We start from the raw sequence: 40,530 nt of genomic DNA, 5'->3' as shown, positions 1-40,530 counted from the left end.
CGGCGCCGCCGCCGGCGCCGCCGCCGCGCTACGCCGCGCCGGCCACGCGCCGGGCCTGCGCGACCGCCGCCCGCACGCCCCGGTCGAACGCGGGGCCGTGCCCGGGGAGCACGTGCCGGGCCTCGGTGTCCTCGAGCCGACCGAGCGACGCCACCGCCTCGTCGACGTCCGACATCGCGGCCGGGGCGACCACCCGCGGGCCGATCCCGCCGGTGTACGGGTCGAACGTGACGAGCGCGTCGCCCGCGATCAGCGCGTCGCGGTCGGCGAAGTGGAGCGCCACGTGCCCGTCCGTGTGCCCGGGCGTCTCGATGATCCACGGGTGGCCGGGGACGTCGGCGCGGGACGCCAGCGGCTGCGTCTCCGCGATCCCGTCCACCGTCGCGACACCGGCGAGCAGCATCCGTCCGAGCGGCGCGAGCCCTCCCGGGTGGAGTGCGACGAAGCCGAAGCGGTTCGTCTGCGGCCGGTACGAGTACGGGTGCGCCGCCAGCTCCCGGTCGCCCGGGTGCACGAACACGGGCGTGCCCCACTCCCGGTGCATCCGGGCGGCGGTCCCGACGTGGTCGAAGTGCCCGTGCGTGAGCAGCAGGCCCTCGACCCGGTCGGGTGAGTACCCGAGGTCGTGCACGGCGAGCAGCAGGTGCGGCCAGGCGGCGGGCAGCCCCGCGTCGACGACGAGCAGGCGGTCGCCCGTCTCGACGAGGTACGTGTTGGTGTGTGCGATCTCGAGGCGGTGGATCCCCTCGGCGACGTCCCGGAAGAGCATGGCCTGCACCGTAGACCGCGGCTCCTCGGGGCGGCGGAGGGTCCGGCCTGGTAGGCACGAAGCATGGCCAAGGACAGCATCCCCGAGCTCGAGCTCGCGAACGTGCGCACGCGCGAACGCCTGACCGACAGCGTCAGCGAGATCAGGCGGCGCGCCGACGTCCCCGCCCGCACGCGGCTCGCGGTGGCGAAGGCCAAGCAGCGGTGGCACCGCGACCCCACCCCGCTCATCGCGATGAGCATCACCGCGGCGACCGGCATCGCGGCGATCGTCCTCGGCACCCGCATCGGACGGACCGACGCAGGCCACCTGGACAAGCCGCCGGCGTCGACGGCGTTCACCGCGCTCCTGCCGTTCGGCGCGCGCGGCGAGCCCGACACCGACCAGACGCGCGGCGGTCGCAAGGGCCGGAAGGCCCGACGCAAGGCCGCCGAGGAGTCGCTCGAGCGCGACCCGGTCCACAAGAACCGCGTCAAGCAGCGCGCCGGCATCGCAGCCGTGCAGCGTCGTGCGACGGCGAACCGGAAGCAGGCCGCGAAGCGGTCGAAGGCGACGGCGAAAGCTCTCGCAAAGGCGAAGGGCTAGACCATGGCGCGCAGGGACAAGAGCCTCGAGCGGGAGATGCAGCACAAGCCGGAGCCGGACGACCCCCGCAAGCCGGACAGCCCGACCGACCTGACGAAGCCGTCGTTCACGTACACGCTGAAGAAGACCCTTCGGGAGTTCACCAGCGACCAGTGCACCGACCTCGCCGCGAGCCTGACGTACTACACGGTGCTCGCGCTGTTCCCGGGCCTGCTGGCGATCGTCTCGATCCTCGGCCTGGTGTCGAACCCGCGGGACACGATTGACACCCTGCTCGACGTCGTGTCGAACGTCGGTGGCGGGCAGGTCGCCGACCTCCTGCGCGACCCGGTCGAGGGACTCGTGCGCTCGCCGGCGGCGCCGATCACCTTCATCGTCGGTGTGCTCGGCGCCCTGTGGTCCGCCTCGGGCTTCGTCGGGGCCTTCGGCCGGGCGATGAACCGCATCTACAACGTCCGCGAGGGCCGCCCGATCTGGAAGCTCCGTCCGACCATGCTCGGCGTCACGGTGTTCACCGTCGTGCTGCTCGTGATCGGGCTGCTCGTGCTCGTCTCCGGGCCGCTCGCCCGGGCGTTCGGGGACCTCGTCGGGCTCGGCGACGTCACGGCCACCGTGCTGCTCATCGTGCAGTGGCCGATCCTGCTCGCGATCATGATCGTCATCGTCGCGGTGCTGTACTACTGGGCGCCGAACGTCCGCCAGCCGAAGTTCCGGTGGGTGAGCGGCGGCTCGCTCGTCGCCATCACGATCTGGATCGTCGCGAGTGTCGGGTTCGGGTTCTACGTCGGGAACTTCTCGAACTACAACGCCACGTACGGCTCCCTCGGTGGGGTCATCGTGTTCCTGCTGTGGATCTGGATCACGAACAACGCGCTGCTCTTCGGTGCCGAGTTCGACGCGGAGATCGAACGTGGGCGCGAGCTGCAGGCGGGCATCCGGGCCGAGGAGGACATCCAGCTCCCCGAGCGCGACACCCGGCAGATCGACAAGCAGGAGGAGCAGCGCGCCAAGGACGTGCTCGAGGGCATCAGGATCCGCGAGAGCGCGGGCCGCACGAAGGACTGAGCGGGTGGCCGGCCGGTCCTGCACATCCCGTCCGGTGGGCGCGGGTGTGCACAGCCTGGAGGCGCGGCACCGGCCCGTCACGCCCGCTCCGTAGGGTGGACGCATGACCGACACCGCACCTGCCGCAGACCGTCCGACCGCCCTCATCACCGGGGCCACGCGCGGGATCGGCCGCGCGATCGCGCTCGAGCTCGGACGCACCCACCACGTCCTGGTCGGCGGACGCTCCGCCGACGCCGTCGGCGGGCTGGTGGACGAGCTGCCGAGCGCGGCACCGTTCGTCGGGGACCTCGGCGCCGGCGACGTGCCGGAGCTGCCGGCGTCGCTCGACGTCCTCGTGCACAGCGCCGGGGTCGAGCAGGGCGCCCGCGTCGCGGACACCCCGCGCGAGGTCTGGGAGACCGTGTTCGCCACGAACGTCTTCGCGGTCGCCGAGCTCACACGTCGGGCGCTCCCCGCGCTCCGGGCAGCGCGGGGCATCGTCGTGCCGATCAACAGCGGGTCCGGGTTCATCGCGGGCCCGGGCGGTGGCGTGTACGCGGCGTCGAAGTTCGCACTCCGGGCCTTCGCCGACGCCCTCCGTGAAGAGGAACGGGGCAACGGCGTCCGGGTGTCGAGCGTGCACCCCGGCCGGACCGACTCGGACATGCAGCGGGCGCTGACCGAGAAGCTCGGCGAGGACTACGACACCGCCTACTACCTGGCGCCGGAGGACGTCGCCGCGGCCGTCCGGACCGTGGTCGACCTGCCGGAGCGCGGCACGATCGAGTCGCTCGCGATCCGGCCGACCCGGAAGCGCTGACCCCGGCTACCCGAGCTCGATCCTCGTCGTCAGCGACAGGCGGTCGAGGAACGTATCGTCGTGGCTGACCACGACGAGGGCGCCGTGGAACGCCCGGAGCGCGTCCACGAGCTGGTCGACGCTCGTCAGGTCGAGATCGTTCGTCGGCTCGTCGAGCACCAGCAGCTGCGGCGGTGGGTCCGCGAGCACCAGGGTCGCCAACGCCACCCGGAAGCGCTCGCCGCCCGACAGCGACGCGACCGGACGGTCGACGGTGTCGCCGCGCACCAGGAGCCGAGCCAGCTGGTTGCGGAGCTCGCCGTCGGGGACGTGGGCAGCCGCCCGACGCAGGTTCGCGAGCACCGTCGCGTCGTCGTCGAGCGCGTCCCGCCGTTGGGGCAGGTACCCGATCCGGTCGACGTGCGGGGTCGCGGACGTGTCCGGCAGGGGGTGTGCACGCGCCTCGGGTGACCCCACGAGCTGTTCGAGCAACGTCGTCTTGCCGACGCCGTTCGCACCGGCGACCGCGATGCGCTCGGGGCCCTGCACGACCACCGACCGGCCACGGACGGTGATCGTCGCGATGCGCCTCGACGCCGGCACGTGCGGGTCCGGCAGCGTGACGTGCAGCGACTCGTCGTCCCGGATTCGCAGCTCGGCCTCCTGCACCGCGGCCCGCGCCTGCGCCTCGGCCGACCCGTGGGCGACCCGCAGTCGTCCGGCGGTCTCCTGCGCCTTCTTCCGTTGCTCGTTCGCCAGGATCCGCGGCATCGAGCGGCCGGCCTGCTCGCCCGCCCTCGCCCGGCGCGCGATCGTCGTCTCGGCCTCGATGCGCTGCCGCTGCTCGGCGCGGTGCCGTTGCTCGGCGACCCGGACCTCGCGGGCGACCGCTTCCTGCTGCACGGCGAGGTGTTCCTCGTACGCGCGGAACGTCCCACCGAACACCGTGGCCGATCCCGACCGCAGCTCGACGGTCTCGTCCACGTGCTCGAGGAGCTCGCGGTCGTGGCTGACGAGCACGAGCGTCCCCGTCCACCGGTCGACGAGCTCGAGGAGCGCTGCACGGGCGGCGCGGTCGAGGTTGTTCGTCGGCTCGTCGAGGAACACGATCGGGGCCCGGCGCATCCGGATGCCCGCGACCGCGGTGAGCACGGCCTGCCCACCGGAGAGCGACGTCACGGGCCGGTCGAGGCCGGTGCCGTCCAGCCCCGGCACGGACGCGAGCGCGGCGGCGGCGCGTTCCTCGACGTCCCAGTCGTCGCCGACGGCGTCGAGGTGTTCCTCGGTCGCGTCACCGCCGAGGACGGCCCGCAGCGCGCTGACCGTCCTGCCGACGCCGAGCAGGTCCGCCACGGTGTCCCCGGGGCGGGCGTGCAGCCGCTGGGGCAGGTGGTCCACCGGACCGGAGGTGCGGATCGACCCGGCCGTGGGGCGGAGCTGCCCCGTGGCGAGCCGGACGAGCGTGGACTTGCCGGCCCCGTTCCTCCCGACCAGACCGGTGCGGCCGCGTCCGAAGGCGGTGGTGAGGTGGTCGAGCGCGACGGAGCCGTCGGGCCAGGTGAAGGTGAGGTCGTCGAGGACGACGGACGGTGTTGCGGGCATGGGTGTGCCTCCCGGATCGTGAGCTGGGCGCACGACACCGGACCCGCGGCGACCGGAGGGGTCAGCGACGCGGCAGCGCCCGACGGGGCGCGACGATCACGGTGTCAGTGCGAGGACTGCGCGGTACCGGTGATCGACTGCACGGCTGCTCGTTTCGTCGGGGACCCCCGTGTCCGCCACCCGTGCTGCCGGTCGGTCTCCCGCCCCGGCGGCCCCGCGTGACGACGAGGTGACTCCTACCGTACCGCTTCCGGGGCGGGAGGTGACAGGCTGGGGGCATGCCGGAGAACCTGCTGCCGAACCCGACCGCGAGCCCCGCGACCCTGCTGCCGGAGGAGCCCGAGGTGACCGCCGCGCTCGCCGCCGACGCCCCGGTGTCGAGCGTCGTCCTGTCGCACCCGTCCTCGAGCCTGGCGTGGGCGCTCCTCGCCGACGAGGCCTGGGCGCGGGGCGCGACCCTGGAGTCCTACGCGTACGCCCGTGTCGGGTACCACCGGGGCCTCGACGCCCTGCGGAAGGCGGGCTGGCGCGGTGCCGGGCCGGTGCCGTGGTCGCACGGGCCGAACCGCGGCGTGCTCCGCGCGCTGTTCGCCCTGCGCCGTGCGGCGTCCGCGATCGAGGAGCCGGGCGAGCCCGAGCGCCTGACGGAGTTCCTCGACGCGTCCGACCCCGAGGCGCTGCGCGCGCTCACCGCGGGGGAGTAGCGCAGCGCCGCGCTGCGCCGCCGCCGCGCTGCGCCGCCGCCGCGCTGCGCCGCCGCCGCGCTGCGCCGCCGCCGCGCTGCGCCGCGGGCGCCGGACCCGCCGTCGAACCACGGATCCGACATCGAACCAGCCCTCGGGCCTGGTTCGATGTCGGATCCCTGGTTCAACCAGCGGCGGCGACGCCGCTCGCCGCCCCGCCCGCCCCGCGACCCCTACCCGAGCACCACGCTCCACGAGAACGCCTGCGGCCACAGCTGGTGCTCCGGCAGGACGTCGAGCCCGCACGCCCGCGACCCGAGCCCGTGCTGCGCCGCGTCGAGGTACAGGTACGCGTGCTCCGGCGTCGGCAGCTCGTAGGGGTGCATCGCGCGCCCGAGCTCCTGCGCGGTCCACGGCGAGAGCGTGAAGCCCGCGCGGTGCGCCCCGACGGTCGACACCGTGAACGGGCCCACCGACAGCGTCCGCAGCGCGGGCCGGTGCCCGGTCTCCTGCGGCATCGAGTAGTCCACCGTCAGTGCGCGCACCGGTGCGCTGAACCGTCCGACCCGAGCTGCCCGGGACGAGTCCGCGTAGGACTCCGCCGGTCCGGTCCCGAACCACGAGGCGTCACCGTCGAGCACCGACGCCGGCAGGTCGAACCGCACACCGATCCGCGGCCACGTCACGTCCCACGCCCCGAACGGCACCGCGTCGGTCTGCAGCAGCAGCCCGTCGTCGGTCAGCGTCCAGCGGTGCGTGACGTCGACACCCCACCCACTGTTCGCCGCCGCCACACGGACCCGCTGCTCCAGCCCGTGCTCGCTCCGGGTCACCGACACGAGCCGGTGCGTCAGCCGGTCGAGCCCACGCTCGCGCCAGCGGACCGCCGAGGCTGGGGCGTTCGGGTCACCGACGCCCTTCGTCAGCACCGGGTCGGCCGTCTCGTAGCCGCCCTGCGAGGCCAGGCTGTCGTTGTCCGTCGGCGCGCGCCACAGCTCCAGGCGCGGCCCCGCGACCTCGTGCCCCTTCCAGGACACCAGGTCGCCGCGGGCGGTGAAGGTCCCCTCGCCGAGACGGTCACCGTCCCAGCCCTGCCGGGAGGCCCGGGGCACGTCCGCCGCGCGGCTCGCCACGAGCCGCTGCGTGCGTGCGACGACGTGGCCGGTGTCCGCCCACGCGGTCGGCCCCGCCAGTTCCGCCGCCACGTCGAACCACAGCTCGTCGCCGGGCGCCAGGGAGTCGGCGTCCGCCGCGGCCGCGAGGACCTCGTCGGGGACCGGGACGGTCGCCGACCGGCGGGCCGCGACGACCCCGGGGGTGAAGCGGCCGCTCGCCTCCTCGACGCCGTTCCGCGACAGGGTCCACCGGAAGCGCAGCCCCGCGGTCGAGGCCGAGTGGTACCGGTTCTCGATGAGCACGGTGGTGTCCGACACCGAGAAGCGGACCGGGGCGACGACCGCCGCGAACTCCGCCAGACCAGGGGTGGGGGTGTCGTCGGGCAGCACCAGGCCGTCCATCACGAAGTTGCCGTCGTGCACGACCTCGCCGAAGTCACCGCCGTAGGCGTAGTAGTCCTCACCGGACGCCGTCTGCGCGAGGAGCCCGTGGTCCCGCCACTCCCAGACGAACCCGCCGTGCAGGCGCGGGTACCGGTCGACCAGGTCCTCGTACTCCTGGATCTGCCCGGGCCCGTTGCCCATCGCGTGGACGTACTCGCAGTGCAGGAACGGCTTCGACCGCTGCCGCGCCGCCTCGGCCGGACCGCACCCGAGCAGCGGGGTCTCCGGACCGCCGCCGATCGACTCGGTCTCCTGCAGCGTCGGGTACATCCGTGAGTACACGTCGGTGTAGGCGCCCGTGTAGTCGCCCTCGTAGTGCACGGGGCGCTCGGCGTCGCGGTCGTGCACCCACTGCGACATCGCCGCCAGGTTCCGCCCGGTGCCGGACTCGTTGCCGAGCGACCACATCACGATCGACGCGTGGTTCTTGTCCCGCTCGACGGTCCGGGCGATGCGGTCCAGGTAGGCGTCGCGCCAGGCCGGGTCGTCCGAGGGGTTCCCGACCCAGTCGGTGAACAGGAAGCCGTGGGTCTCGAGGTCGCACTCCAGGACCACCCAGAACCCGAGCTCGTCGGCCAGGTCGAGCACGCGGGGGTGGGGCGGGTAGTGCGAGGTGCGGATCGCGTTGACGTTGTTCCGCTTCATGAGCGCCATGTCCGCGCGGGCGTGCTCCTCGTCGAAGACGCGGCCCCGCACGGGGTGGGTCTCGTGCCGGTTCACCCCGTGGAACACCACACGCTCGCCGTTCACCAGGAAGCGGTCGCCCTCGATCGACACCGTGCGGAAGCCGAGGCGCAGCGAGACGGTCTCGCCGCCCGCGCGGCCGCCGGCGTCGGTGCCGGTCGACACGGTCGCGTCGTACAGCTTCGGGACCTCGGCGCTCCACGGCTCGACACCCTCGAGCGTGATCGGCGCGACCTCGTCGGCCGAGGCCCACGTGACGTCGACGCCGAGGTCCGGCACCCGGAAGCGCACCGGGAACGCGGCGTCGAGCGTCGGGAACGTGATCGTCCCCGTGCCGGTCCCGGGCCGTCCGGACGCGGCGGTGCCGGCGGTCGCGGCGTCACCGAGGCTCGAGGTCCAGCCGGCGCGGACGAACACGTCGTCGATCGGCGCGGTCGGTCGGGCGAGCAGGGCGACGCTCCGGAAGATGCCGGGCAGCCACCACTGGTCCTGGTCCTCGAGGTACGAGGCAGCCGACCACTGGTGCACCCGGACGAGCAGTTCGTTCGTGCCCGGCACGAGCAGCGGGGTCACGTCGAACTCGGTCGCGAGCCGCGACCCGGTCGACCACCCGACGAGGGACCCGTTCAGCCACACCCGGAAGTGCGACTCGACGCCGTCGAACCGCAGCAGCACGCGGGCCGCGCCGTCGAAGGACGCGGGGAGGGAGAACGTCCGCCGGTGGTCGCCGGTCGGGTTCTCCTCCGGCGGGTGCGGCGGGTCGATCGGGAACGGGTACTGCAGGTTCGTGTAGCTCGGCGCACCGTGCCCGTGCAGGACCCAGTGCGACGGCACGGGGAGGCTGCCCCACTCGTCCTCCACGCCGTTCGGCGAAGCCGAGGACCCCGGCACCGGGACGTCCGCGACCGGTGACCACCGGAAGTCCCACTCCCCGTCGAGCGACAGGGACGGGGCATCGGTGTGCAACCAGGCCCGCGGCGCGAGCCGGGTGTCCGAGCCCGGTGCCGTCGAGGCGAGTGCGGCGAGCGCATCGGGCGTGTTGCTGGTGGAGGACGAGTGAGCAGCGATGGTCAACCCTTGACCGATCCTTCCGTGAGGCCCCCGCGCCAGAAGCGCTGCAGGACGATGATCGCGATCACCAGCGGGATCACCGAGACGAGCACGCCGCCGGTGGTGAGCTGGTAGAACTCTGGCAGACGATCGACCTGTGCCCGCCAGTTGTTGAGTCCCAGTGTGATCGGGTAGAGCTTCTGGTCCGCCAGCATGATGAGCGGCAGGAAGAAGTTGTTCCAGATGCCGACGACCTGGAACAGGAACACGGTCACGAGTGCCGGGGTCATCTGTCGGAGCACGATCGTGTGGAAGATCCGCAGCTCGCCCGCGCCGTCGATGCGCGCCTGCTCGAGCAGTGCCGTGTCGACCGAGGCCGCCGCGTACACCCGGCACAGGAACAGACCGAACGGGGAGACGAGGCTCGGGATGAGCACGCTCCAGTACGTGTCGGTCAGGCCCATGGTCGAGAAGAGCAGGAACAGCGGCAGCGCGGTCGCGGTCCCCGGCACGAGCACGCCGCCGAGGATCGTGCCGAACACGAGCTGCCGCCCGCGGAACTCGTACTTCGCGAGCGCGTACCCGCCGGCTGCGGCGAAGTAGGTCGCGAGGACCGCGCCGACGCCCGAGTACAGGATGCTGTTCGCGATCCACCGGACGAAGATGCCGCCGTCGTACGAGAACACCTGCTGGATGTTGCTGAACAGGGCGAACTCGCCGCCGAACCAGAACCCGTTCGTCGCGAACAGGGCGCCGGTGGTCTTCGTCGCCGCGATGACGACCCAGTACAGCGGCACGAGGAAGTAGACCGCGACGATCACCAGGATCGCGGTGACGACGATCTGCGAGCGCGGGGAGCGGTCGAGCTTCCGGCGCTGGTGCGCCGTGATCGACGTGGTGTCGACGGGCTCGGCGGCCCGCTTGGTCACCGGCGCCTCGATGGCTTCACTGGTCATGCTTCCGCCCCCTTGCTGTCGGCCTGGGCCCCCGTCGTCCGGTTCCGGATCGCCGCGGAGCTTGCGGAGCGGGGCTCCGGCCGTGGCGATGGGGAGAGGCGCGGCGCGGCTCCGGTGGTGGTGCTGCGGTTCGCGACGCCGGTGGCGGGTCGCGACCCGGTGGCGGACGTGCCGCGCGTCTGGAGCGCACGCCGTGCCTCCAGGCCGTCGCGCTTGGCCCGCTTCCTCTGGTCGCGCTCGTTCTTGGGCGCGCGGTTCGTCAGCGCGAGGAACGCGAACGACAGGATGAACGCCGCCAGGGCGATGATCACGGCCTGCGCGCTCGCGACGCCGTACTCGTTGAACGCGAAGGCGTTCGTGTACGCGGCGTAGTTCGGCGTGTACTCGGTGTCGATGGCGGGCGCGACCGTCGACAGGATCTGCGGCTCGGCGAAGAGCTGCAGCGTGCCGATGATCGAGAAGACCGTCGTGAGCACCAGGGCCGGCGCGATGAGCGGGATCTGGATCCGCCACGCGACCTGGAAGGCGTTCGCGCCGTCCATCTTCGCGGCCTCGTAGACCTCGCCCGGGATCGACTTGAGCTGCGCCACGATGATGAGCATGTTGTAGCCCGTGTAGGTCCACGTGACGATGTTCGCGATCGACCAGAGCACGCTGTTCGCACCGAGGAAGTCCGGCTGCAACCCCATCGACTGCAGCAGCGACACGATCGGCGACAGACCGGGCACGTAGAGGAACGACCACAGGATCGTCGCGATGACGCCGGGGACGCCGTACGGCATGAAGTAGACCGCGCGGAAGAAGGCGGGCCAGCGGGCGCTCGCCGACTCGAGCAGCAGCGCGAGGATCGTGCAGAGGACGATCATCACCGGTACCTGCACGATGCCGAACAGGAGCATGCGCCAGATGGAACCGACGAAGCCGGCGTCGTTCAGGGCGGTGACGTAGTTGTCGAAGCCGGCGAAGCGGCCGGTGACGCCGTCCTCGCCGAACAGGCCCTCGCGGTCCACGGTCGTGAAGCTCTGGAAGAGCGCGCTGATGATCGGGATGATGAACGTCAGGACGAACAGGGCGAGGAACGGGGCGAGCAGGATCCACGGGGCGCGCTTCTGGGCGCTCGTGGCCTTGGTGCTCGTGCGGAAGCCGGAGCCCGGCTGGGTGGCGGTCGTGCGCTCCTGGGTGGCGGTCATCGTGCGGTCCTGACGCTGAGGCCCTTGTCCTTGAAGGACTGGACGATCTCCTGCTGGGCGAGCTCCACAGCATCGGTGAGCTTCAGCCCACCGGTGAGCTTGCGGCGGAACTGGTTCTGCAGACTGGTGAAGGCGGACTGGGTCACGGGCGACCACGACCACTCCAGGTTCTGCTCCTTGGCCGAGGGGGCGAAGACCTCCTCGTTGTAGTCCTGCCCGGAGAACCACTCGGACGGCTGCTGCCGCGCAGCGCCGATGTAGTCCTTGGCCGGCGACCACCCGATGCCGCAGTACTTGATCATCGCGTCGACGCCCTCCTTCGAGGTGGTCATCCACGTGATGAACTCGAGCGCCTCCTTCGGGTGCTTCGCGTTCGCCAGCACGGCGGCCGTCGAGCCACCGATCGAGCTCGAGCCGTAGCCGGTGTCGCCCCACGTCTGCATCGGCGCGACCTTCCACTTGCCCTCGCCGCCCTGCACGGACTGGATGAGGGCGTCACCCCAGCTCGCGCTCGTGACGGCGGCGATCTTGCCGCTCGCTGCGGCCGCGTACCAGCCGGGGGAGTACGCCCCGGCGCTGGTGTCGACGAGCTTGTCGTCGATCACCCCGTCGAAGAACTCGGCGACCATCATGGTCTTGTCGTCGGTCATGTCGACGACCCACGCGTCGCCGTCCGTCCGGAACCAGCGCGCGCCGGCCTGCTGCGCGTACGCGGCGAAGGGCGAGGCGTCGGCGACCGGGAACACCTCGAGGTAGTTCCCGTTGCCCGTCCCGCGCACCTTGTCGGCGAGGTCGCGCCACTCGTCCCACGTCGTCGGGGGCTGGCCGCCGGCCTGCTCGAGGATCGCGGTCTGGTAGTAGAAGCCCATCGGGCCGGTGTCCTGCGGGATGCCGTAGACGCCGTCGACGAACTCGACCTGCGACCACGCTGCCTCGTCGTACCTCGACTGCACGTCCTTGGCGCCGTACCGGGCGAGGTCGACCAGGCCGTTGGCGAGCATGAACTCCGGGATCTGCCGGAACTCGACCTGCCCGATGTCCGGACCACCGCCGGCCGCGAGCGCGGAGTACATCTTCTGGTACCCGCCCGAGTTGCCCCCGGGGATCCAGTTCGCGGTCACCTGGATGCGCGGGTTCTTCGCGTTCCAGACGTCGCAGACCTTCTGCAGGTCCTTGAGCCAGGCCCAGTAGATGATCTGGACGGTCTCGCTCCCGGCTGCCGCGGGAACCAGCGGGGCCTTGTTGACGTTCGTCGACCCGGGCACGGCGCACCCGGCGAGCAACCCCGCCGCAGCTGTTCCGAGTCCGAGTCCGAGCAGGTTCCGTCGCGACAGGACGGTTCTCGATGGGATGGGTGTCATCACGGCTCCGGTTCGTCGTTGAGCGGGGTCGGAGCCAGCAAAGCACGAAACCGAGTGGTGCTGTGCATTCACGAAGGGTTCACGGCGGGTCGTGACCGGATCGTGGCCGGGCTCCGGCCGGCACGGCTGGCTGCGTGTTCGCTCCGACCTCCGAACGTGGTCAGTGCCGAGCGCGCACCGTGGGCAGCACGTAGAACACCGAAGCCGCGGGCGGCCCGACGACGTCGTCGGCGGCACTGACGCACGAGGGGCAGACGATGACCGATCGCGGGAACAGCACGCACGGACCCGAGCTCGACGACCAGCTCGCGCACGAGGCGCAGAGCATCGTCCAGGGGCACGGCAGCAACGCGCACGTCGAGGAGTTCCGGCAGGCCGAACCGGTCCCGGACGACACCGACGACGCCGAGACGGTCGCGGCCTCGGGCTACGACGGCGAGGGTGAGGGCTCCCTGCAGGACGACTCCACCGACACCACCTCGGACGGGTCCGGCTCCGACACCGTCTTCACGACCGAGACCGACGAGGAGGGCGATCGCTGATGGTCCAGACCTCCCGTGGGACCAGCGCCCTGCAGCCCGAGGTCGTCGAGGCGCTCCAGACGCCGGGCACCTGGGCGTGGGCGTACGTCGACGCGTCCGGCAACCGCGAGGACCCACGACGCATCGCGGCCCTGCAGCGCCGCACCGTGTCGGACGCGCTCTCGGGGCAGGGGTGCTCCGAGCGGGCCGCGCAGATCATCGAGGAGGAGCTCGTCGAGCAACCGGGCGTCCCTGCGCCGGTCGCCCGCTACGTGCTCGTCCGCGACGACGAACTCGTGCTCAGCGAGGTGCTGCCGGGGCACCTGCACGGGCAGGAGTCGATCGGCACCGGCGCCGTCCCCGACCTGCTGCCGCTGCTCGCGCACCGGCCCTTCGACCTGCCCTTCCTGGTCGTCACCGTCGGACGCGAGGGCGGCGGGTTCCGCAGCTACCGGCTCGGGCACGCGGCCACCGGCGCCGCCGAGGACGAACAGCGCGTGCAGGGCCGCACCGACACCCTGCACAAGGCGAAGTCCGGCGCCGGGTGGAAGCAACCGCACTGGCACCAGCACGCCGAGGAGATCTGGAAGCAGACCGCCGGCGAGGTCGCGGCGGCGATCGAGGAGGCCGTCCGTGCGACCTCGCCCCGCCTGATCGTGCTCGCCGGGGACGTCCGCGCCCGGGAGCTGCTGCGCGGGGAGCTCTCCACGTCGACCCGTGCACTGGTGACCGAGGTCGCCGTCGACCCGCGTGCCGACGACGCGTCCGAGAAGGCGCTCGTGCAGCACGTCGACCTCGCGCTCGCCCGGGTGCTGGCATCGCGGCGGCACGACGTGCAGGACCTCCTCCGCACGCACGAGGGTCGCGGGGACAACGAGAGCGTCAGCGGGCTCGGGTCCGTGGTGTCCGCGCTGCAGCAGGCGCAGGCTGCCGTCGTCGCGCTCGACGCCGGTGCCCTCGGCGACCGGACGCTGTACGCGCTCGACGCCGCGCCGTGGATCGCCACCGCCCCCGAGCAGGCGGCCGGTGCGACGGTGCTCGGGCAGGTGCCGGCGGTCTGCGCACTCGTGCGGGCGATCGTCCTGACCGACGCCGAACTCGTGCTGGTGAACGCCGCGTCGCTGCCGAGCGGTGCCCCCGCGTCCGCGCTCCTGCGCTGGCCCGTCGGCCCCGCAGTGCCCGCCTGAGCCCTGCCGGTCGCGCCCCCTTCCGCTCGACCCCTGCCGCGGACCCCTTCCGCGGAACGCGACGTCGGCGGCTGCTCGCAGCGTCACAGCCCTGCGAGGAGTCGCCGACGTTGCGTGTTGCGGAACAGCCCCGCGCCCTCGCCGCCGAGGCCCGCTGGGCGTCAGTCGTGCGAGACGTCGGTGCGCGGGACGACCGGCAGCGCGAGCAGCGGCAGCGCGGCCACGATGGCGAACGACGCCGCGAAGCCGAGCACCCCGACGAGGGCGCCGACACCGGGGCCGACGGCGCTCGCCGCGAGGAACTGCCCCGTGTTCTGCGCACCGAGCGCCCGTCCGGACCACGACGGCCCCGCTGCCTCGGCCACCGACGTGTAGGCGAGCCCGTTGTCCGCCACGGTGACGCTCGTGGCGATGACGAGGAACACCGCGGCGGGTGCCCAGTGCGACACGTCGACGAGCGCGAGCGCGCCCATCACCGCGGCCGCCGCCACGGCGACGATCCGCAGCGGCCCGACCCGGGACCCCGCGCGGTCGCTCCAGGCGCCGACGAGCATCCGGCCCACGGCGCCGACGAACTGCGAGGCCCCGACCAGCAGGCCCGCCGCCGGTGTCGACCAGCCGAGCCCCACGAGCCAGACCAAGCCGTACGTCGAGAGCGTGAACTGCGGCACGACGAGCAGCACCGACACCAGGTGCACCCGCCACAGGAAGCCCGACGCCCGGTACGGGTTGGCGGAACCGGTGCCCGGGGTCGGCGTCGTCGCCCCTCGCACCGGTCGCGGTGGGTCGACGATGCCGACGGCGCAGAGCAGGGTGAGCACCGCGCACAGCACGAACGGCAGCACGAGGGCCGTCCGGACCCCGTGCGTCTCGGTGAGCACCGGCACCGTCACGGCAGCGAGCGTCACCCCGAGGGGCTGCGACATCTGCCGGATGCCCATCGCGAGGCCGCGCCGCTCCTTCGGGAACCACCCGACGACGACCCGTCCGCTCGCTGCGTTCGTCGACGCGCTCGTCATCCCCGCCGCCAGGAACGCGACACCGAGCAACAGCGGGTCACCGGCCGTGATCCACGCGCCGACGACGGTGAGCGTGGTCAGCGCGAGTCCGCCGGCGATGACGACGCGCTCGCCGACCCGGTCGGTCACCGCGCCCCAGGCGATCAGGGTGAGGACGAGGCCGATCGTCGGAGCGGCGGCGAACAGTCCCGCCGACGCGAAGGGCATCCCCTGCGCCAGCAGGTGCGGGATGAGCAGTGCCGGTGCGGCGACCACGAGGGTCCCGGCGGCCTGCGCGGCGACGCCGAGCGCGAGCATCGTCCACGCCCTGGCGGGGACGACGGCCGGAGCTGCGGTGGAGGTCTGCGCGGGCACGGCGTTCCGATCGGGAGTGGTTGGTGTACCAGGACGGTATACCAACACCCGTCGATCTGCACTACGCTGGTCCGCCGTGACCGAGACGACCGAGACCGCCGCGCCCGTGTCGCAGACGAGCCAGCTCTACGACAACCTCCGTGCGGCGATCCTGACCCTCGACATCGCCCCCGGCGAGCGCATCTCCGAGCGCGGGCTCGAGGGTCGCTTCCACGCGTCGCGGACCCCCGTGCGCGCAGCACTGTCGCGGCTCGAGCGCGAGGGGCTCATCCTCCACGAGGGGCGGACGTGGACGGTCACGCCGATCGACCTCGACGAGATCGCCTCGCTCGCGGAGCTCCGCGGCGTGCTGGAACCCGCCGCGGCTCGTCTCGCCGTCGAGCGGGCCTCGGCCGAGCAGCTCGACGAGGTCCGTGCGCACCTCGACCAGCTGCGCAGCACGCCCGACCGCGAGGCCGGGATCCGCATGGGCTCGACGTTCCACCTGGACCTTGCGGCGCTCGGCGGCAACCGCTTCGTCACCGACGCCATCGCTGACGCCCTCACGCGGCTCGAGCGGACGCGGTGGATCGAGGTCCGTACCGCCGAGGCTCGCGAGGCCGCGTGGGAGGAGCACAGCGCGATCCTCGACGCCGTCCGCTCGGGCGAGGCCGACCGGGCCGCCGAGTTGCTCGCGGCGCACGTCGCCGGGACCAACGACCGTCTGCTCGCGTTCATCGCCCAGGAGCGGCGGCGCCTGCGCGGTGCGGGCATGGCGATCGTCGGCAGCCCGGAGCTGCTCGGCGACAGCGAGCCGGCCGCGACCCAGGCGCCCTGACCCGGCCGCGCTGACCCAGGTGCCCTGACCCGGCCGCACTGACCCGGCCGCGCTGACCCGGCCGCGCTGACCCGGCCGCACCCGCTCGCTGCGGCGACCCGGCCGCACCGACCGAGCGGCACCGGCGGGACCTGCGAGGCGGACCGACCCGTGCCTCCCGGCCGGTCAGGCCCTGGTCGTGGGTTCCTCGGATCCGTCGATGTCCTGGGCGGCCCATGCCGCCCCGTGCTCGGTGTGGTCGAGGAGCGCGTCGCGTACCTCGGCCTCGTCGGTGGTGAGTCGGATGGCGTGCTTGCTGCCGGACCGCGTCTGCTGGGACATCGAGAGTTCCTCCTGTGTGCGTGGGCACCGTCGTGGTGCGCTTCCTCACGGGACGTTCTGAGGTCGCAACAGTCTGCGCCCGCCTGTCAGGGGAACGCAAGGGTCTCGGCTGGCCTGTGGAGAAGTCGCAGGCAGCCTCGTGCCTAGGATGGTCCGGCCGCGCACCGGTACCGCGGCCGGGCGGACGTCGGACGGGAGGCACGGCATGGGCGCGCAGCGCACCGCACCTCCCACGGTCTACGACGTCGCGTCCGAGGCCGGCGTCTCCATCGCCACCGTCTCCCGCGTGCTCCGCACGCCGGACGCGGTCCGCGAGGGCACCCGCGACCGGGTGCAGGCGGCGATCCGGAGCCTCGGCTACGTGCCCTCCGGCAACGCGCGCGCCCTGGCCGGCAAGCGGACCGGCGTGGTCGGCCTGCTGCTGCCCGGGTTCGACGTCGTGCCGGACGAGCGACCCGACCTCGTGACCGACGGCGGCGTCCGCGTGGTCGACGACCGTCGGCACGTCACCCAGCCCTTCTCGTCGAACCTGTACTTCGACGAGGTCCTGCGCGGTGCCGAGACCGAGGCGTGGCAGCGGGGGCTCGCGCTCATGGTGGCGGCCGGTCGAGGCTCCTCGCGCGACGTCATCGTGAACGACGTCGCCGGTCGCGTCGACGGCCTCGCGGTGCTCGCGCAGACGGTGCCCGACGACCTGCTCGAGCACGTCGCGCGCCGGATCCCGGTCGTGGTGCTCGCGGACGACCGCCGCTCGCACGGCTTCGACTCGGTGAGCGTCGACAACGCCGCGGGCATGCGCACACTGGCCTCGCACGTGATCGGTCGGCTCGGGATCCGGTCGCTGGCCTACCTGGCGGGGCCGATCGACTCGCCGGACGACATGGAACGGTCGACTGGCTTCCGGCAGGCGCTCGCCGACCACGACCTGGCGGTGTCGGACGTGCGGGTCGTGCACGGCGACTTCGGACGGGCACGCGCCCGGGAGCTCGCCTCGGCACTGTTCGACGGCGGTGACGTGCCCCGCGGGGTGATCTGCTCGAACGACCAGTCGGCGCTCGGGGTGCTCGATGCAGCGGGAGCGCGGGGGTTGCGGGTCCCCGAGGACGTCGTGGTGACGGGCTTCGACGGCATCGACGCCGGACGGTTCTCGGCGCCGCCCCTGACGACGGTTCACCAGCCGATGGGGGAGCTCGGACGCGCTGCCGTCCGGGCCATCGTCGACCGGTTCGAGCGGCGCGAGGGGCCTCCGCGGGCGGTGCGACTGCCGGTCGAGGTGCTGCTGCGCGAGAGCTGCCCGCCGACGCTGTAGCGGGCGCGGGCGCGGGCGTCCGGCGCTGTTCGTCCGAGCGGCCCTGGCGCAGGTCGCACGACATGCCGCCGGTTGCCGCTCCGGTCGCACGACCCGCCGTCCAGACTTCCACCCGGGCGGCACGTCGTGCGACCGGAACGCTCGCGGCGCGACCCGTGGCCACCGAAGCCGGCGATCGGAACCGCGGTTGCGCGCCGTGATGTAAGCGCATACATTGGGCACAGCACCCATCGACACGGAGGTCGACCGAGCAATGACGCTTCCCCCACAGCGCACGCGCGGGCACCGCGACCCGCGCCCGGACGGACGGCGGACGCCACCGGCGCCGCGCACCCCCGCCCGACGCCGCGGCCGCATCGCCGCGGCCATCGCCGGACTCGCGGTCGTGGCCCTCGTGGCCACCGGCTGCAGCATCCAGGTCCGCTCGGAGCCGGACCCGAGCATCGGCAAGGACACGATGCTCATCAACGCGGACCGCGGCAACCCGCTGTTCGACCGCAACTTCAACCCGTACATCTCGAACGCCCGCACCGCGAGCAAGTGGATGTACGAGCCCCTCATCGAGATCAACCCCCTCGACGGCAAGGGCACCCCGTGGCTCGCGAGCTCGTGGAGCCAGCCGGACCCGAAGACCATCGACATGACGATCCGGAAGGGCGTCGAGTGGTCCGACGGCACGGAGTTCACCCCCGAGGACGTCCTCTTCACGTTCGACCTGCTCAAGAAGTTCCCCGCGATGGACATCAAGGGCGCCTGGCAGCACATCAATCGCATCGAGCAGGACGGCGACCACGTCGTCTTCCACCTTAAGGGCGACGACGTGCCGAGCCTCAACATCATCGGCGCGACGTACATCCTCCCCGAGCACCACTACGGGAAGATCAAGGACCCCACCACCTGGCGTGACCCGGACCCCGTCGGCACCGGCCCGTTCGTGCTCGGCAACTACTCCGACCAGCAGTACTCGATGGACAAGAACCCGCGGTACTGGCAGGCGGACAAGATCGCCATCGAGCACCTGATCCTGCCCGCGACGAACACGCAGCTCGACACCGTCACCCGCGGCTACGACTGGGCGTACTCGTTCATCTCCGACGTCAAGGGCACCTGGGGTGCGGCGTCCCCGGACAACGAGTGGTGGTTCCCGGCCGGCGGTGTGATCGGCCTCATCCCGAACCTGACGAAGGCGCCCTACAGCGACGTCAACGTCCGCAAGGGGATCTCGTACGCGCTGAACCGCGACGACATCGCCGAGACCGCGTCCGAGGGCAACCTCAGCGCCGCCGGGCAGACCGGCCTGATCCTGCCGAACCAGGAGCAGTACCTCGACCCGTCGATCCCGGACAGGGGCATGATCACGCAGGACACCGACCGGGCGCTGGCCGAGCTCGCGAAGTCCGGCTACGAGCAGCAGGGCGGCAAGCTCGTCAAGGACGGCAAGCAGCTCGAGATCAAGCTCATGACCGCGAACGGCTACTCGGACTGGCTCCGTGCCGCGCAGCAGGTCCAGCGCGACCTCGGGAAGATCGGCATCAAGGTCGACATCCAGGCACCGCAGCCCGCCGGGTACCAGCAGAACATCAACAACGGCCAGTTCGACATGGCGATGGGCGGCATGGGGAACGGCGACGTCTTCCAGGCCTACAACTCGCTGCTGTCGAGCGACTTCTACCAGCCGGTCGGCAAGTCGACCGTGAACAACTTCGAGCGGTACCGGAACGCCGACACGCAGCAGCTCCTCGACGCGTACAAGGCGACGACGGACCGGGCCGAGCAGCAGCGGATCCTGAACCAGCTGCAGGCGATCGTGTACGACGACCTGCCCGTGATCGGCATGTACTACGGCGGGCTCTGGGGGCTGTTCAACACCGGCAAGTTCGTCGGGTGGCCGAGCGCCCAGGACCCCTACATGGCGCCGCAGAACTACGACTCGGCACCGCTGCTCATCTTCACGAAGCTCCGACTCCGTGACAGCGCAGCCGGCAAGAAGATCCTCGAAGAGCAGAAGACGCAGACGAAGGAGGCAGGCAAGTGAAGTACATCCTCCAGAAACTCGTCCTCTTCGTCCTCACCCTCTGGGCCGCGGTCACGCTGAACTTCGTGCTCCCGCGCCTCATGCCGGGCAGCCCGTCCGACGCGGCGCTCGCGAAGCTCAGCCAGAACGGCCCGGTCACCGACGCCACGAAGAAGGCCATCGAAGCCCAGCTCGGTGTCCCCTCCGGCAACCTCTGGGACCAGTACGTCAGCTACCTGCACCAGGTCGTGACGCTCGACTTCGGCACGAGCTACACGTTCTACCCGCAGCCCGTCGGCGACCTGGTCGGTCGCGCACTGCCGTACACGCTCGTGCTCGTCGGCACGGTCACGATCCTCGCCTTCGTGATCGGCACCCTGATCGGGGTCGCGGCGGCCTGGAAGCGCGGCACCTGGCTCGACTCGCTCCCGACCCTGTCGGGGTCGTTCATGTCGACGTTCCCGTACTTCTGGACGGCACTCCTGCTGCTGTTCTTCCTCGGCTACGTCCTGCACTGGTTCCCGACCACCGGAGCATCGTCGGCGACGAGCGTCCCGGGCTGGAACGGCACGTATATCGGCGACGTCCTGCGGCACGCGATCCTGCCCGCCGTGACGATCCTGGTGACGAGCCTCGGCGGCTGGATCATCGGCATGCGCAACGCGATGATCAACACCCTCGGCGACGACTACGTCACCTTCGCCGAGGCGAACGGCCTCCGTGGCCGCACGGTCGCCGTCCGCTACGCCGCGCGGAACGCGATCCTGCCGAACCTGACCGGCTTCGGCCTGGCCCTCGGCGGCGTGGTCGGCGGCTCGGTGCTGGTCGAGCAGGTGTTCGGCTACCCGGGCATCGGCTACCTGCTGTTCAACGCCGTGATCGGGCAGGACTACCCGCTCATGCAGGCCCTCTTCCTGATGATCACCGTGTCGGTGCTCATCGCCAACTTCATCGTGGACGTCCTGTACGGCGTCCTGGACCCGAGGACGCGCCGATGACCCAGACCAACGCACCGGACACCACCGTCGCAGTACGAACCCAGCAAGAACAACAAGCCCCTTCCAAGCTCAGGGCAGCAGGAAGACAGTTCGGCGTCGTCTGGAGCAACACCAAGGCACGCGTCGGCATCTGCATCCTCGCCTTCTTCGTCCTCGTGGCGATCCTGGCCCCGCTCCTCGCCCCGTACGGCGCCAGCCAGAACGGCTTCGAGCGCAACGCCGACGCGACCTGGGCGCACTGGATGGGCACCACCGCCGCCGGCGAGGACGTCCTCTCCCAGCTGATCTACGGCGCCCGGGTCTCCGTGCTCGTCGGCGCGGTCGCGGGCTTCCTGTCCACACTCGTCGCCGTCGCGATCGGCCTGAGCTGGGGCTACATCCGCGGCTGGGTCGCCGAGGTCATCGGGTTCATCGTGAACCTGTTCCTCGTCATCCCCGGTCTGCCGCTCATGATCGTCATCGCGGCGTACCTGCAGAACGGCGGCATCACGGTCATCATCGCCGTGATCGTCGTCACCGGCTGGGCGTGGGGCGCCCGCGTCCTGCGCAGCCAGACGCAGTCCCTGCGCAGCCGCGACTTCGTCACCGCCGCGCAGTTCTCCGGTGACGGCGCGACCCGCATCGTCTTCCGCGAGATCCTGCCGAACATGACGAGCCTCATCGTCGGCAGCTTCTTCGGCGCGGCGACGAGCGCGATCCTCGCCGAGGCGGGCCTCGAGTTCCTCGGTCTCGGCGACTCGTCGATCGTCAGCTGGGGCACGATCCTCTACTGGGCGCAGAACTCGAACGCGCTGCTCACCGGCCAGTGGATCCTGCTGTTCGCCCCGGGTCTCTGCATCGCCCTGCTGGCGATGAGCCTGACCCTCATCAACTTCGGCGTCGACGCCGTGTCCAACCCGCGGCTGCGCGAGGGCGCGCGGCGCAAGAAGGAGGCAGCAGCATGAGCGGCCAGACACCCGACGTGACCGGCGACGGCCTGGAGGCCCGTGGCGGCACCGCCACGCGCCTCCCGTCCGACGGCACCCAGGCCGACGTCCTGCTCGACGTCCGCGACCTGTCCGTCGTCTACGAGTCGGCCGGCCAGACGGCCGTCCAGGCCGTCGACCACGTCTCGTTCAGCCTGCGCAAGGGCGAGTTCGTCGGCCTGGTCGGGGAGTCCGGCTCCGGGAAGTCGACCCTCGGCTACGCGCTCACCCGGCTGCAGAAGCCGCCGGCGCGGACCAACGGCGGCAGCATCGTCTTCGGCGGGAGCGACATCCGCGACCTCGACGACGAGGCCCTCCGCCAGCAGCGCCAGGGCGGCTTCGCGATGGTGCTGCAGTCCGGCATGAACGCGCTCAACCCGGTGCGGACCGTGCGCAACCACTTCATCGACGTCTTCAAGGCCCACGGGCACGTGCCGCGCGAGCGCTGGGACAGGCGGATGCGCGAGCTGATCGGCAAGGTGAAGCTGCCCGAGACGATGCTCGCGCGGTACCCCGGCGAGCTTTCGGGCGGCATGCGGCAGCGCGTCTCGATCGCCCTCGCGCTCTCGCTCGAACCGCAGCTCATGGTGTTCGACGAGCCGACCACGGCCCTCGACGTCCTCGTGCAGCACGCCGTGATGGACACGATCATCGAGCTGCAGCGCTCCGAGGGGTTCACCGCGATCCTCATCAGCCACGACCTCGGCATCGTGCTCGAGGCCACCGAGCGCGTGCTCGTCATGCACGAGGGGCGGATCGTCGAGGACGGCCGGTCGCTCGAGGTCCTGCGCGACCCGCAGGACGACTACACGAAGATGCTGCTCTCGCACTACGCGGACCCGCGTGCTTCGGTCGTGTCGCTGCCGGGGTTCCCGGACCGGTCGCTCCGCGGCACGGACCAGACCCGGCAGGAGACCACGTCCTCGTTCAGCACCGTCGGCTCCCGTGAGCGTTCCGCCGCGAAGAACCCGATCGTCGTCGAGCACCTCGTCAAGACGTACCCGGCACCCCGCCGTGGCGAGCAGCCCGTGCAGGCCGTCCGCGACGTGTCGTTCACGCTCGAGCCCGGGCAGTCGCTCGCTCTCGTCGGCCAGTCCGGCTCGGGCAAGTCGACGATCGCGAAGATGCTCACCGGCGTGGAGCAGCCGACCAGCGGTACGGTCCGCTTCGGCGACACCGACGTGGCTCGTCTGGGAAGGAGGGGCCTGAAGGACCTGCGCTCCGAGGTGCAGATGGTGTTCCAGGACCCGTACGCCGCGCTCAACCCGCTGCACACCGTCGAGTACATCCTGTCCCGACCCATCGCGAACTACACCGGGCTCCGCGGGCGCGATGCCCGTCGGCGGGTGCTCGAGATCCTCGAGACCGTCGGCCTGACGCCCGTCGAGCAGTTCGCGCAGAAGCTGCCGCACCAGCTCTCCGGCGGGCAGCGGCAGCGCGTGGTCATCGCCCGGGCGCTCGCGAGCGACCCGCAGGTGATCATCGCCGACGAGCCCGTCTCGATGCTCGACGTGACACTGCGCGCCGGCGTGCTCGCGCTGCTCGAGGACCTACGGGAGCAGTGGGGCGTCTCGCTGCTCTACATCACGCACGACCTGCTGAGCGCCCGACTCATCACCGACGACATCATGGTGCTGCACGACGGTGTCGTGGTGGAGCGGGGCCGGACGGCCGAGGTGCTGCAGCACCCGCAGGACGACTACACGGTCGCGCTGCTGGACGCGGTGCCGAACCCGCGGCGGACACTGCTGGCATGAGCACCCTCCACGAGTTCCAACCTGTCCCGGCGTTCGGCCACCTGCCCACGCCCGAGGGCGTCGACGTCGTCGGCATCGACCTGCCCGTCGGGCGGCTCACCGCCTACCGGGTGGTCCCGGACGGCCCCTCGAAGGGCGTGGTGCTCGTCGTCCCCGGGTACACCGGCTCGAAGGAGGACTGGCGCACCTTCATGCCCCTGCTGCGCGAGGCCGGCTGGACCGCGATCGCGATCAGCCGCCGTGGCCAGGCCGACTCCGCGGCACCGACCGCACCGTCCGACTACTCGTTGGACGAGGAAGCGGCCGACGTCGTCCGGGTCGCGGCCCTGCTCGACGACGGGGCGCCCGTGCACCTGATCGGGCACTCGCTCGGCGGGGTGATCGCCCGCGCAGCCGCCATCGCCTCACCGGGGTCGTTCCGCAGCCTCGTGCAGTTCTGCTCCGGCCCGTACGGCTGGCCCTACCGCAAGGTCACCGAGCTGACGATCCTGCACGACACCGGCGGGAACCTCCGCCAGCTGTTCGACTCCACGAACCCACTGTGGGCCTCCCGACCCGACGAGGAGCTGCCCGACGACGTCCGGATGGTCCGCGACCGCTTCGACGCCACGAGCCCGCTGAGCGTCGTCGCGGGCGGGCACATCCTCGAGGACCACACCGACTCGTCCGCCGAGCTCCGCGCGACCGGGCTCCCGGTCCTCGTGGCGCACGGCGAGTGGGACGGCGCCTGGCCGATCCCGTGGCAGCGGCAGATGGCCGAGGACACCGGCGCTCGCTACGAGGTCGTCCCCACCAGCTACCACGGCCCCCACGTCGAGAACCCCGCCGCGACCATCGCCCTGTTCGACGACTTCCTGTCGGCGCACTGACGTCGACGCACCGAAAGGACCCATCATCACCACGCTGCAGTTCCCCGACGGCTTCCTCTGGGGTGCCGCCACCGCCGCCCACCAGATCGAGGGCAACAACGTCAACAGCAACTGGTGGGTGCACGAGCACGAGCCCGACACCACCATCGTCGAGCCCTCCGGCGACGCCGCGGACAGCTACCACCGCTACCGCGAGGACATCCGCATCGCCGCCGACCTCGGGCTGAACTCCTACCGGTTCAGCATCGAGTGGGCGCGCATCGAGCCCGAGCGCGGGTTCGTCTCCCGCGCCGAGGTCGACCACTACCGCCGGATGGTCGAGGCGTGCCACGAGGCCGGCGTCGAACCGATCGTCACGCTCATGCACTTCACCGTGCCGCGGTGGTTCGAGCGCGACGGCTCCTGGCGCGCGGACGACGCCGCCGACCTGTTCGCCCGGTACACCGAGGCCGCGCTCCCGGTCGTGCAGGACGGCGTCCGCTACGTCTGCACGATCAACGAGCCGAACATCGCGGCGATGCTCGCCGGGGGAGAGGACGCGTCGAACCTCGTCGCGTACGGCCTGCCGAACCCCGACCTGCACGTGGCGGACCAGCTGCTCGCGTCGCACCGGCGCTCCCGCGAGGTCCTGTCGCAGGTGCCCGGCATCCGGTCCGGCTGGACCATCGCCACGCAGGCGTTCCGCGCGAACGGGGAGCCCGGTTCCGAGGAGATGCTCCGCGAGTACGGCTACCCGCGTGACGACTGGTACCTCGAGCAGGCCGCGGGCGACGACTTCCTGGGCGTCCAGGCCTACACGCGCACCTTCATCGGGCCCTCCGGTCCGCTACCCGTGTCGGACGACGTCGAGACGACCCTGACCGGGTGGGAGTTCTACCCCGAGGCCTCGGCCGACGGACTCCGCAGCGCGTGGGAGCTGTCCGGCCACGTGCCGCTGATGATCACCGAGAACGGCATCGCCACCGCCGACGACTCTCGCCGCGTTGCCTACACGCAGGGTGCCCTCGAGGGGATCCACCGCTGCATCGAGGACGGCATCGAGGTCCTGGGCTACCAGCACTGGTCGCTGCTCGACAACTACGAGTGGGCCTCCGGCTACCGGCCCACGTTCGGACTCGTCGCGTGGGACCGGGAGACCTTCGCGCGGACGCCGAAGGACTCGGCGCGCTGGTACGGCAGGATCGCGCAGGCGAACGCGCTCGAGACGCGTCGCGACTGACGCGACCACGTGACGGACGGGCGCGCCCCGCTCGGCGGCAACGCGAAGCGTTGCGCGGGGCGCGCCGACCGAGCCTGCGAGGGAGGGGTGGCGGTGCCGCCACGAGCCTCCCGTCCGTCCGTGGGTCACGCGATCAGCGGGTCGCCTCGTCGCTGGAGGGGTCGTCGGCCGAGTACGCCTCGCCGACGGCATGCGCGTCGAACCAGGCGAGCAGCACCTCCTCCGCCTTGCGGGAGCCGCGCTCGCGGGCGAGGTCGAGCGCCGTGCGGCCCTCGGCGTCGAGCACCGTGACGTCCGCGCCGCGCTCGATCAGGGCCTCGGTGGTGCCGCGCCGGTCGAACCAGGCGGCGGCGTGCAGCGGGGCGAAGCCCCAGCGCGGGTCGACCTCGTCGATGCCGGTCGGGTCCGCGCCGAAGCCGTCGAGCTCGAGCGAGAGCCCGCCGACGTCCCCGTGACCCGCTGCGCGCACCGCCGGGGCTGCCCACTCGAGCCAGCCGTCCGGCACCGGGCCGTGCCAGCCGTGGGCGGGGCGCTCCTGCAGCTCGGACCACGCCGACTCGGCGACGGGACGGACCTCGATCACGACGTCGCGGAAGTGCACCGCGAGCTCGCCGGTGGGGGAGAGCAGGAGCCGGAGCTCCCAGACGTCGGCGTCGACGTGGGCGATCTCGCCGCGGGAGACCTGGACGTCACCGGCCGTGACGGCGAGGGGCGCGGTGTCCTCGGGCTCGAGCACCGCGCGGTGGAAGGTGAGCGTCACGCGGGCGTGGTTCCAGCGACGCCACAGGCCGTCCGGGGTGTCGAGCACCTCGTCGTTCCGGACCACGACGACGGCGCGGACCGTGCGGGTCGGCGCTTCGTCGATGCCGGCGGTGTCCGGCGTGCCGGTCGGCGTCGTGGTGGCGGTCTCGTGCCACTCGGCGATGCGGGCCTCGTTCCACGGCACGGACGCGAGGGCCGCGACGGACGGAGGTGCGTCGGTGACCAGGCGGGCGAGGTGCTCGGGGTAGCCCTCGACGTCCTCGAGGGAGACGTACCCGACCCCGGGCCAACCCACTCGACTCCATCGCACGGGGTCGACGCTACCTGCTCGCGCCCGTCGGGGGTGTCCACGAGCACGGGTGCCGTCCGTCGACGATCGCACCGGTGAACAGATCTGGAACTCCAGTATTGTGAATGTTAGTATTTGTCCATGACCCGACCCGCCACCCCGATCCGTGTGACCGTCGTCACGCAGTACTACCCGCCCGAGATGCAGGGGTGGATCCCGGCATCGGTGGCACGCGGTCTGGCGGAACGGGGTCACGACGTCACCGTGGTGACTGCCTTCCCGAACTACCCGTTCGGCAAGGTGTTCCCCGGGTGGAAGCAGCGTCTCGGGCACGTCGAACAGGACGGCGACGTCACCGTCCACCGCGTCCCGATCGTTCCCGACCACTCCGACCGTGCCGTTCGGCGGATCGTCAACTGCCTGAGCTTCGCTGCATCGTCGATCACGGCGACCCGCGCCGCCCGACGTGCAGACGTCGTCTACGTGCACAGCGCCCAGCCGACCGCGGCGATCGGGCCGATGCTGTGGCGGCGACTGTTCGGGACGCCCTACGTCCTGCACGTGCAGGACGTGTGGCCGGAGTCCGTCACCGGGTCCGGCATCGTGCAGAGCGCCGGCACTGCGCGCGTGATGCGGACGGTGCTCCTCGCGTGGCTCCGTCGACTGCACCGCTCCGCGGCCCACGTCATCGCGATCGCACCCGGCGCCGCGCGGCTGCTCGTCGACCGGGGCAGCCGGCCCGACCGGACCTCGACCATCGTGAACTGGGCGATGCACCTGCCCGACCCCGCTGCACGGGCAGCGCGATCGGACGACGGCACCACGACCATCGTCTACGCCGGCAACCTCGGGCCGAACCAGGGTCTCGACGCCGTCGTCCACGCTGCAGCTCGGTGTGCGGACCTCCCCGGGCTCCACTTCCGCTTCGTCGGCGACGGCCTCGCTGCCGATCGTCTGCGCGCCCTCGCGTCGGACCTCGGCGCTCCCAACATCTCGTTCGAGCCGCCGGTCGGTCGCGACCAGATGCCCGCCGTGCACTCCGGTGCCGACTTCGAGATCGTCGCACTGGCCGATGCCCCGATGTCCCCCATCACCATCCCCTCCAAGCTGCAGGACGCCATGGCGAACGGGGTCCCCGTGATCGCGGCCCTGCCCGGGGACGCCGCTGACCTGGTCAGCCGAGGATCGGCAGGACTGGTGGCGCGCCCGGGGGACGTCGACGCGATCGAGACCGCCTTCCGCGCCGCGCACGCGACCGGCGCCCCGGAACGCGAACGACTCGCCGTGAACGCCCGCGCCGTCGTCCGGACGCACATGCGCCCGGATGCGGCCATCGACCGCATCGAACAGATCCTCCGGGAGGCAGCCAGATGACCCCCTCCGTCCCGTCCCGTCCGTGGACGCGCCCGAAGCACGCGCTCGACCGAGTCGCAGCGGTCGTCCTCCTGGTTGTCCTGTCGCCGTTGCTGGCGCTCATCGCCGTCGCCGTCAGGTGCGAGGGGGCGGGGCCGGTCATCTACCGACAGGTGCGTCCCGGTCTGCACGGAGCACCGTTCCACATCGTCAAGTTCCGGTCCATGCGGCCCGACGCGGCGCTCGAACGGCTGGGTACCGACGGCGACCACCTGCGGATCACACGGCTCGGGCGGTTCCTCCGCGCGACGAGCCTCGACGAGCTCCCGAACCTGGTCAACGTCGCCCGCGGTGAGATGAGCATCATCGGGCCGCGGCCGCTGCTCATGTCGTACCTCGACCTCTACTCGGAGCACCAGGCGCGCCGCCACGAGGTCCGCCCCGGCATGACCGGCCTGGCGCAGGTGAACGGTCGGAACGAGTCGGACTGGGAGACACGCTTCGACCTCGACGTCGAGTACGTCGAACGGTGCTCCTTCGGGCTCGACCTCCGCATCCTCCTCGCCACGGTACGGACGGTCGTGACCAGGCACGGCGTGTCCGCCCCGGGGCACGCGACCATGACGCTCTTCCGCGGGGAGACCGCTCCGCAGAGCGAACACCGGGACGCCTCCCTGACCGCCTGACACTCCTCGCTCACCCCGCGCAGACCAGCGCGGTCTCCCGACCCGAAAGGAACCACCATGGACGTCCTCATCGTCGGCCAGGGCTACGTCGGCCTCCCGCTCGCGATGCGCGCTGCCCGTGCCGGGCACCGCGTGACCGGCATCGACCTCGACGAACGCCGCACCGCCGCGCTGCGCCGCGGGACCTCGTTCGTCGAGGACATCCCGGACTCCGAGGTGCAGCACGCCCTCGCACACCTGGGGTACCGAGCCGTCAGCGACTACGCGGACGTCGACCGGTTCGACGTCGCGGTGATCACCGTCCCGACACCCCTGACCGATTCGTTGCCCGATCTCCGGATGGTCGAGAGTGCTGCGCGCGCCCTGGCCCCCCTGATCGTCGACGGAGCGCTCGTGGTCCTCGAGTCCACCACGCACCCCGGGACCACCGAGGACCTGCTGGTCCCCATCCTCGAGGCCGGTTCCGGGAAGCGTGCCGGAGTCGACTTCTCCGTCGGCTACAGCCCGGAGCGCATCGATCCGGGCAACACCACCTGGCGTCTGGAGAACACGCCGAAGGTCGTGTCCGGCATCGACGACCGCTCCCTCGAACGCGTGCAGGCCTTCTACGGCGGACTCGTGGAACGGATCGTCCCCGTCGCCGGCACCCGCGAGGCCGAGCTCACGAAGCTGCTCGAGAACACCTTCCGACACGTCAACATCGCTCTCGTCAACGAGATGGCGATTCATGCAGAAGCGCTCGGTGTCGACATCTGGCAGGTCATCGAGGCAGCGTCGACCAAGCCGTTCGGGTTCATGCCGTTCACCCCGGGACCGGGCGTCGGGGGGCACTGCCTCCCCGTCGACCCGAGCTACCTGTCGTGGCAGGTGCGCAAGCAACTCGGCAAGCCGTTCCGGTTCGTCGAGCTCGCGAACGACGTGAACGAGCACATGCCGGACCACGTCGTCGAACGGGTGTCCCGGATCCTCAACGACGCCGGCCGAGCGGTTCGCGGTGCGCGGGTCCTCCTGCTCGGGCTGTCCTACAAGCCGAACACCGGTGACGTGCGCGAATCGCCCGCGATGCGGGTGCTCGAGCTCCTGTGCGAGCGGGGCGCTGCCGTGACGGCCGTCGACCCCCACGTGGAGGACCACCGGTGGCCGTCGACGGCAGCACGGGCCGTGGACCTCGACGCAGCGCTCGCCGACGAGCACGACGTGATCGTGCTCGTGACCGGGCACGCCGAGTTCGACCGTGACACGGTCCTGGACGCCGGCATCCCGGTGTTGGACACACGGAACGCACTGCGCTCCGCGACCCGGGCTGCGACGGAGCTCGTCGAGACGCTCTGACTCGGACGACACGAAGGAGCGGCACGGCGTGAGCCGTGCCGCTCCTTCGTGTCGTACCCGTTCCGTGTCGTACCCGTTCCGTGTCGTACCCGTTCCGTGTCGTACCCGTTCCGTGTCGTACCCGTCGCCCGGTGTCGTACCCGGAGAGGCTGGACCGCGCGCGACGCGTCAGTCGTCGAGCAGGTCGAAGACGTGCGGAGCCGTGGAGGACCGCCACCGGTCGTACACGTCGGCTGCCCGTCCAGCGCGCTCCGCGAGTCCCGCCGGGGAGAGCCCGGCCCACTCGCGCAGCACACGGGTCCACTCCGTCACGCCGCCGCCGGTGACGACCGACCCTCCGCCGTCCGCCAGACGGCTGGTCCAGGGCGTGGTGTCGGGGGCGAGGACGGGCCGCCCCATCGCGAGGGCCTCCGCGATCGTGCGGCCGAAGTTCTCGCTCGCCGAGGCCGTGATGAACGCATGTCCGCGGCGGATCGCTGCGAGACTCTCGGCACCGTCGAGCGGCCCGAGGAACCGGACGCGGACCTGCTCGGGCAGCGCTTCGGTGAGCCGTCGACACCGCTGCTCGTACGCCGGGTCCTGCGCCGGACCCGCGACGTCCAGGAGGACCGGTCGATCGATCCCGACGAGCGCTTCGAGCACGCGGTGGAGCCCCTTGTGCTCGACGAGTCGAGCCAGGAAGACCAGGTGGAGCCGGTCATCGTCGGGCAGCAGCGCACGGATCGATCGTCGCGGCAGGTCGACCTCGTTCTCGCGGACGACCACCTCGAGTCCGGCTCCCATGAGTTCCCGGATGTGTCCGGCCTCGTCCGGCGACGACGCGTGCCACTGCACCCCGTCGTGCAGCCGGAGCAGCTTCGCGGCGGACAGGAACAGTCGCTTCCTCCGACCGCGGTGTGACAGGGCCGCCGGACTGCACTCTCCCCGCGGGGCGAGGAGCACCCGGGTCGGTCGGAGCAGCCGGACCCTGGTGAGCAGGAGCGGCAGGATCGAGAACGTCGGGTCCAGCAGGCTGTTGAGGTAGAGCAGGTCGGTCGGCCCGGATCGCCGGAGTGCTCGCGCGACGCGCACGGCTCCTCCGATGCCGTCGGCACGGACGTACTCGACGGCGCGACGCGGCTGGTCCGTGACGCGTCTGGTCGCCGTGAAGGGCTCGGTACTGCCGAGGTCGTGGTCACGCGTGACGACGTGCACCCGGTGGTCCGCGCCTGCAGCGGCGGTCAGCGCGTCCAACGTCCTCGCCGGACCACCGGCGAGGACCGCAGGGGTGAAGTACGGGGCCAGGACGGTGACGTTCACCGGACGGACCGTTCCGCGACGCGCTGCGCGACCGCACGCCACTGCGCGCGGGTCGCCGCGACGGAGAAGGACGCCTCGACGTGCGCGCGGCCCGCGACACCCATGCGATCGGCGCGTGCCGGGTCGCCGAGCACGAGCGCGACCGCCGCTGCGAAGCGCTCCGGCATGCCCTCCCCGGTGTCGACCAGCATCCCGGTCATGCCGTCCTGAACAACGTGACGGGCCCCACGGGTGTCGGTGGCGACGACGGGGAGCCCGCTCGCCATCGCCTCGAGGAGCACGATGCCGAGTCCCTCTTCGTGCGAGGCCAACGTGAAGACGCTGGCGGACCTGAGCAGCTCGACGACGACCCTCGGCTCGGGTGAGGCCAGCACGTCGACGTGCTCGTGCAGGCCGAGGGCGTGGAGGCGTCCGGCGTCGACTGCACGCAGGCCGTTGCGCCCGGCCAGGACGAGTCGTCGGGTGACACCGTGCTGATCGCGGAGCAGGCGGTAGGCCTCGAGGAGCCCGCCGATGTTCTTCCGTTCGTCGTCGAGGCGACCGAGCATGACGATGGGTCCGGACTCGGCGCGGCGCTCGGGAGCGGAGAACCGTGCCGTGTCGACGCCGAACGGCAGGAGGTGGACCGGCGCGGCGGTCATCCCGGCGAGGACGTCGCGCATCCCCGGGTTCAGCGCGATGACCTCGTCCGCCACCCGGAGCCCTCGGACGTCGAGGCGCTGGACCACCCGGGTGGAGAGCCGGCGCCAGGCGGCCGTCGGTCCGCGTCCTGCGGCCAGCGCAGCCTGCCGTTCCTCCTCGACCAGGGTCGCGACGTTGAGCACGACCGGGACGTCGGTGCCGTGGAACACGTTCGCGAGCGCCGGGGAGCCGGCGACCACGAGCGCGACGTCCCGGTCGGCCACCAGGTCCGTCAACACGCGCCGCGGGAGGTACCGCACTGGTTCGACCTCGCCGAGGTGTGCGCCGACGTCGTGGACGACCACGGGGCCGAGCGCACGCTCCTCGGTCACCGGCCCGCGGTGCCACGTGGAAGGTGCTCCGAGGCGACGGTGCTGCGGCGCGTTGCGGGAGGTCCGGACGGACACCACGCGGACGTCCCAGCGCGCGTCCTCGGACAGCGCCGGGTCGGTGAAGGCCTCGATGGCGAAGTCGGCCACCGCCGCCAGCCCACCGCCCCCGTAGGCCGGCGTCCGGTACTCGGGCACGACGAGCGCGAGTCGTCGTCGGTGCGGCCGTGTGGTGCCGGTCATGTCTGGTCCCTCCGTCGAGCGTGGATGAGGTGCGCCCACCAGAGCGCTGCGTTCAGTGCGGTGACCGCAGCCGCCATCGCTGCCATGGCACCGATGCCGATCGGGATGACCGAGATCATCGCGGGGATCCGGAGCAGGGCCGACACCGCCCGGAGCTGCACGATCCGGCGGGACATGCCGAGCGCGCGGTGCGCGGACTCGGGGACCGCTGACACGAGCTGGAACAACAGTTCCAGGGCGGTGAGCGGGAGGATCGGTGCGACGAACGCCCAGGTCTCGCCGAGGACGGCTTCTCCGGCCGGGGCCGGGAGCGCGCCGGCTGCAGCGAGCGCGACGAGTCCCGGACTCGCCACCAGGCACAGCAGGACGGTGTCACGGCGGAGCCCCCGGAGCCCGCCCTGCGAGCGGAGCCGGGAGACGGCGCGGGGGATCAGTACGGAGCGGGCTGCGCCGAGGCACACCGTCACGGGGCCGGCCAGCGTCCCGGCGCCGCGGAGGGCTGCGGCGACCGTGAGGCCGCCAGTGGCCGCCGACACCCACGTGACGAGCTGGACGACGCCGCTGCCCATCACGGTGTCGGCGGCGAACGACAGTGATCGGCCGGTGGGCACGGGGGTCGACCGCCATGCCGGGAGGAGGTCGAACCGTTGCCGGACGGCGCTCACGTACCCGAGGACGGCGCCCGCTCCCGCCCACACCGCGAACGCCGTGAGGCCGGACCAGGAGCCGACCGCGGTCCCCACGAACGCCACGACTGCGACGGCGAGCCAGGTCGTCTCGACGAGGACGGCGGCGCCGCAGGACCCCCGGGCCACGGCGACGGCACGGACGCACTCCCGGATGGTCAGTCCGTGGAGCGTGATCGCGCCGACCAGCAGGTACTCGGAGTGGGTGACCAAGCCGGCGATGCCGACCACGACCGCTCCGGCCGCGCCGATGGACGAGGCGCGGCCGATGCGCGTCAGCGCGGCCGATCCGACGGGGTTCACGACCAGCGGATCGGTCACGGCGGACCGCGCCATCGCGGTCGACAGGGCGACGGCGGCCGCGGCGACGGCGAAGCGTCCGGTCTCCTCGACGCTGGCGACGCGCGCGACGGCGGTGGCGACGAGGAACCCCGAGGCGCTCGTGCTCAGTGCGACGATCAGGGCGCCGATGCTCCGCACCGCGAACCGTCGGGGACGCTGCGCGGGCGGGTTCACCGGGCCGGTTCCAGACTCGGGTGCGGGTGCGGGTGCGGGTGCGGATGCGGTTCCTCGACGGGGAGCTCCACGCGGACCCGGGCCCACACCTGGAGCACGAGCAGCACCGGTGCGGTGGCGACGAGGGTCTGCAGCAGTTTGATGAACGAGTCCGGAGGGGTCGCGAGCATCGAGAGCGGACCACCGATCAGCAGGACGAACAGCACCATCGCGACGGGCCGCACCTCGACGGAACGCCAGGGACGGAGCGCGCAGACGGCCATCGCGGCGGACGCGTAGACGAGGACGACGGCGAGTGCTCCCCAGAAGAACCACACGGTCGCGACGGGCAGGAACGTGTACGCCGAGGTCGAGGTCCCGCCGAGGAACTCGTTGACGGCACTCCCGGACGAGATCGGGGGTCTCGACGGATCGAGGATCCGCGGGACGAGGCCGTACCGGAGCGCCTGCCAGAAGTCCGGCTGCCCCAGGTCGTGTCCGGCGCCGAACTCGCGGGCACGCACGACCTGCTCGTCGAACCGCAGCCGGTCGGCCGCGGCCGTGGCCGACTCGTCGACGTCGATGCCGTTCTGCAGGCGCAGGGCGTTCCGGATCGCGAACACCGTCGGCCATGCTGCAGCGACGACGGCGACGCCCGTGAGCGTGATGGTCGGCCGGACGAGACGGGTCATGAGGAACAGCGCGACGACGAGCACCGTCAGGGAGCCGAGCTGCACGGTGATGTTGGAGATCCAGGCCGCAGCGACCTGCGCCGCGAGCAACGCCCCGACCCACGTGAGGGTCTCCGGACGGGTCATCCCGGTCAGGAAGTGCGCGGTGATGCAGAGCGCGAGCGCGACCTGCCCCCACGCGTTGAACGGGGTCAACGCTCCCGCGAACCCGCCGGCGACGTCTCCCGCCACCTGGGTCTGCAACGTGCTCGCTCCGAGCGCCGGCGCTCCGACGTTCGCGACGATCGAGACGACCGCGACCACCCGGGCGACGACAGCCACACGCTCGCCGTCCCAGCGGAGCGACGGTGCAGCCGAGCGGACGCTGCCCCGCCGAGGTGCCGTGCCCCCTTGCGGCCCGAGGCTCCGTTCGGTGAGCGCGATCGTCGCGAGCGCTCCCTCGACCGCGAACGCGCCGCCGGCGGCGAGCGCGGCGGTCATCAGGATGAAGTCGGTGCCAGGGGTGTCGTTCCACAGGGCGAGCGGCAGGATGACCAACAGGTAGGGAGCGAGCACCGCCGTGGTCGTGGGGAACCGGAGGAGCGCCCGGATCGCGAGCGGCCGCGCAGCCTGCCCCGTCACGGGCGTCGCCGGACACCGGCCGACGCGTGGTGCGCGTGTGCCGTGCCCAGGATGAAGCCGACCACGCGCCGGGCCGTGTCCGGCACCGCGTAGGCGGTCGGGCCTCCCGTCTGCGTCGGATCCGCGGTGGCACGCACGAAGCGCACCGCTTCGGTCACCGCGCGAGCGTCGACGCCCGCGGTGACCATCGAACCCGTGTCGATGGCCTCGGGGCGCTCGATCCGGTCGCGCAGGGTCACCGCCGGGAAGCCGAGCATGACGGACTCCTCGCTGACGGTCCCGGAGTCGGACAGCACGACGAAGGCCGAGCGCTGCAGTGCGTTGTAGTCGTGGAACCCGAACGGTTCGTGCAGCCGGAGGCGCGGCCAACGGGACGCGTCGAGTCCGGTGAGCGACCGCCGGGTGCGTGGGTGCGTCGAGACGAGCACCGGCAGCCCGTGCTCGTCGCCGACGGCCTGCACGGCGTCGAGCAGCGCGACGAGCCGAGCCGGTTCGTCCACGTTCTCCTCGCGGTGGGCGCTGACGAGCACGTACCCGCCCGCATCGAGGCCGAGCCGGTCGAGCACGTCGCTCGCCTCGATGGCGGCGAGGTGCGCTGTGAGCACCTCGCGCAGCGGGGAACCCGTGAGCATGATGCGCGAGGGGTGGATCCCCTCAGCGAGCAGGTTCCGCCGAGCGTGCTCGGTGTAGACGAGGTCGTAGTCGGCGACGTGGTCGATCATCCGGCGGTTCGTCTCCTCCGGGACGTTCTCGTCGAAGGACCGGTTCCCGGCCTCCATGTGGAACACCGGGATCCGCAGGCGCTTCGCGATGAGTGCTGCGATCGCGCTGTTCGTGTCGCCGAGGATCAGCACGGCGTCGGGACGCTCGAGCAGCAGGACCCGTTCGGTCTCGCGCAGGACGTCGCCGAGCACTGCGCCGAGTGACGAGGTGTCGATCGACAGGTGGTGGTCGGGGGTCCGGAGACCGAGGTCCTCGAAGAAGACGTCGCTCAGCTGCCGGTCGTGGTTCTGCCCCGTGTGCACGAGCACGTGGTCACACGTGGCGTCGAGGAGGCGGACGACCTCGGACAGCCGGATGATCTCCGGGCGGGTGCCGACGACGGTCAGGACCTTGGTCCGGGGCTGCGGTGCGTTCGTGGTCATGCGATGTCCTGGAAGGTGTCGGGTCGGAGGGGGTCGTGGAGTTCGTTGGTCCAGAAGGCGGTGACGAGCGGCGTGTCCCCGGTGTTGGTCAGGGAGTGTGCCCAGAGCGTCGGCATGTCGACGGCGACGGGCCGGTCCCCGCGTACCTCGATGACCCGACGCTCGTCGGCGAGGACACGCCGGAGGGTGATCCGTGCCTCGCCCTGGAGCACCACGAAGCGCTCGATCTTCCGGCGGTGGAAGTGGTCACCGCGGGTGACCCCGGGCACTGTGGTGGACACCCCGGTCTGGCCCGGACCGCCGTGCGCCCGCACGAGTTCGGTGAACGCACCGCGATGGTCCACCGCGGCCGTCAGGGGGTGCGTCGGCGCAGCGACGTAGGAGCGGTAGGTGTTGAAGAGGTCCCGGTCGAAGGCCGAGTCCAGAGCAGGGATCTCCCCGCGGCGGTGGACCTCGGCGAGCGCCGTGATCCGTCCCGCCAGGTCGGGGACGGACATCGTGGTGCCGCGCCGGTCGAGCTCGCCCTGGCCGATCGAGCCTGCGAGCGCCTCGGCGACGTCCTGCGCGTGCACGAAGGTACGGACGTGGTCGGACTCGACGACCGGCTGCTCACCCCTCGCGATGCGGTGGCAGAAGGTCAGCGCCACGCCGTTGTGGTACGGCGTGCCGTGCTCGCCGAAGACGTTCTGGATCACGAGGTCGACGAACTCGGCACCCCACCGCGTCGCCGCGTCCGCGAGGACCTCCGCCGCGCGCGCCTTGCCCTCGGTGTACGGACTGGTGCCGCGCATGCCGGTGTCCGCGTACACCAGGCGTCGTGGCCGGGCTCCCGTCGCGTCCAGGGCGGCCACGAACCGGCGGGCGAGTTCGACGTTGCCCTCGCGGACGTCGTGGTCGGCGCCCCGGGAGATCCCGGCGACGTGGATCGCGGTGTCGATGTCGGTGAGCTCCTGGCCCGGCGCGGTCTCGTCCGTGGTGCGGAGGTCGACGTCGGTCCAGCTCCGGCCCTCGGCGTGCAGCACCGTCCTCAGGTGCCATCCGACGAGTCCGCCGCGACCGCTGATGGCGATCACGCCGCGAGCCCGATCCGGGTCCGCCCGGCGCGTGCGAGCTCCGCACGGATCTCGGGCAGCGAGAGCAGGAGCTCCTCGACGCCGCACACGTCGAGGCGGTCGACGAAGTGCGAGTCGTACGCGACACGGTCGGTCTGCGCGGGGTCGCCCTCGTCGACGTACGCGGAGTAGTTCAGGTCACGGATGTCCGCCGGGATGCGGAAGTAGTCGCCCATGTCCTGGGCGCGGGAGAGCTCCTCGCGGCTGGCGAGTGCTTCCGACAGCTTCTCTGCGTGCCGCGTGCCGATCACGCGGAACGGGTCGCCCGTGACCCCGAACAGGTTCGCGATCGCGCGGGCCAGGTCGCCGATGGTGCACGACGCTGCCTTCTTGACGAACAGGTCCCCCTGGTTCGCGTGGACGAAGGCGTGCTCGACGAGGTCGACGCTGTCGTCCAGGGACATCATGAAACGGGTCATCTCGGGGTTCGTGATGGTGAGCTGCTGGCCGCGACGGATCTGGTCGACGAAGAGGGGGATCACCGAGCCACGCGAGTACATGACGTTGCCGTACCGGACGCAGGACACGATGGTGTCGGACTCGTGGTTGTTGAGTCCGAACGACAGCGCGACCTTCTCCATCAGCGCCTTGCTGATCCCCATCGCGTTGACGGGGTAGACGGCCTTGTCGGTGCTGAGGCAGACGACGGACTGCACGCCGGCGGCGACGGACTCCGCCACGACGTTCTGGCTCCCGAGCACGTTGGTGCGCACCGCTTCGAGGGGGAAGAACTCGCACGACGGGACCTGCTTCAGTGCGGCGGCGTGGAAGACGTGGTCGACACCGCGAACGGCACGGCTCACGCTCTCGGGCTCGCGCACGTCACCGAGGTAGAAGCGGGCGCGCGGGTCGCTCAGCTCCATGCGCAGTTGGTCCTGCTTCGCTTCGTCCCTGCTGAGGATCCTGACCTCGCCCACGCCACGAGCGAGGAGCCGTCTCGTGACGGTCTTGCCGAAGGAACCGGTGCCGCCGGTCACGAGGACACGGGAGCCGATGAGGGAAGCGGTGTTGAAGGTCATGATGGTCCTGTCTCGACTGGGAACGTTCTGACGTGTGGTGTCCGCCTCGCCCCGCGGGGGACGGCCCGTCGAGCGGGGCGGTGCGGGTCCGGACGACGGGGCGGTCGTGTCACTCGGCGACACGGACTCCGCGGGTGGGACGGAGTTCCGCCCTGGTCAGCTCCGGCGCTGCGCCGAGGTAGCCGTAGCCGTACTGCTGGTGCGGGGTCTTCACCATCGTCACGGCGAGTCCCAACGTGTGGGCTTCCGCGCGCTCCAGCACGGCGAGCGCGTCGCGGAGCTCGTGCGTGTGCGACTTGCCCGCCGCAGTGACGACGATCGCTCCGGAGCTCGCAGCGGCGAGCACCGCTGCGTCCGTCACCGGCAGCAGCGGTGGCGTGTCGACGATGACGTAGTCGTTGGTGGCAGCGAGCGCCGCGAGGACCTCGGTCATGCCGGCCGAGGAGAGCAGGTCGGCCGGGTTCGGGGGCACGGGGCCGGTGGGGAGGACGGTTCCGGTCTCGCCCCAGGGGACAGCGACGTCGACGAGTTCGGCTCGGCCGATCAGGACGTCGGTCAGGCCCGCGTGGTTGTCGATGTCGAGTCGGCTCGCGACGGCCGGGCGCCGGAGGTCGCAGTCGATGACGGCGACGCGCGCCCCGCCCTCCATGAGCGCCGCGGCGAGGTTGACCGTCGTGGTCGTCTTCCCTTCGCCGGGGTTCGCCGAGGTGATGACGAAGACCCGTCCGCTCGTGCTCCGTCCGAGGAAGCGGAGGTTCGTCCGGAGTGCGCGGAACGCCTCGGCGAATGCGCCTCGACCGTCCCCCTGGATGAAGACCGGCGTGCGCTGGAGGTTCTTCCACCTCGGCACGACTCCCAGCACGGGACGGTCCGTCACGGACTCGACCTCGCTCCGGCTCCGGATCTTCGTGTCGAGCAGTTCGCGCAGCATGGCTCCGAGTACACCGAGCGCGAGCCCGCCGCCGATCCCGAGGAACAGGGTCTTGGCCGTCTGCGGGGTCGCACGGTCCTGCGGGACGACAGCGGGCTGCACCGTGCGGATCGACACCGGGCTCACCGATCCCGCGCTGGCGTGCTCGAGATCGTCGGCGACCAGCTCGGTGAAGCTCTTGCTGATCGCGTTCGCAGTGGCTGCGGCCCGCTCCGCCGAGGTGTCGTTGACCGTGACGTTGAGCAGCACGGTGTCGTGCGGCGATGCTGCACGGACCCGGCGGGACAGGTCCTGCGCGCTGGTCTGCAGCCCGAGCTGGTCGATCGCGGACTGGAGCACCCGGGGCGTCGTGATGATGTCGACGTACGACCGGACGCGCTGTTCGGCAGCGTTCCCGCCCTGGACGAGGTCGGTGGCCGACCCCTGCTCGGAGGCCGCGACCGTGACGTAGAGGCGAGCGGTCGCGTCGTAGGTCGGCGTGGCGAGGACGAGCTGCGCTGTGCTTGCAGCTGCGCCGAGTGCCAGGCCGCCGAGCGCGATCGGCCACCGGCGTCGCAGCGCGCGGAAGATGTCGGGCAGATCCATACCAGTCCTGTCGTCGAGTCGGTGCACAAAGCATAGCATGTGAAATATGAAGTAGGAAGATCCCGGGAGCGGGAACCACGAAGGCCGACCGGTTCCCCGGTCGGCCTTCGATTCGGATCGTCGAGGACGATCAGCGCACGGTGTTGCCCGCCCCCTGGTCGTCGACCTGGGGGGTGCCGGACTCGACCCGCACTGTGTTGTTGGAGCCGAGCAGCATGACGGAGTCGACCGACGCGACGGTGATGGTGTTGTCACTGCCCTCGACGACGAGGCTGCCGGTCTCACCGATGGTGATCGTGCTCCCGGCGGCGGTGACGGCAACGGCATCGCAGTGGTCGATCGAGCGCTTCACGTGCTCGCCGCTCAGGATGGCCTGCTTGCCGTCGCAGGCGTTGTCGTAGGCCGCGGGCGCACCCGGGTCCGGGATCGGAGTGGTGGCGGTGGCGGTGGGTGTCGGTGTCCCACCGGTGGGATCGGTCTGCTGCGCGGAGCAGCCGGTGAGCAGGAGCGCGGTCATGGTGGCGGTGACGAGCGCCACAGCGCTGCAACGGATCGGCATGGTCGTCCTTCGAGGTCGTGTCGGGCCTGCGGTCGTTGGTCGGCGGCTGGTCGGAGACGTGCTCCGACCAGCCGCC

Annotated in this window: 34 protein-coding genes and 1 pseudogene; 17 read left to right on the top strand and 18 right to left on the bottom strand. The window is 71.7% G+C overall.

The features are described 5' to 3' along the window. Positions 1-28 precede the first annotated feature (28 nt). Positions 29-769, bottom strand: a complete 741-nt coding sequence (locus QUG98_RS16000) for an MBL fold metallo-hydrolase (RefSeq protein WP_289471482.1) — start codon at positions 767-769, stop codon at positions 29-31. 63 nt (positions 770-832) lie between these two features. Between QUG98_RS16000 and QUG98_RS15995 the strand changes: the two genes are divergently transcribed. The 3 genes from QUG98_RS15995 (at position 833) to QUG98_RS15985 (ending at position 3,221) form a co-directional block, all read left to right on the top strand. Continuing rightward, positions 833-1,354 carry a hypothetical protein gene (locus QUG98_RS15995; RefSeq protein ID WP_289471481.1) on the top strand — a complete coding sequence of 174 codons (522 nt, stop codon included), beginning with the start codon at positions 833-835 and terminating at the stop codon, positions 1,352-1,354. Positions 1,355-1,357: 3 nt separating this feature from the next. Continuing rightward, positions 1,358-2,419 (top strand): YihY/virulence factor BrkB family protein, encoded by a 1,062-nt coding sequence (locus QUG98_RS15990; RefSeq protein WP_289471480.1) that lies wholly within the window; start codon positions 1,358-1,360, stop codon positions 2,417-2,419. A 103-nt stretch (positions 2,420-2,522) separates the two neighbouring features. After that, entirely contained in the window at positions 2,523-3,221 is a 699-nt protein-coding gene (locus QUG98_RS15985; RefSeq protein ID WP_289471479.1) for an SDR family oxidoreductase, read from the top strand. Positions 3,222-3,227: 6 nt separating this feature from the next. On the opposite strand, the gene QUG98_RS15980 is transcribed toward QUG98_RS15985, so the two are convergent. After that, positions 3,228-4,802, bottom strand: a complete 1,575-nt coding sequence (locus QUG98_RS15980) for an ABC-F family ATP-binding cassette domain-containing protein (protein ID WP_289471478.1) — start codon at positions 4,800-4,802, stop codon at positions 3,228-3,230. Between the two features lie 278 nt (positions 4,803-5,080). On the opposite strand from QUG98_RS15980, the gene QUG98_RS15975 reads away from it, so the two are divergent. Continuing rightward, entirely contained in the window at positions 5,081-5,506 is a 426-nt protein-coding gene (locus tag QUG98_RS15975; RefSeq protein WP_289471477.1) for a DUF3151 domain-containing protein, read from the top strand. 212 nt (positions 5,507-5,718) lie between these two features. Here QUG98_RS15975 and QUG98_RS15970 read toward each other — a convergent pair whose 3' ends face one another. The 4 genes and pseudogenes from QUG98_RS15970 to QUG98_RS15955 all read right to left on the bottom strand — a co-directional run bounded on the left by QUG98_RS15970 (position 5,719) and on the right by QUG98_RS15955 (position 12,285). Continuing rightward, positions 5,719-8,796 (bottom strand): glycoside hydrolase family 2 TIM barrel-domain containing protein, encoded by a 3,078-nt coding sequence (locus tag QUG98_RS15970; RefSeq protein ID WP_434533458.1) that lies wholly within the window; start codon positions 8,794-8,796, stop codon positions 5,719-5,721. A gap of 2 nt (positions 8,797-8,798) precedes the next feature. Next, positions 8,799-9,707 (bottom strand): carbohydrate ABC transporter permease, encoded by a 909-nt coding sequence (locus QUG98_RS15965; RefSeq protein WP_137768609.1) that lies wholly within the window; start codon positions 9,705-9,707, stop codon positions 8,799-8,801. Positions 9,708-9,985: 278 nt separating this feature from the next. Next, positions 9,986-10,924 (bottom strand): annotated as a pseudogene (locus QUG98_RS15960) (carbohydrate ABC transporter permease); the annotation flags it as partial. Continuing rightward, positions 10,921-12,285 carry an extracellular solute-binding protein gene (locus QUG98_RS15955; RefSeq protein WP_289471476.1) on the bottom strand — a complete coding sequence of 455 codons (1,365 nt, stop codon included), beginning with the start codon at positions 12,283-12,285 and terminating at the stop codon, positions 10,921-10,923. The pseudogene QUG98_RS15960 and the gene QUG98_RS15955, both read right to left, overlap by 4 nt. 257 nt (positions 12,286-12,542) lie before the next feature. Here QUG98_RS15955 and QUG98_RS15950 point away from each other — a divergent pair, with 257 nt between their 5' ends. Continuing rightward, the gene (locus QUG98_RS15950) at positions 12,543-12,827 is read left to right on the top strand and encodes a hypothetical protein (protein ID WP_289471475.1); all 285 of its coding nucleotides are present in this window, start codon (positions 12,543-12,545) and stop codon (positions 12,825-12,827) included. Beyond that, the gene (locus tag QUG98_RS15945; protein ID WP_289471474.1) at positions 12,827-13,993 is read left to right on the top strand and encodes a baeRF2 domain-containing protein; all 1,167 of its coding nucleotides are present in this window, start codon (positions 12,827-12,829) and stop codon (positions 13,991-13,993) included. Before QUG98_RS15950 ends, QUG98_RS15945 begins: the two co-directional genes overlap by 1 nt. A 161-nt stretch (positions 13,994-14,154) precedes the next feature. Here QUG98_RS15945 and QUG98_RS15940 read toward each other — a convergent pair whose 3' ends face one another. Next, complete coding sequence (locus QUG98_RS15940) at positions 14,155-15,309, bottom strand: MFS transporter (RefSeq protein WP_289471484.1); 1,155 nt, start codon at positions 15,307-15,309, stop codon at positions 14,155-14,157. A gap of 133 nt (positions 15,310-15,442) precedes the next feature. Here QUG98_RS15940 and QUG98_RS15935 point away from each other — a divergent pair, with 133 nt between their 5' ends. Next, on the top strand, positions 15,443-16,183 hold the full coding sequence (locus QUG98_RS15935) for a GntR family transcriptional regulator (RefSeq protein ID WP_289471472.1): 741 nt from the start codon (positions 15,443-15,445) through the stop codon (positions 16,181-16,183). 165 nt (positions 16,184-16,348) lie between these two features. On the opposite strand, the gene QUG98_RS15930 is transcribed toward QUG98_RS15935, so the two are convergent. Continuing rightward, a complete protein-coding gene (locus QUG98_RS15930) occupies positions 16,349-16,504 on the bottom strand; it encodes a hypothetical protein (RefSeq protein WP_289471471.1) in 156 nt (51 codons plus the stop codon). Between the two features lie 205 nt (positions 16,505-16,709). On the opposite strand from QUG98_RS15930, the gene QUG98_RS15925 reads away from it, so the two are divergent. From QUG98_RS15925 to QUG98_RS15895, 7 genes are all read left to right on the top strand, one after another. Further along, entirely contained in the window at positions 16,710-17,813 is a 1,104-nt protein-coding gene (locus QUG98_RS15925; protein WP_289471470.1) for a LacI family DNA-binding transcriptional regulator, read from the top strand. 253 nt (positions 17,814-18,066) lie between these two features. Then, positions 18,067-19,848: an ABC transporter substrate-binding protein gene (locus QUG98_RS15920; protein WP_289471469.1), complete on the top strand. Its 1,782-nt coding sequence runs from the start codon at positions 18,067-18,069 to the stop codon at positions 19,846-19,848. Further along, on the top strand, positions 19,845-20,825 hold the full coding sequence (locus tag QUG98_RS15915; protein WP_111226808.1) for an ABC transporter permease: 981 nt from the start codon (positions 19,845-19,847) through the stop codon (positions 20,823-20,825). Before QUG98_RS15920 ends, QUG98_RS15915 begins: the two co-directional genes overlap by 4 nt. Then, positions 20,822-21,769: an ABC transporter permease gene (locus tag QUG98_RS15910; RefSeq protein WP_289471468.1), complete on the top strand. Its 948-nt coding sequence runs from the start codon at positions 20,822-20,824 to the stop codon at positions 21,767-21,769. The genes QUG98_RS15915 and QUG98_RS15910 overlap by 4 nt, the downstream gene beginning before the upstream one ends. Continuing rightward, complete coding sequence (locus QUG98_RS15905) at positions 21,766-23,547, top strand: ABC transporter ATP-binding protein (protein ID WP_289471467.1); 1,782 nt, start codon at positions 21,766-21,768, stop codon at positions 23,545-23,547. Before QUG98_RS15910 ends, QUG98_RS15905 begins: the two co-directional genes overlap by 4 nt. Next, positions 23,544-24,416, top strand: coding sequence for an alpha/beta fold hydrolase (locus QUG98_RS15900; protein WP_289471466.1), 873 nt, complete (start codon positions 23,544-23,546; stop codon positions 24,414-24,416). The genes QUG98_RS15905 and QUG98_RS15900 overlap by 4 nt, the downstream gene beginning before the upstream one ends. A gap of 22 nt (positions 24,417-24,438) precedes the next feature. Next, a complete protein-coding gene (locus QUG98_RS15895; RefSeq protein WP_434533457.1) occupies positions 24,439-25,635 on the top strand; it encodes a glycoside hydrolase family 1 protein in 1,197 nt (398 codons plus the stop codon). 133 nt (positions 25,636-25,768) lie between these two features. On the opposite strand, the gene QUG98_RS15890 is transcribed toward QUG98_RS15895, so the two are convergent. Next, a complete protein-coding gene (locus QUG98_RS15890) occupies positions 25,769-26,707 on the bottom strand; it encodes an ankyrin repeat domain-containing protein (protein ID WP_289471465.1) in 939 nt (312 codons plus the stop codon). 120 nt (positions 26,708-26,827) lie between these two features. Between QUG98_RS15890 and QUG98_RS15885 the strand changes: the two genes are divergently transcribed. Genes QUG98_RS15885 through QUG98_RS15875 form a run of 3 tightly spaced genes read left to right on the top strand, consistent with a single transcriptional unit; the run spans position 26,828 to position 30,057 of the window. Continuing rightward, entirely contained in the window at positions 26,828-28,060 is a 1,233-nt protein-coding gene (locus tag QUG98_RS15885) for a glycosyltransferase family 4 protein (protein WP_289471464.1), read from the top strand. Then, on the top strand, positions 28,057-28,725 hold the full coding sequence (locus tag QUG98_RS15880) for a sugar transferase (protein ID WP_289471463.1): 669 nt from the start codon (positions 28,057-28,059) through the stop codon (positions 28,723-28,725). The genes QUG98_RS15885 and QUG98_RS15880 overlap by 4 nt, the downstream gene beginning before the upstream one ends. Positions 28,726-28,782: 57 nt before the next feature. Beyond that, positions 28,783-30,057 carry a nucleotide sugar dehydrogenase gene (locus QUG98_RS15875; RefSeq protein ID WP_289471462.1) on the top strand — a complete coding sequence of 425 codons (1,275 nt, stop codon included), beginning with the start codon at positions 28,783-28,785 and terminating at the stop codon, positions 30,055-30,057. Positions 30,058-30,225: 168 nt separating this feature from the next. Here QUG98_RS15875 and QUG98_RS15870 read toward each other — a convergent pair whose 3' ends face one another. The 9 genes from QUG98_RS15870 to QUG98_RS15830 all read right to left on the bottom strand — a co-directional run bounded on the left by QUG98_RS15870 (position 30,226) and on the right by QUG98_RS15830 (position 40,454). Beyond that, complete coding sequence (locus QUG98_RS15870; protein WP_289471461.1) at positions 30,226-31,356, bottom strand: glycosyltransferase family 4 protein; 1,131 nt, start codon at positions 31,354-31,356, stop codon at positions 30,226-30,228. Continuing rightward, on the bottom strand, positions 31,353-32,609 hold the full coding sequence (locus QUG98_RS15865) for a glycosyltransferase family 4 protein (protein WP_289471460.1): 1,257 nt from the start codon (positions 32,607-32,609) through the stop codon (positions 31,353-31,355). Before QUG98_RS15865 ends, QUG98_RS15870 begins: the two co-directional genes overlap by 4 nt. Next, positions 32,606-33,811 carry an MATE family efflux transporter gene (locus tag QUG98_RS15860; protein WP_289471459.1) on the bottom strand — a complete coding sequence of 402 codons (1,206 nt, stop codon included), beginning with the start codon at positions 33,809-33,811 and terminating at the stop codon, positions 32,606-32,608. The genes QUG98_RS15865 and QUG98_RS15860 overlap by 4 nt, the downstream gene beginning before the upstream one ends. Then, positions 33,808-35,103: a hypothetical protein gene (locus tag QUG98_RS15855; protein ID WP_289471458.1), complete on the bottom strand. Its 1,296-nt coding sequence runs from the start codon at positions 35,101-35,103 to the stop codon at positions 33,808-33,810. Before QUG98_RS15855 ends, QUG98_RS15860 begins: the two co-directional genes overlap by 4 nt. Then, positions 35,100-36,248 carry a non-hydrolyzing UDP-N-acetylglucosamine 2-epimerase gene (wecB, locus tag QUG98_RS15850; RefSeq protein ID WP_289471457.1) on the bottom strand — a complete coding sequence of 383 codons (1,149 nt, stop codon included), beginning with the start codon at positions 36,246-36,248 and terminating at the stop codon, positions 35,100-35,102. Before wecB ends, QUG98_RS15855 begins: the two co-directional genes overlap by 4 nt. Continuing rightward, on the bottom strand, positions 36,245-37,321 hold the full coding sequence (locus tag QUG98_RS15845; protein WP_289471456.1) for a polysaccharide biosynthesis C-terminal domain-containing protein: 1,077 nt from the start codon (positions 37,319-37,321) through the stop codon (positions 36,245-36,247). The genes wecB and QUG98_RS15845 overlap by 4 nt, the downstream gene beginning before the upstream one ends. Continuing rightward, entirely contained in the window at positions 37,318-38,379 is a 1,062-nt protein-coding gene (locus QUG98_RS15840; RefSeq protein WP_289471455.1) for a polysaccharide biosynthesis protein, read from the bottom strand. The genes QUG98_RS15845 and QUG98_RS15840 overlap by 4 nt, the downstream gene beginning before the upstream one ends. A gap of 109 nt (positions 38,380-38,488) precedes the next feature. Beyond that, a complete protein-coding gene (locus tag QUG98_RS15835; RefSeq protein ID WP_289471454.1) occupies positions 38,489-39,895 on the bottom strand; it encodes a tyrosine-protein kinase domain-containing protein in 1,407 nt (468 codons plus the stop codon). 130 nt (positions 39,896-40,025) lie between these two features. After that, positions 40,026-40,454, bottom strand: coding sequence for a DUF3060 domain-containing protein (locus tag QUG98_RS15830; RefSeq protein ID WP_289471453.1), 429 nt, complete (start codon positions 40,452-40,454; stop codon positions 40,026-40,028). Positions 40,455-40,530 lie beyond the last annotated feature (76 nt).

The organism is Curtobacterium subtropicum (assembly GCF_030362975.1).
Lineage (GTDB): Bacteria > Actinomycetota > Actinomycetes > Actinomycetales > Microbacteriaceae > Curtobacterium > Curtobacterium subtropicum.
Note: the sequence above shows the minus strand (reverse complement) of the source record. Positions and strands in the feature narration are given on the sequence as shown.

Coding starts and splice junctions, on each gene's coding strand:
- QUG98_RS16000 (WP_289471482.1), bottom strand. CDS start 769: ATGCTCTTCCGGGACGTCGCCGAGGGGATCCACCGCCTCGAGATCGCA.
- QUG98_RS15995 (WP_289471481.1), top strand. CDS start 833: ATGGCCAAGGACAGCATCCCCGAGCTCGAGCTCGCGAACGTGCGCACG.
- QUG98_RS15990 (WP_289471480.1), top strand. CDS start 1,358: ATGGCGCGCAGGGACAAGAGCCTCGAGCGGGAGATGCAGCACAAGCCG.
- QUG98_RS15985 (WP_289471479.1), top strand. CDS start 2,523: ATGACCGACACCGCACCTGCCGCAGACCGTCCGACCGCCCTCATCACC.
- QUG98_RS15980 (WP_289471478.1), bottom strand. CDS start 4,802: ATGCCCGCAACACCGTCCGTCGTCCTCGACGACCTCACCTTCACCTGG.
- QUG98_RS15975 (WP_289471477.1), top strand. CDS start 5,081: ATGCCGGAGAACCTGCTGCCGAACCCGACCGCGAGCCCCGCGACCCTG.
- QUG98_RS15955 (WP_289471476.1), bottom strand. CDS start 12,285: ATGACACCCATCCCATCGAGAACCGTCCTGTCGCGACGGAACCTGCTC.
- QUG98_RS15950 (WP_289471475.1), top strand. CDS start 12,543: ATGACCGATCGCGGGAACAGCACGCACGGACCCGAGCTCGACGACCAG.
- QUG98_RS15945 (WP_289471474.1), top strand. CDS start 12,827: ATGGTCCAGACCTCCCGTGGGACCAGCGCCCTGCAGCCCGAGGTCGTC.
- QUG98_RS15940 (WP_289471484.1), bottom strand. CDS start 15,309: ATGCTCGCGCTCGGCGTCGCCGCGCAGGCCGCCGGGACCCTCGTGGTC.
- QUG98_RS15930 (WP_289471471.1), bottom strand. CDS start 16,504: ATGTCCCAGCAGACGCGGTCCGGCAGCAAGCACGCCATCCGACTCACC.
- QUG98_RS15925 (WP_289471470.1), top strand. CDS start 16,710: ATGGGCGCGCAGCGCACCGCACCTCCCACGGTCTACGACGTCGCGTCC.
- QUG98_RS15920 (WP_289471469.1), top strand. CDS start 18,067: ATGACGCTTCCCCCACAGCGCACGCGCGGGCACCGCGACCCGCGCCCG.
- QUG98_RS15910 (WP_289471468.1), top strand. CDS start 20,822: ATGACCCAGACCAACGCACCGGACACCACCGTCGCAGTACGAACCCAG.
- QUG98_RS15905 (WP_289471467.1), top strand. CDS start 21,766: ATGAGCGGCCAGACACCCGACGTGACCGGCGACGGCCTGGAGGCCCGT.
- QUG98_RS15900 (WP_289471466.1), top strand. CDS start 23,544: ATGAGCACCCTCCACGAGTTCCAACCTGTCCCGGCGTTCGGCCACCTG.
- QUG98_RS15885 (WP_289471464.1), top strand. CDS start 26,828: ATGACCCGACCCGCCACCCCGATCCGTGTGACCGTCGTCACGCAGTAC.
- QUG98_RS15880 (WP_289471463.1), top strand. CDS start 28,057: ATGACCCCCTCCGTCCCGTCCCGTCCGTGGACGCGCCCGAAGCACGCG.
- QUG98_RS15875 (WP_289471462.1), top strand. CDS start 28,783: ATGGACGTCCTCATCGTCGGCCAGGGCTACGTCGGCCTCCCGCTCGCG.
- QUG98_RS15865 (WP_289471460.1), bottom strand. CDS start 32,609: ATGACCGGCACCACACGGCCGCACCGACGACGACTCGCGCTCGTCGTG.
- wecB (WP_289471457.1), bottom strand. CDS start 36,248: ATGACCACGAACGCACCGCAGCCCCGGACCAAGGTCCTGACCGTCGTC.
- QUG98_RS15840 (WP_289471455.1), bottom strand. CDS start 38,379: ATGACCTTCAACACCGCTTCCCTCATCGGCTCCCGTGTCCTCGTGACC.
- QUG98_RS15835 (WP_289471454.1), bottom strand. CDS start 39,895: ATGGATCTGCCCGACATCTTCCGCGCGCTGCGACGCCGGTGGCCGATC.
- QUG98_RS15830 (WP_289471453.1), bottom strand. CDS start 40,454: ATGCCGATCCGTTGCAGCGCTGTGGCGCTCGTCACCGCCACCATGACC.